The sequence below is a fragment of the Microbacterium sp. CIAB417 genome (assembly GCF_022788845.1).
Window position 1 is genome coordinate 1297592 of sequence record NZ_JAHZUT010000001.1, and the last position, 44419, is coordinate 1342010.

Consider the following 44419-nt stretch of genomic DNA (forward strand, 5'->3'; position numbering starts at 1 on the left):
CGGAGCCGGCCTCGCGATCGCCCTGGAGAACCTGTTCCCGCCGTTGCCGAGTGAGATCATCCTGCCGCTCGCAGGGTTCACGGCGCACCAGGGGTCGCTGAGTCTCGTCGCGGTGCTCATCTGGACGACGGTCGGCTCGATCATCGGTGCCCTCGCCCTCTACGGCCTCGGGGCGTGGCTGGGTCGTCGCCGGCTGTACGCGATCGCCGAGCGGATGCCGCTGATCAAGATCGAGGACGTGGAGCGTGCCGAGGCGTGGTTCCTCAAGCACGGCTCGAAAGCCGTGTTCTTCGGGCGCATGATCCCGATCTTCCGCAGCCTGATCTCGATCCCCGCCGGCATCGAGCGGATGCCGCTGATTCGCTTCACCCTGCTCACGACGGCCGGCAGCGCCATCTGGAACACGATCTTCGTGATGGCCGGGTACCTGCTGGGCGCGAACTGGCACATCGTCGAGGACTACGCCGGCATCTTCCAGAAGGTCGTCATCGCGGCTGTCGTGATCGCGGTCGTCGTCTGGGTCGTGCTGCGCGTCCGCCAGATCCGGCGCGACCGCGCCGCGGTCTGAACGCTCCCCACCGCTCGCGCCGCGAACGCGGCAGAATGAGGTCGTGGTCCATCTGACGGCGGTTCTCGGCGACATCACGACCCAGGATGTCGACGCGATCGTCAACGCCGCCAGCACGGCGATGCGCGGTGGTGGAGGCGTGGACGGGGCGATCCATCGTGCCGGCGGCCCCGGCATCCTGGCGGACTGCATCCGGCGGTTTCCCGACGGACTGCGAACGGGAGACGCCGGATGGACCACGGCGGGCGACCTGCCGGCGCGCTGGGTGATCCACACGGTCGGGCCGGATACGCGTGCGGGGCAGACCGATCCGGCGCTGCTGGAGTCCTGCTATCGACGCGCGCTCGCGGTGGCCGATGAGCTGGGCGTGCGCACGATCGCCTTCCCCCTGATCAGCGCAGGGATCTTCGGATGGCCCCGTCAGGATGCTGCGGCGATCGCCGTCCGGACCATCCTGGGCACGCCGACGCGCGTGAGCGAAGCGCGCCTCGTCGCGTTCGACGACGCGGCGCGGGCACTCGTCGAACGCGAGCTCTCCGCACGGACCGGCTGACGCTCAGCGTCACTCCGGTCCGTCGATGACCTCGTCGACCAGGGCGATGCCTCCCGAGGTGTTGGCGGAGTTCATCAGGTCCTGAATCCAGCGGGCGTTGAGCTCGGGCGGCTCGGGCTCGTCGAAGATGAACTGCATCGGGATCGACGGGTGCAGCCAGATCGTCGAGCGCCCGGGCGGTTGGCCGTCCGGATGCCGCCAGGACAGCGTGAACCCCTCCTGACGACGCAGCTTCGTGGTGATGACGACCTTGAGGTGCGCGAGTGCCCGATCGTCGAGGACGATCGGGTGGTCCTCGCTGTCGTAGATGAGCTTGCCCATGCAGGAACGCTACGCCCTCGGCCCCCTGGCCGCGACCCGAAGATCGGCGACGAACGCGTCGAACGCGGCCTCCCTTGCCGAGGAGTCCCGCACCCGCAGGATGCTGGACGGATGCACGGTCACGACGACGGGGGCGAGGAGGCGCTCGGGCTCCTCGATGACGTGCCCTCGGGCATCCCCGATCGTGACGCTCCGACCGAACAGCGAACGGGCCGCGGTCGCGCCCATGCCGACGATGATCTCGGGCTTCACCTCGCGGATCTCGGCGTCCAGCCAGGGGTGGCACGCCACGATGTGCGCGACACCGGGCTTCTGATGGATGCGGCGCTTCCCGCGCGGCTCGAAGCGGAAGTGCTTGACGGCGTTGGTGATGTAGGTCTCCGTCCTGTCGATGCGGGCGGCCTCCAGGGCATCGGCGAGGACGCGGCCGGCGGGACCGACGAAGGGCTCTCCTGCGAGGTCCTCGCGGTCACCGGGCTGCTCGCCGACCAGCATGATCCGTGCGGAGGAGCTTCCCTCGGAGAACACGACCTGCGTGGCGTCCTTCCACAGCTCGCACCCGCGGCACTCGGACGCCGCTGAGCGCAGCTCGTCGATCTCGGTGGAGCGCGGCAGCCAGTGCTCGGCGCCTGGGCGCTCGGGATCCTCAGCCATGACGCCATCCTGCTCACACGCTCCGGCTTCGACCAGGGGGTTGCGCCGGCGAGGATTCTCCTGGCCGGCGCCCGCGGTGTCAACGGGCGAGACGGATCCTCGCGGAGCATCCAGGCTGAAGCCATCCACGAGAGGAGACGATCATGTCCGACCCCCAGGCCCTCCCGGACGACGAGCGGCGCGTGGACGCCGAGGGCGTCGATCCCGACATCCCCACGACGGGCGGCCGTCCCGACCCGGACGACACGTCACCCGGCGAAGAGGAGGACGAGGACGACGACCGGATCGAGGTCGAGGACCTGCCGTGAGCGGGTCATCGTCCGGGCACTGACGGAGGTGACGGCGGACGCCAGCGGTCCAGTTTCCGCGGGTTGCGCACGGCCCACACCCGACTGATCCTCCCGTCCTCCGTCGTCACGAAGCTGACGACGGCCAGCGTGAGGTCCCGACTGTCGGCCGCGACCAGTCCGAGCTCGCCGTTGACGACCTCCTCGCGGATGACGACGTCGGGCTGTCGCTCGAGAACGCCCAGGAAGAAGGTCGCGATCGCCTCAGGGCGGTGCAGCGGTTCGAGCGACGCGGAGACCAGACCACCGCCGTCGGTGATGGCGGTGGCGTCGGGATCGAGCACCTCGATGAGTCCGGCGAGATCTCCGGTCTGCCACGCGACCTTGAAGGACTGCACGGCCGCCACGTGCTCGGCGCGTGGGACGGGAGTCCGCTGCTGCTCGCGCACGCGCCGACGTGCCGACGATGCGAGCTGCCGGCACGCGGCGGGCGACCGACCGACGATCTCCGCGATCTCGCCGAACGTGTAGCGGAAGACGTCGTGGAGGATGAACGCGACCCGCTCGGCGGGCGTCATGGACTCCAGGACGATCAGCAGGGCCATGGACACCGAATCGTCCAGGGTGACGCGCTCGGCCGGATCGAGCGTCGTGGATCCGTCTTGGCTGCTCCATCGGTTCGCCGCCGGGACGGGTTCGGGGAGCCATTCGCCGACGTACTGCTCACGACGGGCGCGAGCGCTGCCGAGCATGTCCAGACCGACCCTGCTGGCGGTCTTGATGAGCCAGGCACGCGGATGCGCGATGCTGCGACGCGCCTCGTCGCTGAGTCGATACCACCGGATGTAGGTCTCCTGCACCGCATCCTCGGCATCCGCGAGGGAGCCGAGGAGACGATAACTCAGGCCCAGAAGGACGCTTCGTTCACGGATGGCGTCTCCGATCTCCGGCGGCTCGCCGGGGCGTGGTGCGATTTCCGACATCATCCTCGTTCCTGTCGTCGGAGCATCCGTGGCCGGAGACCCGACCAGATCACGGTACGTCGAAAAGAGGACGAGATGTCCTGGCGAAGTGTGAGGTGGCGGTGCGCGAACCGGACCGGGGTGCGATCATCGGTGCTCCGCCGGCATCGTCGCGATGTCGCGCGGCGCCTCCGGCGGCGGGGAGCCGGAGACGGATGTCGTGACGGGGAGGATGCGGTCCTCGAAGAACCAGCGGGACAGGCGCGCACGCGCGCGTTCGCTCCACCGGATCCTGCCGTGCGCGTCGGGGCGGACCATCGCGGGCATGGGCGATTCGTGGTCGAGCAGCCTCCACCGCTCGTAGGAGCTGACCGGAGCGTGCACCTCGACGTACCGGCCGCCAGGAAGGCGGACGATTCTGCCGGTCTCGTAGCCGTGCAGCAGGATGTCGCGGTCCCGGCGCTGCAAGCCGAGGCAGACCCGCTTCGTCAGCAGGAATGCGACGACGGGGCCCAGGAAGAGGGCCGCACGGAGCACCATGATCAGGCCCTCGTTGCTCAGCGACAGGTGCAGCGCGATCACGTCGCTCCCACCGGCTGTCCAGAGGACACCGTAGAACACGATTCCGGCGACGCCCAGTCCGGTGCGCGTCGGCGCGTTCCGTGGTCGCGCGAGCCAGTGCTGATCCTTCCTCTCCCCCGTGATCCATCTTTCGATGAAGGGGTAGATCATCGCCGTGAGGAAGAACAGCGTCACGAGCCCGATCGGCACCAGGACCGCGATTGTCCACGTGCGGCCGAACAGGACGACCTCCCAGCCCGGCGGCACGAGGCGCTGCGCACCGTCCAGCGCGGCGAGGTACCACAAGGCCCCGCCGCCTGCCGAGGCGACGGCAGGATCGGACGGGCCGTACAGCCAGATGGGATTCACCGTGACGGTGGCCGCGATCACGGTCAGCGCGCCGAACACGACCGCGAACAGACCACCGGACCGGACGGCGGCGACCGTGACCGGTCGACCGACGACAGTGTGCTCGGTCCGCCCCGGCCCGGGGAACTGGGCGGGACGCTGGACGACGTGAAGCAGGCCGATCGCGACGATCATCAGCACGGTGACGGCGGGGAGGACGATCACGTGCAGCGGATAGAAGGTCTCGATCGCACCACTGGGGAAACGCCCCTGGAAGACGAGGAAGGAGAGCCAGGTCCCGAGGACGGGGACGGCCTTGAGCAACCCGTCCATGACCATCAGGCTCGTGCCGGACAGGGCATCGCCGGGAAGGAGGTGGCCGGTCAGCCCGGCGGCCATCGTGACGAGGAGGACGCCGAACCACAGCAGCCATGTCAGTTCGCGCGGACGTCGGAACGCGGCGGTGAAGAACAGGCGCAGGAGGTGCAGCATCACGGCGGCGACCATCGCCGAAGAGCTCCAGTGGTGAAGCTGGCGCATCAGCAGGCCACCGCGGATCTCGAAGGAGATCGCGAGAGTCGACTCCAGCGCGCGCGACATCTCGATGCCTCGCAAAGGCTCGTAGATCCCCTGATACCTGACCGTCTCCGGGGACGGGGTGTAGAAGAGCATCAGGAAGACGCCGGTGAGGATGCACACGACGAGGCTCGCCACGGCGATCTGCCCGAACAGCAGCGACCAGTGATCCGGGACCACCCGTTGCCGCCAGGCGAGGACGCGCGTACCTTGCCCGGTCCGATGCTCCCACCACTGCGCCAGCTGGTCTATGCGCTGCGTTCCTCGATGCTCCGAGCGAATCACCGGTGCCCCTTCCTCGCACGGCCGACCGTCTCGACCGGCTCGGGAGGAGGACGACGCAGACCCGTCGAGCGTCAGGCGGCAGTCGGCACCGGCTGATCGCCTGACAGATCACTGCCCTGTCTCGTCTCCTCCGCAGCAGCGCCGATCGCGTCTGATCGTGCGTCGCTCAAGAGAAGGAGGAAGAAATGTCCCACCCCGTCACATTCATCAACGTCGTCGACGTCGACCCCGCCCGCCACCAGGAGCTGGTGGACCTGCTGGTCGAAGGCACCGAGCAGGTGATGTCCCGACGTCCCGGATTCATCTCGGCGACGCTGCTCGCCAGTCTCGACAAGACGCGGGTCGTCACCCTCGCGCGCTGGGAGAGCAGCGACGATGTGAAGGCCACCCAGGCCGATCCGGAAGCGGCGGCCTACGCCACACGGACCGCTGCGATCGCGCAGCCGCGGCCCGGGCTCTTCGCGGTGGTGGGCGAAGTCACCGCGTGACGACCGCCGGGTCCTTTCGTAGGGTGGAATGACCAGCGACCGAAGGAGAAGACTGTGCTCGATGAGCTGCTCGACCTCGAACACCAGGGCTGGAGATCACTCTGCGACGGCACGGGGGCGGAGTTCTACGGCGACATCATGACGAGTGACGGCGTGATGGTGCTGGCCCACGGCCAGATCCTGGATCGCCGCGCCGTCGTCGACTCGCTGAACGACGTTCCGGCGTGGCGGACGTACGACATCGCCGAGGCACGACTCATCGGGCTGGGCGACGACCACGCGATCCTCGTCTACAACGGTCGCGCGTATCGCGACGGGGAGGAACCGGCGTTCGTCGCGCTCATGTCCAGCATCTACACCCGCCGGGACGGGAACTGGCGACTCGCCCTGTATCAGCAGACGCCTGTTCCCGCCCCGTAGGAGTCACGCCGACCGGCGCTCACCCGCCTCGTCGCGTTCCGCGCGCAGGGGCGGTCAGCCGGCGGCCTTGGCCACCCAGGCGGCGATCAGCTCCTCCTCCTCGATGCCGAGAGGGCCCTTGATGGAGTACGAGCTGGGCCACATGACGCCGTCTTCGAGCTTCGCCCCCGCTTCCGAACCGAGGGTGTTGTAGGCCGTGCCGTACTTCTGGGCGGAGTGGAAGAAGACGACGACCTTGCCGTCGGCGTTGACCCAGGCCGGCTGCCCGTACCAGGTCTTGGCGGTCAGTGCCGGGGCGACCCGGGTGACGATCGCGTGGATGCGCTCCGCGATGACGCGCTGATCATCGGGCATCGCAGCGATGCTCGTCAGCAGGTCCTCGAGGCCGGCAGCCGCCTTCTTGCCACCCTTCTCCGCGCGCAGCTCGGCAGCGCGCTCCTTGATCGCGGCGCGCTCCGCATCGCTGAATCCGCCCGTTCCGTTGTCGGCCATGGCCCTTCCCTTTCTGTCGGAGACCGGTCCTCCCAGGCTACGAATCAGAGGCGAGGACGTCTTCTTCATTCCTGATCGATTCCGCTCTTGACACCGCGGGAAGGCGCTGGCTATCGTCGTGCTCATACGTAGAAGCATCCGAGACTTTCTCTGGGCCTTGCTATTCATACGTATGAGCACGACCCGAAAACGCCGACAGCACCGCATCCAGTCAAGGGAGACAGGAATGTCCAGAACGTCACGCACCCTCGCCGTGGCCGCAGCGCTTGCACTCGTCGTGGGACTGAGCGCGTGCTCGCCCGGGACAGCCAACTCGAGCGCTCGGACCGACACGATCGTCTACGGCAAGTCGGACGGCGGTACGACCTACGTCCGCAATTACAACGTGCTCGGCCCGGCCACGGAGAAGGCTCCGAACGCCGAGCTCATCTACGAGCCGCTCGCGCGGGTCGACTACAGCGACGGCGCCCTCGTGAAACCGTGGCTCGCGGAGTCGCTCGACTTCGACGCCGCCGGCACCACGCTCACGATCACCCTGCGCGACGACGTGACGTTCTCCGACGGCGAGGCGTTCGATGCCGACGACGCCGCGTACTCTCTCTCCCTCCCGCTCGACAACCCCGCACTGAATCTCGCCGGGGTCACGTACACATCAGTCGAGAAGGTCGACGAACACACCGTCGCCGTCGCGTTCGACTCGCCGTCCTTCGCCGCACTGAACCAGTTCGCGTCGAGTTCGCTGCCGATGGTGCCGAAGCACATCTGGGAAGAGCAGGACCTCATGACCTGGACGAATCCCGATCCCATCGGGACCGGGCCGTTCACGCTCGACGCCTTCGCGGCGCAGCAGGTCACGCTCAAGGCGCGCGACGGGTACTGGGGAGGCAAGATGCCCATGACGTACTTCAAGATCCTCGCGACGAACGGCGAGACCGTGAAGGCGCAGCTGCTCCGCGGCGACGTCGACTGGGCACCCACCGGCTGGCCCGGCGCCGAGGACGAATTCGTCGCGAAGAACCCGGAGACCAACCTCTACCAGCTCTATGCCACCGGCGGCGCGTACTCGATGATGTACAACACCGCACAGGCGCCCTTCGACGACGCGGACCTCCGGACGGCGCTCGCGCTGTCGATCCCACGCTCCGACATCACCGCGACGCTCAACCGCCCCGGCACCGAAGCGGGTCCGACAGGTCTCGTCGATCAGATCTACAAGGACTGGATCGCCCCCGAGTACCTCGGCGTCGTGCAGGAGGTCGACGAGGATGCCGCCCAGGCCGCGCTTGCCGCGAGCGGCTACGACGTGGTCGACGGCGCCCTCGTGAAGGACGGGAAGACCTACACGCCGCGTCTCTCCTTCAATCAGGACTTCGGCTGGAACGCCTATGCGGACATCATGATCAACAGCTGGAAGAAGGTCCTCGGCATCACAGTGACCCCCGCCGGCGCTCCGGGCGCCACGCTCTACGAGCAGCAGAAGGCAGGCGATTTCGATCTCACGATCGCGACGACGGGCGGTGCAGGCGTGTACGGCGTCTACAGCTTCCTCGACAGCCGCTACGTCGAGCCGATCGGGACGCCCGCCGCGACGAACATCGGCCGTTGGAACGACCCCGAGACCGACGAAGTCCTCGCGGGCATGACTCAGGCAGCCGATGAGGAGACGATGAAGTCGCTCGCACTCGAGATGCAGAGGATCGTCGTGAACGAGGTCCCCTTCACCCCGCTTTACAACTCCTACTGGTTCGTCGACGTGAACGCCTCGAACTGGACGGGCTGGCCGACCCCGGAAGACTTCACCGCCGTCCCCTTCCCCAGTCTCGGCCCCGACACGATCCTCACGCTGCTCTCGCTCGAGCCCGCATCATGACGACGACCGCCAGCGAGGCCGGAGTGGGGGCAGCCGACGTCGCGCCCACCCCGGCATCCGGGAAGCCCAAAGCACGCAAGCGGGGCAGGTTCCTCGCCCGCCGCCTCGGCTTCTACCTCGTCGCAGCCTGGTCCGCGATCACCCTCAACTTCGTGATCCCGCGCCTCATGCCCGGGGATCCGTCGGCCGCCATCATCGATCAGCTCGAGCGGGTGAGCGGGCAGTCGCTGCCACCGGAGACACTCGTCTCGATTCAGAGTCTCTTCGGCAACCCGGACGACAATCTGTTCGAGCAATACGTGGCCTACCTCGGCCAGCTGGCCCGTTTCGATCTCGGCGTGTCCATCGTCAACTTCCCGGTGCCCGTCGCCGAGCTCGTGGCGGCGGGTCTGCCATGGACGCTCCTGCTCGTCGGCACCACCACGGTCGTCGCGTTCGTGCTCGGAACCGCCCTCGGGGTCGCAGCGGGATGGCGTGCCGGCACACGCTTCGACGCGATCGTCACCCCGCTGACGACGTTCCTCTCGTCTGTCCCCTATTTCTGGGTGGCCCTGCTCGCCCTCTGGGCGTTCGGCTTCGTCCTCGGGTGGTTCCCGCTCGCCGGCGGCTACGACCCGAACATCCCGATCTCGTTCGACCCGGCCTTCCTCGCGAGCGTGCTGCAGTACGGCGCCCTGCCTGCAGCGACGATCGTGTTCTCCGCCTTCGGCGGCTGGATGCTCGGGATGCGCAACATGACCGTCACGACCGTGGGAGAGGACTACGTCCTCCTCGCCCAGGCGAAGGGCCTCTCGCCGGCCCGAGTGCGCTGGCGTTACGCCGCCCGCAACGCGATGCTGCCCCAGTTCACCGGCTTCGCGATGGCGCTGGGCGGAGTGGTCGGCGGCGCGCTCCTCACTGAGATCGTCTTCAGTTATCCCGGCATCGGGTACCTGCTGTTCTCCGCGTTGCAGAAACGCGACTATCCCGTGATGCAAGGTGTGTTCCTGCTCGTCACTTTCACTGTGCTCGTCGCGAACCTCATCGCCGATTCCGTGTACGTCTGGCTCGATCCCCGTGTCCGAGAGGAGCGCTGAGGTCATGAAGTACAACATCTTCGGAAACGGCAAGGTGGCCTTCGGTGTGGCCCTGCTCTCCTTCTTCGTGCTCCTCGCGGTCCTCGGTCCGTGGTTCACCAGTTCCGTGCTGGGTCTGGATGCCCGCGCCAACGACATCTCCGCCATCGCGGCTCCGCCCAGCGCCGATCATCCGTTCGGCACGACGCAGTTCGGCCAGGACGTGCTCGCGCAGGTGATCGAAGGTGCGCGCGGCTCGATGTTCGTCGGCTTCCTCGGGGCGATCATCGGTACCGCGATCGCGGTGCTCGTCGGTGTTCCCGCCGGTTACTTCGGCGGCACCACCGGTAACGTCCTGAACTTCCTGACGAACCTCTTCCTCGTGATGCCCGTGCTGCCACTCATCTTCGTGCTCGCCGGCTACCTGCAGGGAACCGGTCTTGTCATGATCGCGTTCATCATCGGCGTTTTCGGCTGGGCCGGCGGAGCGCGCACGTTGCGCGCTCAGGCCATGAGCGTGAGCAATCGTGACTTCGTGCAGGCCATGCGCATGCTCGGCGAGTCCGACCGCCGCCTCATCTTCACCGAGGTGATGCCGCACCTGTACGGCTGGATCGCTTCGATGTTCCTCGGCGGGCTGATCGGAGCCGTGATGGCCGAAGCAGGCCTCGCATTCCTCGGCGTCTCCGACTCATCCGCGATCAGCTGGGGGACGATGATCCAGGCCGCACAGCAGCAGAGCGCCGTGCTTCGCGGGCTGTGGTGGTGGTTCGTGCCGCCGGGCCTGTGCATCGCACTGGTCGGAACCGCAGCGGCACTCATCAACTTCGGTGTGGACGAGCTCGCGAACCCGAAGCTCCGCTCTGCATCCCGCCGCGTCGTGAAGCGCACGGCCGCCGTGCGTCGCGCCGCCCTCGTACCGGAAGGAGTCTGACGTGACGATCGCTCAGACGATGCGCGACGACGAGCCCGCCCTCACGACGGCATCCGAGATCGTGCTCGAAGTCGACGGCCTGTCCGTGGAGTACGCGAGCGCCGGGGCGCCCGTACTCGCATGCACCGACGTGACCTTCCAGCTGCGACGCGGGGAGATTCTCGGCGTCGTCGGCGAGTCCGGCTCGGGGAAGTCCACACTCATCACCGCGCTGACCCGCCTGCAACGACCGCCGGCAGTGACGACGAGCGGTCGGATCGTGTTCCATCCCCAATCAGGGCGTCCCGGCATCGACCTCCTGAAGCTCCCGCCGCACGCACTGCGAGCGCTGCGCTGGACCAGCCTCTCGATCGTCCTGCAGAGTGCGATGGACGCGCTCAACCCCGTCATGCGTGTGGGCGAGCAGTTCGTCGATGTTCTCCGCGTCCACGACCGCTCGATGAGCCGCGCAGCCGCGTGGACGGAGGCCAGACGGTTGCTCGGCCTCGTCGGAATCTCCGCCGACCGCGCCCGGAGCTACCCGCATGAGCTCTCCGGCGGCATGCGCCAGCGCGCCACGATCGCGCTCGCGCTGGCGTGCCGCCCCGAGCTCGTGGTCATGGACGAGCCGACGACCGCCGTCGACGTCGTCATGCAACGGCAGATTCTCGCCCAGGTGCTGCGGCTGCGACGAGAGTTCGGTTTCGCCGTGGTCTTCGTGACGCATGATCTGTCGCTGCTCCTCGAACTGGCAGATCGGATCGCGGTGATGTACGCCGGACGGATCGTCGAACTCGCCTCGGCCGAGGACCTCTATCGGACGCCGATGCACCCGTACACGAAGGGCCTGCGCGACTCGTTCCCTCCCCTGCACGCGCGGCTCGAGCGCCTTGAAGGCATCCCGGGGACGCCGCCCGACCTCCGTGCCTTGCCTTCGGGGTGTCCCTTCGCACCGCGCTGCCCCGCGGTGATGGATGGATGCCACGAAGCGCTCCCCCGACTGACCGCGCATGGCGACCGCTCGGTCGCCTGCCATCTCCATGACGAGGAGTTCATCTGATGACCGAACCCGTCCTCGAAGCCGTCGACGTGGCGAAGCACTTCGCCGTCTCCAACTCCGTCGGCGACTCCTCCGTCGTGCGGGCGGTGGAGGGTGCCAGCATCCGGCTCGAGCCGGGGCGCATCACCGCCGTCGTCGGCGAGAGCGGCAGCGGCAAGACGACCCTGGCCCGCCTGCTCGCCCGCTTCTACGAACCGACCTCCGGACAGATCCGACTCGACGGCGTGCCCGTCGTCGGGGACGGCATCCGCGCCAAGACGGTGCCGAAGTCGTATCGGAAGGCGGTTCAACTGATCTTCCAGGACCCGTTCGGGTCGCTGAACCCGCTCCATCGCGTACGCCACAACCTGGAGCGCGCCGTGCGCGTGCACCACCGGGGTCTGGGCCGGACGGAGATCGATCGACGACTGGCGAGCCTGCTCGAACGTGTGAGCCTCACGCCGGCGAGCGAGTATCTGGACAAGTTCCCGCACGAGCTCTCCGGCGGTCAGCGCCAACGCGTCGTCATCGCACGCGCCCTGGCGGTCGAGCCGCGCGTCCTCCTCGGGGACGAGCCGATCTCGATGCTCGACGTGTCCATCCGCCTCGAGATGCTGAATCTGCTCGACAAGCTGCGGCGCGAGGACGGACTCGCACTCCTGTACATCACGCACGACATCGCCAGCGCGCGCTACCTCTGCGACGACATCGTCGTGATGTATGCGGGCCAGATGGTCGAAGCAGGACCGAAGGACGCGGTCATCTCAGACCCGCAGCATCCTTACACGAAGCTGCTCGTCGAATCCTCGCCCGATCCGCACCGCAGCTCCGCCGTGGACCGCGACGAGATCTTCGGGGCCGCGGACGAACTCGGCGAGCCGCCGAGCCTCATCGATCCGCCGTCGGGCTGCCGCTTTCATCCGCGCTGCCCCTTCGCGATGGAGAAGTGCCGCACCACTCCCCCGCCACGCACGGGACTCGCCGACGGCCGGTGGGCGGACTGCTGGCTGCACGAAGAGGGACGGGCCGATGAACTCGCCCAGGCCACGATGACGGAACGCATCACAGGAAGACTGACGGAGGAACCCCGATGACCAGCACGAACGGACGCCAACGCGCGGCCAGGCAATCGGATGTCGCGGCGCTCGCCGGGGTTTCCCAATCGGCCGTGTCCCGCGTGATCAGCGGTGACGCCGACTCCCGGATCCCCGAGGAGACGCGCCGTCGGGTCCTCGACGCGATCGCGACGCTCGGGTACGTGCCGAATCCGATCGCACGGAACCTGCGTGGGAAGCGCACACAACTGCTCGGTGTGCACACGTTCGAGGCGCTCTTCCCCAACGCTCGCGAGAGCTTCTACTTCGAGTTCCTCCTCGGCATCGAAGAGCGTGCGGAGGAGACCCGGCACGACCTCGTGCTGTTCAGCTCGACCGGTGACGGAGGCGGGGCGCGGAAGATCTTCCGCGACGAGACCAATCGACTCACGATCGCCGACGGCAGCGTGCTGTTGGGCATGTCCCCTGATCGCGACGAGCTCGCCCGGCTCTGGCACGAGGGCTATCCCTTCGTCCACATCGGTCGGCGCGAAGTGCTCGGCGCCCCGTTCCCGTGCATCATTCCGGATTACCGACGAGCGTCCGCCGAGATCGTCCGCCGGTTGCACGACCATGGACACCGATCCTTCGCCTTCATCCGCGAGTCGATCGAGGGCGAACCGTACGAGGACCGTCGCGACGGTTACCGTTCTGCAGTCGCCGAGCTCGGCATCCACGATTCCTCTCCCGGATTCGTCTCCGACGAGAGCGGACTGTCGGATGCCGTCATCGAGAGCTTCGTCGACGGCACCGTCACGGCCGCCGTCGTGGAGAGCGAGCGGATCGCGGAGACTCTCCGCGGGAAGCTCACCGCCCTCGGCCTGTCGATTCCAGCCGATGTGTCCGTCGCGGTCCTCGAGGACACCTCCGGCGCCGGCGTGCGATGGGACGACCTGCGCATCCCGCGTAAGGAGATCGGACGGATCGCGGTCGAACGGCTGATCGAGATGGTCGACGATCCGGATGCTCCGCGGGAGAGCGTGCTCGTGGCGTGCACCGTGATGCCGGGCGAGACGATCGCCGCCCCTCGCGGCTCGGTGCTGCGAACCGCACCGTCTACGTCTGATGGGATGCAACGATGACCCCGGCCGTACCCGACCTCCTCGTCGTCGGCGGCGGCGTCGGAGGTGTCGCTGCCGCACTCACCGCTGTCCGGCTGGGTCGCCGTGTCATCCTGACGGAGGAGACCGACTGGCTCGGCGGGCAGCTGACGAGCCAAGCCGTCCCTCCGGACGAGAACGCGTGGATCGAAGAGCCGTCCACGAGCCCGGGTTACGCCGAGTTCCGCCGACGCATCCGCGATTACTATCGCCGGAACTATCCCCTCACGTCCACCGCCGCGGCAGCGCCGATCCTCAATCCGGGGCTCGGCGTCGTCAGCCGGTTGTGCCATGAGCCGCGCGTGGCTCTGGCTGTGATCGAGGAGATGCTCGCACCCTGGATCGCATCGGGCCGACTCGAGGTGCTGTTGCGGCATCGTCCCGTCGCCGTCGAGGTGGATGGCGACCGGGCACGGTCGGTGACCGTCCGCCGCGCCGACGGAACCGAGCGGGAGCTGTCTGCTCCGATCATCGTCGACGCGACGGAACTCGGTGATCTCCTGGCGCTCGGAGACGTCGAGCACGTGATCGGTGCGGAGGGGCGCGACGACACCGGCGAGCTGCACGCGCCCGAGGCTGCCGATCCTCTCGATCAGCAGGCGATCTCCTGGTGCTTCGCACTCGAGCACCGCCCGGGCGAGGACCACGTCGGCGATCGCCCGGCACGGTACGAGCACTGGCGCACGCATGTGTCCCCCTTCTGGCCGGGCCCGCAGCTCTCGTGGACCGACGTGAATCCGATCAGCCTGCGCGTGAACACGCGCCCGCTCTTCCAGCTGCGGCCGACCCCGGACGTGCCGTTCGACCTCTGGCGCTTCCGTCGGATCCTCGCGGCCGAGAACTTCCGTGAGGGGACGATCGACACGGATGTCACCGTCGTGAACTGGCCGCAGATCGACTACTGGGAAGCGCCGATCCTCGGGGTCGATGAGGACGCCGCCGCACGTGCGCTGACGGCCAGCCGGGAGCTGTCCGCGTCGTTCCTCTACTGGATGCAGACAGAGGCTCCCCGCGAAGACGGGGGCACCGGATACCGGGGCCTGCGTCTGCGTGGCGATGTGACCGGCACCGACGACGGCTATGCCAAGGCGCCGTACATCCGCGAAGCGCGTCGAGCGATCACGGAGTTCCGTGTCCTCGAGCAGCACGTGGGCGTGGAAGCGCGGGGTCCCGGGATCGGCAGCGAGATCTTCGCCGACAGCGTCGGGATCGGCCACTACCGCATCGACCTGCACCCGAGCACATCGGGGCGCACCTATGTGGACATCGAGGCCTACCCCTTCCAGATCCCACTGGGCGCGCTCCTGCCTGTGAGGGTGGACAACCTGCTGCCGACTGCGAAGAACATCGGCACGACGCACATCACGAACGGCTGCTACCGGCTGCATCCCGTGGAGTGGGCGATCGGCGAGGCCGTGGGTGCGCTCGCGTCGTTCGCCCTCGAACGCGGACTTCCGCCGCGCGCCGTACGTGCGGACGCCGACCTGCTGGACGACTATCGACGACTGCTCACCGATCGTCTCGGTGTCACGCTGCGGTGGCGCGAGGAGGTGCGCACGCATCACTGGAGACCCGATCCGGTGGATGCCGAGGACGTTCCGGTCCGCTGAGACCGGGACTCGTCCGCCGCAACGAGGCGGCGGACGGACGAGAGGGAGAACAATGCTCAGACCACATCGGTCTCGCCGGACGGCCTTCGCGCTGACTGGCCTCATCGCGGCGGCGCTCGCACTCGCGGCGATCCCCGCGGCGGCGGCCGCCGCACCGGAGGCCGCGCTCGGGAGCGCGCCGGCACTTCAGGTGGATGGCAACTGGATCCGCGATGCGAACGGCGACGGCGTGACGCTCCAGGGCGTCTCCGTCCTCGCGCCCGAGCAGAACGACGTATGCGAGTACTGCAATTCCCGGCCCACCTCCGAGCTCATCGACTTGGCGGCTGATGCCGAGGCCGGCTGGAACTCCGATGTGGTGCGCCTTCCGGTCACCGAGATCAGCTCGACGACAGACCTCGCCGCGTACGACGCGCAGTACATCGCGCCGTACGTCGATCAGGCCGTGGATCTCGGCATCTACATCATCATCGACCTGCACCTCGTGCGAGACTACGGGGACGCGGCCGGCGCAGTCCCTCAGTCGATGGTGAAGCGGTTCTGGGATTACATCGCTCCGATCTACGGCAGCACGTCGAACGTGATCTTCGAGGTGTTCAACGAGCCCATCAATCCCGCCGACTGGAACACCTGGAAGAACTACATCCAGCCGGTGGTGGACTCGATCCGCACGACCGCCCCGGACACGCTGCTGCTGATGGGCTCGCCGCAATGGAGCACCATGCTCAACGGGGCGATCGCGAACCCCGTCGAGGACGACAACCTCGCTTACGTGTACCACATCTACCCCAACCAGGGCTCCCCGACCGAAGCGCTGCTCGACGCGAAGTTCGGCAACGCCGCCGACCAGATCCCTGTGGTCATCACCGAGTTCGGGTGGAACCCCGAAGGCGAGTTCTCCGATGCCGTCACGCGCGGCACGACGTCCAACTGGGGCGTACCGTTCCGCGAGTACGTGGACGCGCACCCGTGGATCGGGTGGCAGGCGTGGATCCTCGACAACTTCTGGAAACCGCAGATGTTCGATTACGACTGGAACCTCATGGGCGGTGAGCACCAGGGCCAGTTCATCAAGTCCTGGCTCGCCGGTGATCCGAATGTGTCACCGTGTCAGACCCATGACGCGGTCGGCGCGAGCGTTCAGGTGTCCTCGGTGTACCAGACCTTCACCGGCGACAACCTCACCGACGGAGACTGCACGAATGCCGGGCGCTGGATCTCAGCGGTCGGCGACACGACACCGACGGCGACCGTCACGCTGGCGACGGCCCAGGACGTCTCGTCCGTAGGGGTCTACAGCGGCTACAGTGGCGGGACCGGCGTCGTGCTCGTGGACTTCACGGTCGAGGTCCACACGTCGGCCGGATGGCAGCAGGTAGCGGCGATCACAGGCAACACGCAAGCTGCTCGTGACGTGCCGGTCGGTGTGAGCGGCGTGGACCAGATCCGCCTCCTCGTCACGAACCCGTCCGCTTCCACCACAGAGGCGAAGATCGCGCGCGTCTACGAACTGGCGGTGCGCGGTTGATCCTGTTCGGGTGAGCCCCGGGACTGGTCAGGCCCGGAGACCTGCGAGTCTCCGGGCCGTGCCGTTCTTCACCGGGTCCGCTGGTTCCGGTCAGGTCTACTGATCGGGGCGTACAGGAATGGGCGTGCCGGGCGTTGGCATGACTAGACGAGCGCTCCTGCGGCGTCCAGCACCTTCATCGTCGCCAGTACGGCGTTGTCGCGATACTGCTTCGAGCCCGCCACCTCGCGCACGGTCTTCACGACTTCAGCCGCACCGATCACCGCGATCGGTCCGACTCCGACGACCTGTCGTGCACACCACTCGCGCACGGCGGCCTCGCTCCCGCCCCCGGCGAACTTGCCGACGTACAGCCGCAGCTCGACCTGCTCGATCTCGAAGCCGAACCGCTCTGCGGCGGCGGTCACGACAGTGGAACGTATCTGTTCATCGTTGAGGAGCGCGTATGCGGCGTTCCAGGTGCGATTCTCGCTCTCTCCACTTACGTGTGCGGCCACGACGCCACGCGAGCCGAAGAAGGACTTCACCGTCGCGAGCACGAGCTTGTCGGCTCGAGCCGCGACGAGGTCCACCTCGAATCCGTGTGTCTGCCACTCCTCATATGCGACCTTTCGTGTGCGGCGCTTGACGGGGAACTTGAGCGCACTCGAGACGACCAGCCCCTCAGCTTCCAGGGCGAGGGCGACGAACTGCTCGAAGGCTTCCATGACTCCGAGCGTAGCCAGCAGCACTGCCGTTGCTGCGCGGTCAGGAACCGCTGCGCCGACTACGCCTCGGACGGGCAGGACCTGGATGAAACGGCCGACCCCATCTACTCTCCGGCCGAGAACCCGAAAGCCTGGCCTCACTGAGAGCCTTTCGGAAGGTCAAGGGACCAGTGCTCGGCCAGTCCCTTTGACCTTCTGTTCTGTCGAGCTGACAGTACTTGAACCTGCGACCCCTTGGAGGATCCGGTCGACTTCCGGTCTCCGCCGATCGTCTCGGGAACTCGCGGATTCCCTTGTGTTTACAGGGAACCGGGTGGTTCGCCTGGTCCGAGCATATTCGGTTGGTGGCGAGTTTAGCGGGTGATTTAGGTGGGTTCCTGATGGGTCGAGCTTCGGACTCGCGCCAAGAACAACCGACGACCTCGAGCGGGCTCCGGGTGGAGTGGCTAATCGGTGGCCAGCGCCCACGATGTCAAGCTGCGTAGTGTAGTTCGGATTCAGGAAGTTGACGGACGGCTCGGCGGTTTGGAAGCCTCGACCGGGCGAAGCGTCGGTGGTCGTGCGCGTAGGGAGCCGCGCAAAGCATCGAGCGGTGCATACGCGCGCTAGACGCCACGCACGACTCGTCCTGTCCACGCAATGACAGCCCGGGGCTCACAAGGCGATTCCACGCACGCTCAGCCACCGGCTTGCGGTCGGCCGCCGCGCACGCAATCGATCGGTATGCGGCGAGTGCAACGTCGATCGGGAATCCGGACGCGTCAATCACGGCTGTGTTGATAATGGCTGGCTACTCTGAGGTGTGATGTCTCCGATGACCCCCGACGCGGACGAGACTTGTCTGGTTCTTATCGACTATGACAACGCCTTCCCACCCAACCGAGGTATGTCTGAGGACGAAATTGCGGTGGAGGTGGCGCGCTGGCTTCAGGAGCTTGCATCACGTCATGTTCGTCTGACGCATTTCGAAGTTCGTCTCTATGGTGGATGGTACGACGAGCGGGACCTCAGTCGTCATGGGAGTGACGTCGCCCGAGTCATGGCGAAACTGCCCGACTTCCCTATGGTCCTCCGAGGCGGCCGGATTGTCCGGGGCGCCATTACTTTGGCCGCGCACCCGATTTCTTCGACGTCCGGAGGGCCCCTGTATGGCACGTACCGGCGACGCGGTGGACCGCCAAGGATTCGATCACGCCAGCCGTACCCCGACGCATGCGTGCAGACGGACACGTCTTGTCCGGCGGCGATCCTTCGATCCTTTACGAAGAGCGCTCGACGTGAATGCCCCGTCAACACATGCTCGACGATCGCCAGCGAGGCGTTCGAAGTCCACGAGCAGAAGATGGTGGATACGCTTCTCTCCACAGACATCCTCGTAGCTGGACGCGCTCAGTCTGGCTACTCGATGATTGTGGTGGTTTCAGGGGACAGCGACTTCCTTCCACCGTTGATGGCCGCGAGTATAGACAGTGACGTCGCGTTGGTCCAGTTGCTTCCACGCGCAGAAGAAGCATCTGCGTACGCAATCGCGGTGCTATCCGAAGTTGGTGTAGAGATCCTCGAGATGAGCTCATGAACGAATTCGAAGAAATCATCGATGACCTGTTGGCATTCGCTGACGACGAGTCGGGCGCCGCCGTGGACGCCGATGGGACGTTCATTTTGCAGCGTAATGGCGAGGAGCTCAGCGGCTCGCTCAGTCAAGGTCCCGATGGCCAGATCTGGGTCGACATTGATGGCGCGAAGCTCCCCTATCGACGCTTCCTCACGCACAACCTTGCCCGCCTCGATGTTCTGGCCCAAAGGCTCATCGAGAGACGGCCGTCAGTCCCCGGGTTCGTCAATGCGGATGCTACGTTGCAGCGAGCAGCTGAGGATGTGATTCGCAACGACGGACTGAGCCTCCTCGATGATCGCTGTGGAATCGTGTCACCGTTCGCGTCCCGCGTCCTCTTTGTTACCGCTGACGCTGGGCACGGGAAAACTGCATTGTTGCGCGAGCATCAGTTCAAACAGGCGCAGAAGTTCCTGAAGGGGGATTCGCACTACTTGTTCTGGCACCTAGATCTGCAGGGAAGACAGCTCCTGCGACTGTCGGAAGCGTTGATGGGTGACCTGGCCGAGTTGCGCCTATCGGGACTGTGGATGCCGGCTGTCGTTCGCCTAATGCGGCGTGGTGTGCTCATCGTCGGGATCGACGGCTTCGACGAACTCGCCGCTGAGCAAGGGGGCGTGGACGCGCTCGGTGCTCTCGCATCGTTGGTCTCACAGCTCGAGGGTCATGGTGTAGTCGTCGCAGCCTCTCGGCGTACCTTTTTCAACACCGACGATTACTTGCGGCGCGGAGGTATGGTGCGCCGTGGCGTGCCGGACCCTTGCCAGTTCGATCAAATGGAGTTGGATGCTTGGACCGAGCGCGACGTACTTGAGTACTTCGAACGTGCCGAGTTCGATGGTCAGCACATCCAAAACCCGCAGGACATGTACTCAAGAGTGTTGGCGGCCCTCGGAGGAGATGCGTCCCATCCATTGATAACTCGTCCCTTCCTCGTAAGCCAGATTGCTCGGGCGTCTGTGCTCTACGACGCTTCGCCTGAAGAGTTCCTTCGGGCACCGGACGATCCGCTTAGCGGCGTCGCTTCTGTGGTCTCAACTTTCGTCACACGTGAAGTAGCGGAGAAGTGGAAGGTTCGCGAGACTGGCGAACCTTACCTGACCGAGGCGCAACACTTTGCGTTTCTCGCCGACGTGGCGGAGGAGATGCATCGAAGCCAGAAAGACCGCCTCCCGATCGACATCATTGAAACGATCGCCACCCTCTTGCTTGATCAATGGGGCATCGAAGGAGGCCTCCGGCAACAGATCATCGAGATGGTTCGGATGCATGTCTTGCTGGTCGCGCCTCCCGGAAGCAATCAATCCCAAAGGATGTTTGATCATCCAGAGTTTCGTGACTACTTCATCGCGTATGCGTTGAAGGAGAGAATCGCTGGAGTCATGGCTGGTGGCGGCACCAACGATCTGGTTCGGTTCCTCAGCATTTCGCAGTTGAGCGACTCGACCGCGCGCTACGTGTGCTCGATGCTCGACCGAGATGTGCTCGGTGTCACCACTCTGTTGTCCTCGATGGAGGAAGCACTCAACAAGGAGTGGAAGCCCACATACATCCAACAGAATCTAGGAACGCTAATTCCATTCATGATCGACGGCGTTGGGTTTGCTTCAGCGGCGTCGTTCACTGGCAAAGCGATCTACTCGAGCCTTGCCTTCGAGAACACCCGCATCCGGAACTTCACCTTTAGGGACGGTACCTTCGTAAATGCTTCGCTGCGAAGCGTCGAGTGGCGCAACGTCAGTCTCGAGGCCATGGCTTTGGGTGAACTGCAGCTCGATCGGACCTCGATATTCGTGGATGTTAGGCTCATTCGCTGTTCAGTCGAAGGGGTCCGAGTACAGAGCGACGATGAGGATGAGTTACGAGAATACGCGCCACTCCGTATTCGTCGAGCGCTGGAGCGAAGTGGTCTCATCGTTGTGGATGAGGAGTTGCCGATCGAGACCCTCGATCAGGCAACCGACTCGACAAACGTTCGACTGCTTCGAAAGCTGCTCCGCGTCTTTCATCGAACAACAATCGTATCCGACGAAGTCCTTCGGACCAGATTTGGCTCCGACTCCGTCGCGCTCGAGGACCACTTGCTCCCCCTACTTATGAAGTACGGAGTGGTGGGTAGTCGCAAATGGCGAGGTTCCGGCAATCACAGTGCTTGGACCCTGACAGTGAGTCTCGACGACTTCCTCGCAGGGGAGGGAACCGATGACTCACACGGCAGAGTTTGGCGAGCACTCCAACGAGGTGAGTAGCGCGCATGCCAGTGCGCCAGTGCCGCGCGGGCGAACCAGGCGGGTCCTCTAACGCGTCCCGGCCGCACGCGTATACGCGGTCAAGAGAGGACGCCGACAATTCTCCGGTGATAGCTCGACCGTGCTCCCGCGACAGGAGGTTGGCTAGAATGCCGCACGGGCGTCGTACGGTGCAGGCTCGCGAACTGGGCTCGCGGAGGGCGCTCTCCAGCGCTACCTATTGGGCCAGGGGTGCCGTTCTCGCAAGATTCGATTGGCGCGCGACGCACCCTTCCCGGGCCTTGCCCGGATAGGGATCCACATGCACGCAGGCGCCATATCAACGCTCACGCCCGCGCCGCGTGATCTGGGCAGCTGCTGCGCGTCGAGGTAGTGCCACAGTCGCGCAGGGGACTCGCATGGTCCTCGGCGCGACTGTGCTTGAGTTCCTCGGTGTAGATGTGGTCGTCGAGACTCGCACTAGCGGCGAGACGTGGACTACTTGGCCTCGGTCGCCATGCTGATGTGCAAGTGTCCTCCCCACCTCGCGTAGAACGCGAAGAAGGGGTCGGCGACGTTCAATGTGGAAGCGGATCCGTCCTCTACATACTCCAGAGCTGGATCCACTCCGAAGAAGGTGGCTTCGTCGTCAGCGCTCTCCTCGTCGAGAGCCTCTTCGTCCGGCGCAGCTTCGGTGAGCTTCTTCGCTGCGATCTTGGTCATGTGCTGCAGAAAGCGGGTCAGCTGATGGGCAGTCGGCTGTTCATTCTCGACGAGTTCGGAGATCGCGGCGTTGAGCTCCTGCCGGGTCATGGTCAAAGCTGGCGCCATCGAAGCAACGGCGACGAGGATGAGCCCGTATCCATCGACGATGCGGCCGTCTTTGAGCTTGTAGACGTCTCGCTTATTCCCGCGCTGAGGAGGGCCGTTGAAGAGCTTCGTATACCACTTGCCCGAATGAGAATCGATCTGCTTGATAAAGAACTCATCCCAATCAGATGGGGCCGAGAGGTCTACCGCGACAGTAGCCGTTTCGAAGACACCGTTGATCTGGCGAACCAGTTCTCGACAGAGCTTCTGCATCAGATGAGGACTGCCGAAGCTGTTCTCCGCTAGAACCGTCGCGAGTTTTTCTTCATGGTCAACGACGTTCAGGGCCTTAAATCCCTCGCGTGCGATGTACCTCAGCTCGTCGACGGACCACAGCTCGATTACCAACGGCTCGGCGCGCTGGCTCATGTCCTCTACAGCCTCGGGAACATCATGTACGCGGTGGGAGATCGCAGCGAAGATGACCCTCACTCCGTTGAAGACCATCGGCTTCACGGCTCTGATGATCTCTTGCTGCGCGGCCCGATCGATGAAGTGGAAGTCGTCGACGACAAGGACGCGCTGCGATGATTCCAGCTTCTTGCGGACGACGGACCCAGTCGCGCGGATAGCCGCTTGAGTAGAACCGGAGGACGTTCCGTTGGTCATCTGGACATTGCCCTCGGCGACTCCGGGAACTCCCAGCTTCCCGCCAGTGTCTGTCGATTCAGATGCACCCTCTTGGCGGCTTGCGTCATGGTAGGCGTCTAGTTCGGAACCGACCCGCGTCCAGAAAGTGTCGACGTCAGTAAGCCCCTGACCTTCGAGCCACACCGGGTCCTCGAGGACATTCTCAAGCAGCACCGTCTTGCCTGTCTTCGTAGGGCCAACGAGCGTCAGAATGGCCCCGCCATCGTCAATATAGGTGCGGAGCAACGACTCAAGGTTCCGCTCGGAGCGAGGGTTGTAGGTGAAGAGGGGCAACTGACCGGGAACGAACACTTTCCCTGTCTTCAGAATCTGCTGCGGCATACGATCAACATAGCGGCAGCATGCACGATGCAAGCGGCGCGGCCAGGGTAACGAGAATAAGCCAAATCCAGCGGTTTTCGGGGTTCGGTGTATATGAGGGTCCTCTGCCTCGCCTCACATCCGCTCGGTAGGCATTCGAACATCGTCGTGTGCGTGGAAGAACTCAGTGGTAGCCGTGGTGGCGGACGATGCCACCCGCGCTGACTATGCGGGAAACAAGCGATTCATGCGGCCAGACCGAGTGCGACCGGAGACAACGCCATTGCGGGAGCGACTCGTCGGTCACGCACCAATGCTGCACGGTAAGCCCCCGCCGGATCACGTCCACCTACAGAAAAAGTCCCGGAAACCCTTGAGTTTCCGGGACCTCTCGGTCGGGCTGACAGGATTTGAACCTGCGACCCCTTGACCCCCAGTCAAGTGCGCTACCAAGCTGCGCCACAGCCCGCCGCCTCCGCTCTCGCGCAGGCAACTCCCCTATCTTAGCCGCACGATCACGCGTTCGCGAACCAGCATCCCTTGCCCGTGTCGGAACCGTGGCGTACCGTGCCCACATGCCCGAGATCACCACCGAGCCGGCCACGCCCCAGCGCTGGGAAGACGTGCAGCACACCTTCTCCGGCGGAGGCGACGGACGCAGCTGCCAGTGCGCGTGGTTCACGCTCACGAACGCCGAATTCAACCGGAGCACCGCAGAGGAACGACGCGAGCTCCTGCACGACGAGGTCGACGCCGGTCCCCCTCCCGGCCTCATCGCGTACGTCGACGGCGAGCCGGCCGGCTGGGTCCGCGTCGGTCCGCGCACCGTCCAGCGGCGCATCGCCCGTACCCGCGCGATCGTCACGAGCACCCCGGAGCCGCTCGACGACGAGTCCGTCTGGGCCATCACGTGCTTCGTCGTGCGGAAGGAGTATCGCGGCCTCGGCCTGAACGCCCGCCTCCTCGATGCCGCGGTGGTCTTCGCCCGCTCATCCGGAGCCCGCGTCGTCGAAGGCTATCCCGTCGACACCTCCCCGGGGCGCGTCCGGTCGAACGACCTCTTCCACGGCGCGCTGTCGACATTCCTCTCGGCCGGATTCTCCGAATCGGCAGCCCCGAAGCCGGGGCGCCCGATCGTCGCACTCGCCCTTTGAGCGCGGCGCGACACCGCGCGCGAACCTACGATGGAGGGATGCAACGAAGCGTCTTCGGTCGCCCCACCATCTGGTGGACCTTCGTCCCCTTCGCCCTGATGTCGGTCCTGCACGTCGGCGCCCTGGCCGTCGGCAGCGATCTCGCCGGTCCCACGAAGCTCTGGCTCATGCCCCTGCTGGCGATCCCGGTGCTGATCTCCGCGCGCCTGAAACCGAGACTCGCGATCGTCCTACTGCTCGCCGCCTTGCTGTTCTCGTGGCTCGGTGACGGCGCAGGCTTCCTCTTCCCGGCGGCACCGGAGCTTCCGCTCATGCTCGGATTCTTCGGACTCGCGCACGTCGCCTACATCGTGCTGTTCCTCCGGGTCCTCCGTCGCCGCCGAGGGATGCCGTGGTGGGCACTGGTCTACGCCGTCTGGTGGGTGGCCATGATCGTGATCCTCGGCCCGCACACCGACGGTCTGCTGCTCGCCGTCGGCGTCTACGGACTCGTCCTGGGCGCCACCGCGGCCCTCGCTACCCGCTGCCGCCCGCTCGTCACCCTCGGCGGCGCCTTCTTCCTGGTGAGCGACACCATCCTCGCCTTCCGCCTCTTCCTCCCCGACGCCATGCCGGACTGGACGAGCCCCGCCGTGATGGCGACCTACACGCTGGGTCAGGGCCTGATCGTGGCCGGCGCGCTCGCGACCCTCCGCGAAGGGAAGACACCGCGATGAGCGATTCACCGGTCCGCGTGGACAGCTGGCTGTGGGCCGTCCGGGTGTACAAGACGCGTTCCGCCGCCACCACGGCCTGCCGCGCCGGGCACGTGCGCGTGAACGGAGACAAGGCGAAGGCGGCGCAGACCGTCAAGCCCGGAGACGAACTGCGGGTCCGCATCAGCGGCTTCGACCGCATCCTCATCGTGCGCCAGACCCTCGTCAAACGCGTCGGTGCGCCCCTCGCCGCACTCGCCTATGAGGACCGCACGCCGCCCCGCGAGCCGACGGCCGCCCTCGCCGTCCGCGACCGCGGCGCCGGTCGTCCGACCAAGCGCGAACGACGCGAGATCGACCGGCTCCGAGGCCGGGACGCCTGATCCGCCGCACGTCGCGACGCGTCAGATCAGGCCGCGCAGCCACCCCGCCGAACGCACGTCCGCGCCCGACGCGTTCACACGCTCCTGCAGCCCGCGATCGCTCGTGACCACGATCACCGCCCTGCCGTCGCCCACCAGGCGCTCGGCCTCCGCGAGAATCGCGTCGTCGCCCTCCCCTGGAGCCGGCACGATCCGCACGCGCTCTCCCCCGGCATCCGCGGCGATCGCCTTCGCCTGCCCCTCCACGACGAACGAGATCTCGGGGAACCACTCGTCTCCGCCCAGGCCGAGCTCCCCGGCCGGGACGGCCAACCCGGCCAGCGCCGAAGCCAGCCGTCCGGCGGCACCGGCGCGATCGCGCCACCAGCCGTCGGGCACGGAGCCGACGACGTTCGCGGCATCCACCACGAGGGCAGGACGCGCATCCAGCAGCGCGCGCAGTCGCGGCCACGCGTCGGCGAACCCGGGGTGCAGCGGCCGGTCATCCACGTCCTCCACCGGCACCCATTCGAGCGCGACGCTCTCGGGATCGCTGATGACCGGATCGAACGGCACGAGCACGTCGGCGATCACCGTCGTGTACGACCAGATGCGCAGGTCGAGCACGCTCGTGAACCGCGCCCGCACGGCGCCGTCCGGCACCCCGGCCTCTTCGGTCGCCTCGCGCTCGGCACCGACGATCGCGGACTCGCCCTCGTGCAGCGCGCCACCCGGCAGCCCCCAGGTGCCGCCGAAGTGGCTCCAGGAGACCCGGTGCTGCAGCAGCACACCGCGGTCGGCGTCGACGGCGAGCAGTCCGGCCGCGCCGAACCGCCCCCAGTACCGTTCACCGGACTCGGCGACGACCCACGCGTCGCCCGGGTCCCGCGGGCCCTCGGGGCGACGCGGTTCACCGGGTGTCGGGGGAACGATGGTCACCCCTCCACCCTGTCACAGCATCCGCGCCGCCGTGCGCGACGCGACCTCGGACGTCACGCCTCTGCGAAGATGGTCCCGTGAAGCTTCTCGTCGCCGCCCTCGAATCCGAACTCGTCGCGTTCCCGGAGCAGGTGCCCGGGTACGACCGGCTCGTGACCGGACCGGGGAAGATCATGGCCGCGTCCGCGCTCACACGCGCCCTGTGCACCACCGCCTACGAGGAGATCCTCGTGGTCGGCACGGCCGGCGCGATCGACCCCGACATCGCCCCCGGCATCCACGTCATCGACCGGGTGTTCCAGTACGACGTCATCGACGACAAGGGCGTCGCCGGTCACCATGTCTCGATGCCGCAGAACCTGCGTCTCGGCGACGGCGATGTCGTCATCGCCACCGGGGACAGCTTCGTCGACGACGCCGACACCGTGCGTGCCATCCACGCGCTCGGCGGTCACCTCGTCGACATGGAGGCGTACGTGTACACCTGGGTGGCCGGCGAGTTCGGCGTCCCCATCCGCATCTGGAAGGCGGTGTCGGACACCGCCCAGGACGGCGCGAACCAGACCTGGGAAGCGGCCGTCGCGGACTGCAGCCGTCAGCTCTGGGAGCGTCTGCAGTCCGAGCTCGACTGACCCTTCCCCGCGTCGGCGGAGGTCAGGACAGTACGCTCTCCGACGCCTGCGCCGCGCGCAGCCGCGCTTCGGCGAGCTCCTCCGCGGCCTGCAGCGGCGTGATCGCACGCTCCTGCGCGGCGTCCAGGATGCCGCGCAGGGTGCCGCCGATCTGAGAGACGCGCTGCATGATCTCCTGCTTCGTCCCCAGCCGCTTGGCCTCGAGATCCAGGTAGATCACCCCGCCGGCGTTGACGACGAAGTCCGGCGCGTACAGGATGCCACGGCCGGCCAACCGGTCCGCGCCGTCGTGCGCCGCGAGAGGGTTGTTCGCCGGACCGCACACCGCGCGGGTGTCGAGCTGGTCGATGACCTCGTCGGTCAGCAGACCGCCGATCCCCGCGGGAACGAACACGTCGGAGGGGATCAGATGCTCCGTTCCCGGTTCCACCCACGTCATCCCCAGATCGGCGGCGAGCTGACGCCGCGACGGGTTGACGTCGGTGGCGGTGAGCACAGCGCCCTCCGCGGACAGCCGGACGGCGAGGCGTCCGCCGACCTGACCGAGGCCCGAGATCGTGATCCGGCGGCCGGCGACGTCCGGAGATCCCGTCACGCGCTCCAGCACGGCGCGCAGCGACTCGTACACGCCCAGGCTGGTGGGCCCGGCCGGCTCACCCGATCCTCCGACCGCGTCCGGCAGGCCGACCACGTGCGCCGTCCGCTCGCTGACCGTCAGCATGTCCTCGGTGGTCGAGCCGACGTCCTCGGCCGTGCGATACAGGCCGCCGAGCGCCTCGACGGCGTCCCCGAGATCGAGGAACGCCGCGCGGCGGCGCTCCGAGTCCAGGCTCGTCCCCTCCGGCAGGCCGATGACGGACTTCCCGCCCCCGGCCTCCAGCCCCGCGGCGGCGTTCTTCAGCGTCATGGCGGCCGACAGCCGCAGTGCGTCGCCGAGCGCGTCGCTCCAGTGCGGATAGGTCCACAGCCGCGCCCCGCCGAGGGCGGAGCCGAGCGCGGAGGAATGCAGGGCGACGGCGATGAACAGACCGCTGCGCCGTCCCGTGATCACCTCCACGCGCTCGTGGGTGAAATCGGGCAGGGGCAGGGTGTGCGTCATCGCATCCTCCTTCGGCGGGCCTTGTGGGCGTGCTCGGTGGATGCCACGGCGTTGCGGCATCCATCTTCCATGGTACCTCCGGCGCCGCAGGAGCGGTGAGCGGTGCTCAGCGCTGTCGCCGCTCCCTCACCCGCATGTTGATGACGATCGGCGTGCCTTCGAAGTCGTACAGCTCGCGCAGGCGCCGCTGGATGAACCGGCGGTAGCCGGGGTCCAGGAAGCCGGTCGTGAACAGCACGAACGTCGGCGGGCGCGTGGACGCCTGCGTGCCGAACAGGATGCGCGGCTGCTTGCCGCCGCGCAGCGGGTGCGGATGCTCGGCGACGAGCTCGGACAGGAACGCGTTGAACTTCCCGGTCGGGATGCGGCGGTCCCAGTTCTCCAGCGCCGTCTCCAGCGCCGGCACGAGCTTGTCGAGGTGCCGCCCGGTCTTCGCGGAGATGTTGACGCGCGGGGCCCACGCCACATGCGCGAGGTCCTGCTCGATCTCGCGCTCGAGGTAGCGGCGACGATCCTGGTTCTCCATGTCGTCGTCGTTCAGGCGGTCCCACTTGTTGAACGCCAGCACGAGCGCCCGGCCGGACTCCAGCACGAGGTCGATGATGCGGATGTCCTGCTCGCTGATCTTCTCGGACACATCGAGCACGACGACGGCGACCTCGGCCTTCTCCAGCGCCGCGGACGTGCGCAGGGAGGCGTAGAAGTCCGCGCCCTGCTGCAGGTGCACGCGGCGACGGATGCCGGCCGTGTCCACCAGGCGCCACAGCTTGCCGCCGAGCTCCACGACCTCGTCCACGGGGTCGCGGGTCGTGCCGGCGAGATCGTTCACGACCACGCGCTCCTCCCCCGCCGCCTTGTTCAGCAGCGAGGACTTGCCGACGTTCGGCCGACCGAGGATCGCGACGCGGCGCGGTCCGCCGATCTCCTGCTTCGCGACGGCCGAGACCTCGGGAAGCTTCGCGAGCACGGCATCCAGCAGGTCGGCGACGCCGCGTCCGTGGATCGCGGACGTCGGGTACGGCTCGCCGAGGCCGAGGTTCCACAGCGCCGCCGCCTCCGGCTCCTGACGCGTGTCGTCGATCTTGTTGGCGACGAGGAACACCGGCTTGCCGCTCTTGCGCAGCAGGCGCACGACGTGCTCGTCGGTCGAGGTGGCACCGACCATCGCGTCGACGACGAACAGGACGACGTCGGACAGGTCGATCGCGACCTCGGCCTGAGCGGCGACCGAGCGGTCGATGCCCTTGGCGTCCGGTTCCCAGCCGCCCGTGTCGACCAGCGAGAAGCGCCGGTCGTTCCACTCCGCCTTGTAGGTGACGCGGTCGCGCGTCACGCCGGGAGTGTCCTCGACCACGGCCTCACGGCGGCCCAGGATGCGGTTCACGAGCGCGGACTTGCCGACGTTCGGGCGCCCCACGATCGCGACGACAGGCAGCGCCGGGAGGAACTCGATGCCGTCCTCGCCGCCGGAGAGACCGGCCAGGAGCGCGGCATCCTCCTCGTCCAGGTCGTACTCGGCGAGACCGGCGCGCAGCGCCTCGGCCCTCTGGTCCGCGAGCGCCTCGTCGAGGTCGTTCAGCTTCTCCTCGAGGTGGTCAGGGCCGCCCTCGTACTCGTCTTCAGCGGGCATGTTCCGCTCCTTGCTTTCGGTCGATCACCGCGAGCACGGCGTCGATGGTCTGAGAGAAATCGAGCGCGGTCGAGTCCACGACCTCCACGCCGTCGGCGGCGTTGAGGAAGTCGACGACCGTGCTGTCGGCGGCGTCGCGCCGGTGCAGCGCCTCAGCGACCGCGGCGGCGTTCTCGCCGGCGAGTTCGCCGGCGCGTCGCGCGGCGCGCACCTCGGGGGCCGCGGTGAGCAGGATCCGCACCGGCGCGTCGGGCGCGACGACTGTGGTGATGTCGCGGCCCTCCACGACGACCGCGTCGAACGCGGCCTCCGCGACGAGGGACCGGAACAGTTCGTTGACGCCCGTCCGCACCTCGGGAACGCGCGCGACACCGCTCACGGCGCCCGACACGCGCGGTTCGCGGATCGCCGCGGTCACGTCGACGTCTCCGACCCGCACGGATCGGTCGTCGGGGTCGAGTCCGATGCGCAGATCGAAGTCGGATGCCGCGGCGCGCACCGCCTCCGCGTCCGCCGTGTCGGCCCCGCGGTCGAGCACGTGCCAGGCGAGCGCGCGGTACGCGGCTCCCGTGTCGAGGTAGCCGTATCCCCGGCTGCGCGCGACGGCCTTGGAGACGCTGGACTTGCCGGAGCCGGCCGGCCCGTCGATCGCGATGAACTTGTGCGCGTCAGTCATTCGTGGTCCCTGCAATCCGCCACCCGCGTTCCTGCAGACCGGTGATCGCGCCGTGCAGCGCGGCCGGGGCCACGCTGATCTCGGCGAGGCCGAACTGCGCGCCCGGCGAGTGCTCCAGGCGCAGATCCTCCACGTTCACGCCGAGCTCACCGAGCTCGCCGAAGAGCCGCCCGAGCTGACCGGGGGTGTCGTCGACCATGACGACCAGCTGCTCGTAGCGGCGGTTCTGCCCGTGCTTGCCGGGAAGCCGCTCGACCCCCTCGTTGCCCTGCCGGATGGCGTCGGCGACCGTACGGCGCGCACCGGGCGCGGCCGGATCGCGCAGCGCTGCGGCCACGTCGCGGAGGTCGTCCGCCAGCGCGTCGAGGATGTCGACCACGGGCTGAGCGTTGGCGCCCAGGATCTGGACCCACAGTTCGGGGGCGGAGGCGGCGATGCGCGTGGTGTCCCGCACGCCTTGACCTGCCAGGCGCAGGGATCCCTCGTCCGCCGAGGCGAACCGGCCCGCGAGCAGGCTCGCCACGACCTGCGGGACATGCGAGGTCAGGGCGACCGAGCGGTCGTGCTCCTCGGGCGTCATCTCGAGCGGCATCGCTCCGACATCCAGCGCGAGCGCCTCGACGAGCGCCAGGTCGGCCGGCCGCGTCTCCTCGTCGCGGCACACCACCCACGGGCGCCCGACGAACAGATCGGCGCGCGCCGAGATCGCTCCGCCGCGCTCGCGTCCCGCGAGCGGATGGGAGCCGATGTAGCGGGTGAGATCGACGCCGCGCCGGCGCAGGGCGTTCAGCGGCTCCAGCTTGACACTGGCGACATCCGTGACCACCGCATCCGGGTAGCGATCCAGTTCCGCCTGGATGACATCCGCGGTGACGTCCGGCGGAACGGCGACGACGGTGAGAACAGGGCGATCGTCGTCCTTCTCGGCGCGCCCCGCGCCATAGTCGATCGCGAGCCGGAGCTGCGCGGGTGACGCGTCGGCGAGGACCACGTCCACGCCCTTCACGCGCAGCGCGTGTCCGATGCTGGCGCCGAGCAGGCCGGACCCGACGATCCGGACGGTCCCCGACAGCCGCGGGGGCACCGCGGCACCACGGGACTGTTCGCTCACTGCTTCTCCTGCACGTCTCCCGGCGTCGTATCCGCAGGGGAATCCTGGCGCGACAGAGTCAGCAGCGCGCCGAGTTCGATTTTAGTCAGTTCCCGCGACTTCCCCGCCGGGAGGGTTCCCAGGTGCAGCGGGCCGAACTGCCGGCGGACGAGTTCGAGAACGGGGTGGCCGACCGCCGCCATCATGCGGCGCACGATGCGGTTGCGCCCGGAGTGCAGCGTGAGCTCCACCAGGCTCGAGCCGCGGGACGTGTCCAGCAGCCGGGCCTTGTCGGCCGCGATCGGCCCGTCCTCGAGCTCGATCCCCGCCGTCAGCCTCGCGATGGTCTGGGCCGTGACCGTGCCGTCGACCTTGGCGATGTACACCTTCGTCACGCCGAACGACGGGTGCGCGAGCACGTGCGCCAGCTCGCCGTCGTTCGTGAGCACCAGCAGGCCGCTGGTCTCGGCATCCAGGCGGCCGACGTTGTACAGGCGCTCGGAGTAGTCCTTCGTGAAGCGCCGCAGATCCGGGCGGCCGTTCTCGTCGCGCATCGTGCTGACGACGCCGGTCGGCTTGTTCAGCATGACGTACCGCTTGGACACGTCCAGCTGCACGGCGGTGCCGTCGACGTCGACGAGGTCCTTGTCGGGGTCGATCCGCGTGCCGAGCTCGGTCACGATCTGCCCGTTGACGCGGATGCGCCCCTCGACGATGTACTGCTCGATGACGCGCCGCGAGGCGACGCCCGCGTTCGCGAGGACCTTCTGCAGCCGGACGCCCTCGGGCGAAGAGTCTGTCTCGGGGGTCATCGGATGCTCGATTCGTCGAAGCCGTTCGAACCGTCGTCGAGCAGCGGAGAGATGGGAGGCAGCTCGTCGAGGGAGTTGATGCCGAGGTTCTGCAGCAGGGCATCCGTGGTGCCGTAGTTGATCGCGCCCGTCTCCGAGTCGGCGAACAGCTCGGTGATCAGCCCGCGCGCCAGGAGGGTGCGCACCACCGAGTCGACGTTCACGGCGCGGATCGAGGCCACCTGGCCGCGCGTGACCGGCTGCTTGTACGCGATCACGGCGAGCGTCTCCAGCGCCGCCTGCGACAGCCGCGCGGGCGCCTGACCGCCGACGAACTCGGCGACGAGGTCGTCGTGGTCGTCCCGGACGTACAGCCGCCAGCCTCCGCCCACCTCGCGCAGCTCGAAGCCGCGCCGCGGGCCGCTGCCGCGTCCGTCGTAGTCGTCCACGAGCGTCTCGATCGCCTGGCGCACCGCCGGTACCGGGGCGCCGACCGCGGCCGCCAGCGCGACGAGGCCCAGCGGTTCCTCGAGGATCAGCAGGATCGCCTCGAGCTTCTCGGTCAGCGGAGCGTCGATCGCCCGCTCGTCGATGGTCTCGGTCATGTCATCGGTCATAGTCGGCCCCCAGGGTCGCGAGCATCTCATCCGACCAGGTGTCGGCGGCCCAGCGCAGCGTCAGCTCGCCGAGCGGTTCCAGTTGTTCGAAGGACAGCGCGGCGTGCCGGTACAGCTCGAGCACCGAGATGAACCGCGCCACCACGATGCCCGGCTCGGTCACACCGGAGACGAGCTCGCGGAACGTCAGCGACTCCGTGCCGCGCAACAGCGTCACCACGATCGCAGCCTGCTCCCGGATGCTCACGAGCGGCGCGTGCAGGTGGTCCAGCCCGACGTGCGGGATCTCCTTCGGCGCGAACGCGAGGAGGGCCAGCGCCGCGAAGTCGTCGGCGCTGAGCGTCCAGACCAGCTCGGGTGTCTGACGGCGGTGCTTCTCGTCCAGCCTCACGCTGCGCACGTGACGACGATCCTCCCGCTGCAGGCTCCGCGCGAACCAGGCGGAGACCTCCTTGAACGCGCGGTACTGCAGGAGACGCGCGAACAGCAGGTCGCGCGCCTCGAGGAGCGCGACGGACTCGGCATCCACCAGCTCGCCCTGCGGCAGGAGGCCGGCCACCTTCATGTCCAGCAACGTCGCTGCCACGACGAGGAACTCGGATGCCTGATCCAGCTCCTCCTCGGGTCCGAGCTCCTTCAGATACGCGATGAACTCGTCCGTGACCTTGCTCAGCGACACCTCGGTGATGTCGAGCTCGTGCTTGGAGATCAGGTTCAGCAGCAGGTCGAACGGTCCGTCGAAGTTCCCGAGCGACACGCGGAAACCGGAGTCGTCCCGCCCTCCTTCATCGAGCGCGGGTGAGGGATCGGTTTGCTCGACGACCGACGGATCGGTCTCGTCAGGCGACGGCGCCACGGGCGACCAGCTCCCGCGCCAGCCGCAGGTACGCCTGTGCGGCGGCGTGCTCCGGTGCGAACTCGGTGATGGGGACGCCGGAGACCGAAGCGTCCGGGAACTTCACGGTGCGGCCGATCACGGTCTCCAGGACGTCGTCTCCGAACGCCTCTACGACGCGCTCGAGCACCTCACGGGAGTGCAGCGTCCGCGGGTCGTACATCGTGGCGAGCAGGCCGTCGAGCTGGATGGCGGGGTTCAGGCGATCGCGCACCTTGTCGATCGTCTCGATGAGCAGCGCGACGCCGCGCAGAGCGAAGAACTCGCACTCCAGCGGGATGAGGACGCCGTGGCTGGCGGTGAGCGCGTTCACGGTCAGCAGCCCCAGCGACGGCTGGCAGTCGATGAGGATGACGTCGTACTCCCCCGCGACCTGACGGAGCACGCGCGACAGGATGGTCTCGCGCGCCACCTCGTTGACGAGGTGCACCTCGGCCGCGGAGAGGTCGATGTTCGCCGGGATCACGTCGAGGCCGTCGACGGAGCTGTGCACGATCGCCTCGTGCGCGTCGCGCTTGGTGTCCAGCAGCAGATCGTAGATCGTCGGCACGTCGTGCGTCTGGATGCCGAGGCCCGCGGAGAGCGCACCCTGCGGGTCGAAATCGACCGCGAGCACCTTGCGGCCGTACTCGGCGAGAGCGGCGGCGAGATTGATCGACGTCGTGGTCTTGCCGACCCCGCCCTTCTGGTTGCACAGCGCGATGATCCGCGCCGGCCCGTGGGATTCGAGCGGCGCTGGCGTCGGGAAGCCGTGATAGGGACGACCGGTGGGTCCGATCGGGGTCTCGTCGCCCTTCGACGCCCTGCCCTTGGACTTCGCCGCTTTGTCAGCCACCGGTTCTCCTGCTCCCTCGTGCTCGCTCGATTCTAGTCACCAGGGGCGCGAACGCGCGGCCCGCACCCGGCGATCCCGGGGAATCGCGCTACCGGGCGCGCGGATGCGACGTCGCGTAGATGTCGCGCAGCGCGTCGACCGAGACGTGGGTGTAGATCTGGGTCGTCGCGACCGACGCGTGCCCCAGAAGCTCCTGCACGACGCGCACGTCGGCTCCGCCCTGCAGCAGGTGCGTGGCGAAGGAGTGGCGCAGCGTGTGCGGAGACACGTCCGCCGTGATCTGTGCGGTGTCGGCGGCCTGCCGGATGATCAGCCAGGCGCTCTGCCGGGACAGGGGCGCGCCGCGGGCCCCGAGGAAGAGCCGGGCGGTCGCGCGTCCCTTCGCCGCGAGATCGGGCCGCACCCGCGTGAGGTAGGCGTCGACCGCAGAGCGCGCGTACGAGCCGATCGGCACGATGCGCTCCTTCGCACCCTTGCCCCGCAACCGCAGCACCTCGCCGTGCGACAGATCGTCCACGTCCAGCCCGATCGCCTCGGACACGCGCGCACCCGTGGCGTAGAGCAGTTCGAGCAGGGCGCGATCCCGGATCCCCATCGGCTCATCCGGCGAGGGGGCGGCCAGCAGCGCCTCGACCTGGTCGATCGTCAGCGCCTTGGGCAGTCGCTGCGGCGTCTTCGGCGGGCGGAGCCGACCCGTCGGGTCCTCCGGTGCGATCCCCTCCCGCACGAGGAACCGGTGCAGGCCGCGCACAGACGACTGGAGCCTGGCCAGGCTCGTGGCCGCCGGCGGCGGGACGAGCGCGGATCGGTCGGCGATGAACCGGCTGACGATCGAGCCGCTGATCGCCGCCGTGTCGTCGACCCCGACGTCCGCGAGCCAGGCGCGATAGACCTCGAGATCACGGCGATAGGCGCCGACCGTGTGCGTGGAGAGGCCCCGCTCGATCGTGATGTGCCGGAGATAGGCGTCGACCGCGCGCTCGACCTGCACGGTCAGCCCCTGGCGCGCCTCGCCGCCACGGCCAGCAGCCCGTTGGCGAGCAGCGCGTTGCGCAGTCGTCCGGCGAGCACGGCGTCCACGGCATCCTGCAGCGGAACCCAGACCAGGGAGATGTCGGCCTCCTCGTCCTCACGGGCATGCACGTCCGGAGCATCCGAGAGCTCCGTTGCGAGGAAGAAGTGCACGATCTCGTTGCTGCCGCCCGGCGTCGTGAACGTCGAAAGCAGGGGCTCCCACGCCCCGGCGACCAGGTCGGCCTCCTCGGCGAGCTCACGGCGCGCGGCGTCGAGCGGGTCCTCCCCCTCGACGTCCAGGAGTCCCGCGGGCAGCTCCCAGTCGCGATGCCGGATCGGATGCCGGTACTGCTGGATCAGCAGCACCCGGTCCGAGGCGTCCATCGCGACGATCGCCGCAGCCCCGGGGTGATCGACGTACTGACGTCGCAGCTCGCCGTCGCCGTACCGGAGTCGGTCGTCGCGGATGTCCCACACCGCACCGCGGAACGCGAGCTCCGATGCGAGGATCTCCGGATCGAACCGCTCATCGCGCAGGGCGGCCGCGTCGGCCCCCTCCCCGGAGCGGGGGCCGACGTCCTGAGCGGACGTGAGATCAGGCATCGGCTTCCACGTCGAACAGCTCGCTCGCCCGATGACGGTCGATCGCCGCCCCCACTAGACCGCGGAACAGCGGGTGCGGATCGGTCGGACGCGAACGCAGCTCGGGGTGCGCCTGCGTGGCGATGTAGTACGGGTGCACGTCGCGCGGCAGCTCGACGAACTCGACGAGGTCGAGCTCGGGGTTGATGCCGGAGAACACCAGGCCGGCCTCGGCGATGCGGTCGCGGTAGGCGTTGTTGACCTCGTAGCGGTGGCGGTGACGCTCCTCGACCTCCGTCGAGCCGTAGACCTCAGCCGCGATCGAGCCCTCGGCGAGGCGAGCGGGGTACAGTCCCAGACGCATCGTGCCGCCCAGGTCGCCGTGGTCGATGATGTCGACCTGCTCGGCCATCGTAGCGATGACCGGAGCCGGCGTCTCCGGGTCGAACTCGCTCGACGAGGCGCCGTCGATCCCCGCGACGTTGCGCGAGTACTCGATGACCATGCACTGCAGGCCGAGGCAGAGTCCGAGCGTCGGGATGCCCTGCTCGCGGGCGAAGGTCAGCGCACCGAGCTTTCCCTCGATGCCCCGGATGCCGAAGCCGCCAGGCACGCAGATGCCGTCCAACTGTCCGAGCTGCTCCTTGGCGCCCTCCGGCGTCTCGCACAGGTCGGACGGGATCCAGCGGATGTTGACCTTCGTCTCCTGCGCGAAACCGCCGGCCTTGAGCGCCTCGGTCACGGAGAGGTAGGCGTCCGGCAGGTCGATGTACTTGCCGACGAGTCCGATCGTGACCTCGTGCTTGGGGTTGTGCACGGCGTGCAGGACCTTGTTCCAGCGCGTCCAGTCGACGTCGGCGGCCTTCTGATCGAGCCCGAGCCGGCGCACGATGTAGGAGTCCAGGCCCTGCTCGTTCAGCGTGGACGGGATGTCGTAGATGCTCGGCAGGTCGACCGTGTTGATGACGCCCTCGGCGTCCACGTCGCACATCAGGGCGATCTTGTTGCGGTTCGACTCGCTGACGGGACGATCGCTGCGGAGCACGAGCGCATCCGGCTGGATGCCGACCTGGCGCAGGGCCGCGACGGAATGCTGGGTGGGCTTGGTCTTCTGCTCCCCCGACGCGCCCATGAACGGCACCAGCGACACGTGGACGAAGAAGACGCTGTCGCGGCCGAGCTCGTGGCGCAGCTGACGGGCGGACTCGAGGAACGGCTGGGACTCGATGTCGCCGACGGTGCCGCCGACCTCGGTGATGATGACGTCGGGCTTGGGCGTCTCATCCGCCTGCAGCCGCATGCGCCGCTTGATCTCGTCGGTGATGTGCGGGATGACCTGCACCGTGTCGCCGAGGTACTCGCCGCGCCGCTCGCGTGCGATGACCTGCGAATAGATCTGCCCGGTCGTGACGTTGGCGGCCTGCGACAGGTTGATGTCGAGGAAGCGCTCGTAGTGGCCGATGTCCAGGTCCGTCTCGGCGCCGTCGTCGGTGACGAACACCTCGCCGTGCTGGAACGGGTTCATCGTGCCCGGGTCCACGTTGAGATACGGGTCGAGCTTCTGCATGACGACGCGCAGTCCGCGGGCGGTGAGGAGATTGCCGAGGCTCGCGGCAGTGAGCCCCTTGCCCAGAGACGAAACGACACCGCCGGTCACGAAGATGTGCTTGGTGGTGTCGTTCTTGGGCCCCGCAGAAGAAGAGTTCATCACGGGCTTCTATCCTAACAGTTCGCGGGAGACCCCGAGGTCGAGCAGTTCTCTGGCATGCGTGAGCGCGGCGTCCGAATCGGCGAGGCCCGACAGCAGGCGCGCCATCTCGGCTTCGCGTTCGGCGCCCTCCAGGCGTCGGACGCTGGATGCCGTGACGGCGCCGTCGCTGGCCTTGACGACGGACAGGTGATTCCCGGCGAAGGCGGCGACCTGGGCGAGGTGCGTGACGGCGATCACCTGGGACCGTTCGGCGAGTCGAGCAAGTCGCCTGCCCACCTCGATCGCGGCGGCGCCTCCGATCCCGGCGTCCACTTCGTCGAAGACGAAGGTCGGAACCGGGTCGGTGCCCGCGATGACGACCTCGATCGCCAGCATGACCCGCGACAGTTCGCCTCCCGAGGCGCCCCGGGCGACGGACCGGGGCTCTGCTCCGGGGTGCGGAGCGAGCAGGATGGCGACGTCGTCGCGCCCGTGCGCGCTCTCCGTGCCGGCCGTCACCGCGACCTCGAGCCGTGCGTCGGGCATCGCGAGCGCGTGCAACTCCTCGGTGACCGCTGCGCCCAGCCGCGCCGCGGCCTCGGTGCGTACCGCGGTGAGAGTCTCGGCCGCGGCGTCCAGCTCGGCACGGGCCTGCTCGCGTTCGGCGTCGAGCCGCGAGACGCGGTCCGTGTCGTCGTCCAGCTCGGCGAGTCGCGCGGAGCCGGTCTCCCACAGGGCGAGTGCCTCGTCGAGCGAGCCGTGTGCGCGCACCAGCGTTCCGAGAGCGGCCCGGCGCTCCTCGACCGCGGCCAGTTCGTGCGGACCCGCCTCGTCGAGGTCGGCGAGGTAACCGGCGAGCTGACCGGCGATGTCGGTGATGCGGTAGCCGAGGTCCGCGAGCGACTCCGCGATGCCGGAGAGCGCCGGATCGGACGCCCGTTCGAGCTGACGCCGTGCATCGGCGACGAGAGCCGCGGCGTCGGTGTCCCCGTCCTCGGCGGACAGCGCACCGTGCGCGAGCGCGGCGGCCTGCCGCAGCTCCTCGGCGTTGGCGAGGCGCTCGGCGCGCTCGGCGAGGGCCTCGTCCTCACCGGGCTCGGGCGCGGTCGCCTCGATCAGGGCGAGAGCCTCACGCAGCCGCGCGGCCTCCTCGGCGCGCCGGTCGCGGTTCTCGGTGAGCTCGCGCAGTTCGGCATCGAGGGTGCGCCACCGCTCCCACGCGCCGGTGTACGCGCGCAGGGCGTCCGCCACCGGCTCGCCGCCGAAGCGATCGAGCGCGTCCCGCTGCGCGACGGCGGACTTCAGCCGCAGCTGCTCGGACTGGCCGTGGACGACGACGAGCTCCTCGGCGAGGGCCGACAGCACTCCGGCGGGCGCGGCCCGCCCGCCGACGCTGGCGCGACTGCGGCCCTCCGCGCTGAGCGTTCGCGAGACGTAGAGCTCGGCCTGGCCCGAGCCCGCGGGCTCCAGCTCCCCTCCGGCATCCTCCACGATGTCGGCGACGGCGCCCTCCTCGGGAACGACCCAGACGCCGGCAACCGAGGCCTGCGGCGCTCCAGCGCGCACCGCGCCGGAGTCGGCGCGCTGACCGAGCAGCAGCCCGAGGCCGGTCACGACCATGGTCTTGCCCGCGCCGGTCTCGCCGGTGATCGCGGTGAAGCCCTTGCCCAGGGGCAGCACGGCGTCGGCGATCACGCCGAGGTGCTGCATCCGGATCTCCTCGATCATGCCGTCGCCTCCGTCCCGTTGCCGCGCCACCCGGCCACCGGCAGGCGGAACTTGCGGACCAGGCGGTCCGTGAACGGCGCAGGGTGGAGCCGAGCCAGGCGCACGGGGCGCGAGGAGCGGCGCACCACGACGCGGGCTCCGGGAGGAAGCTCGTGGGAGCGGCGGCCGTCGCACCACAGGATGCCGGTTCCGCTCGTGCGCTCGAGCATCTCGATCGCGACGGAGGCGTGCGGGCTGACGACGAGCGGCTTGGCGAACAGCGCGTGCGCGGACAGCGGCACCACGGCGATCGCCTCGACGCCGGGCCAGATCACCGGGCCTCCGGCCGAGAAGTTGTACGCGGTCGAGCCGGTCGGGGTGGAGACCACCATGCCGTCGCATCCGTAGCTCGTGAGCGGACGCCCGTCGATCTCGACGACGACCTCGATCATGCGCTCGCGGCTCGCCTTCTCGACGGTCGCCTCGTTGAGCGCCCAGGTCTCGTACACGACATCGCCGGCGACGTCCTTCACCCGTACGGCAAGAGCGAGGCGCTCCTCGACCGCGTAGTCGCGCTCGATGACCCGTCGCACGGCGTCGTCCATGTCGTCGCGCTCGATCTCGGCGAGGAAGCCGACGTGGCCCATGTTGATGCCGAGCACGGGTGCCCCGCTGTCGCGGACGAGTTCGGCGGCGCGCAGGATCGTCCCGTCCCCGCCGAGCACGATCGCGAGTTCCAGATCGTCGACCGGGATCGTGTCGCCGAGCACATCGACGTCGGCGAATCCCGGATCGACCGCCGAGAGCTCCGCCCGGTCGTCACCGGCCAGCACGGGACGGGCTCCGGCGCTTCGGAGCGCCTCGACGACTCGACGGGCGGCGGCGACCGTATCGTCCCGGCCGGCGTGGGCGACGACCAGGATGCTGCGCTCGTTCATCGTCCTCCTGCCAGTTCGTCGATCCGCTGCGTCCATTCTGCCGGAGAGGTCCCGCGGCCGGGCGCCATGTGGACAAGGTACTCGGCGTTGCCGTGGGTTCCGAGGATCGGGGAGGGCAGGATCCCCTGCATCCCGAATCCGGCATCCCAGGCGCTCCACACCGTGCGGGCGACCGCGTCGGCACGGATGACGGGATTGGTCACGAGACCGCCCCGCACGGCGGTGCGGCCGACCTCGAACTGGGGTTTGACGAGCAGGATGATGTCGGCGTCGGATGCCGCGACCAGCGCGATCGCCCCGAAGACGAGCTCCAGCGAGATGAAGGACAGGTCGCCGACGATCACGTCAGGGCGGCGCCGCTCCCCCGTCGCCTGGGCGAGGTTCTCGGCGGTCATGTGCCGCACGTTGAACCCTTCGACGACCGTCACTCCGGGGTCGGCGGCGACCGTCGGCGAGAGCTGATCGTGCCCGACATCGACGGCGAGGACGCGCTCGGCGCCGCGCTCGCGCAGCACCTGCGTGAATCCCCCGGTGGAGGCTCCCATGTCGAGAGCGAGGCGCCCCGAGACGTCGACGTCGAATCCATCCAGTGCGGCGATCAGCTTGTGCGCGGCTCGGCTGACGTAGTGATCGGACCCCGCCACCGTGATCTCGGTGTCATCCGCGACCGGCGTCGAGGCCTTGACGACCGTGCGGCCGGCGACCTGGACGAGGCCGTCGGAGATGAGCGTCGCGGCATGCGTCCGGGAACGGGCCAGTCCGCGCTCCGCGAGGGCGGCGTCGAGTCGGGTCACCGCTCCGACGGCTTCTCTCGCTGATCCAGGCGCGCGCCGGCCTCGAGCCTGCGCGACAGTTCATCGTGCAGGCTGGAATACGCGTCGGCCCTCGCCGCGAGGGGCTGACCCTCGATCAGGCGCAGGCGGCTCCAGAGCCCGTCCGTGGGGCCGGTGGTGCTGTCGTCGCTCACCCCACCAGCCTACGGCCGATGGAACGGATCCTCGTAGAGGCGCTCGGGCACCCGCAGCACGAAGATCGGCGTGCCGGACTCCCAGATCGCCAGGGCTCCGGCGCGCAGCAGATCAATCTGACGCGAACCCTCGGCGAGGATCTCGACGTCGCCCCCGTTCACGCGGACGGTCGATGCGCCGACCGTGACCGCTCCGTCCTTGCGGACGGCCTGCGGGTACGGCTCGTGGAGCTCACGGAGGTCGGAGAGCACGAACGTGGGGCGCGAGCCCTCGGGCGCGGCCAGGACGTGCTTGGGACGGTCGATTCCGGTGAGCACGAGTGCGGAGTCGATGCCCGCGCGGTTCGCGCCGAGGATGTCGGTGTCCAGCCGGTCCCCGATGAACAGTGCGCGCCGACCGCCGAATCGCGCGATCGCCTCTTCGAAGATCGGGACCTCGGGCTTGCCTGCGACCGTCGCGAGACGACCGATCGCCGTGTGGACCGCGGACACGAGGGTCCCGTTTCCCGGGGCCACACCGCGCTCTCGGGGAATGGTCCAGTCGTTGTTGGTCGCGATCCAGGGGATCCCGCCCTCTTCCTCCGGCACCTTCAGGGCGAAGGCGGCTTCGGCGAGGTCGGTCCAGGCGACGTCGGGCGCGAAGCCCTGAACGACGGCGTCGGGAGCATCCTCGGCGCTGCGCGTCACGGTGTACCCGGCCTTCTCCGCTTCGACCACGAGCCCTTCGCCGCCCACGATGAGGAGGGTGGCCGGCGCGGGGACGACGCTAGCGAGCAGGCGCATGGCCGCCTGCGGGCTCGTGACGACCTCATCGGGCGCGACCGAGAGACCGAGTTCGGTCAGGTGCTCGGCGACGGAGGCGTCGGTGCGGGAGGCGTTGTTCGTGATGTAGCCGAGACGACGCTCGCCCGCGACCGCGTTGAGACTGTCGACGGCGTGCGGCAGCGCGCCAGGTCCGGCGTAGACCACACCGTCGAGATCCGCCAGCACGACGTCGATGCCGTCGAGCGGGGTCGGACGCTTCTTGGCGAACAGGCCCATCAGGCGCGGCCCTCCTCGTCCGCCTCGTCCTCACCCAGAAGCTCGGCGACCTCCTGTGCGATGGCGTCGTGCTCGGAGGGCTCGGGGGCGGAGTTCGGGTGCTCTTCGACGGACTCGTCGGCGGCGTCCGCGCGCGGTTCGGAGGGCGCGGACTCCGGGGCGGAGTCGGCTTGCTGATCGCCGGGCTCGTCCGCGGCCAGCTCCGTCTCGTCCGGTGCGTTCTCGGCAGCGGATGCCTCGCTCGACGCGGAGTCGTCGGTGTCGTCCTCGATGAGTCCGTCCTCGACGATGATCTCCTCGTCGCCGGACTCGTCGAGACCGAGCGCTTCGAGAGCCACCTCGGCGCGGTGGGTCCAGAACTCCGCCTCCTCGTCGCGGCCGAGGTCCTCGAGGACGGCCGCGCGGGCCGCGAAGAGCGCGGGGCTCCAGCTGAAGGCGCGGTCCGGATCCAGCTCGGGGATCTCCAGTTCGCCCAGCGCGAGCTCCAGCTCTCCCTGGTCCAGACGAGCACCGGACATGGCGATGGCCAGCGCGACGCGGACCTCGACGGGAAGAGCGTCCCGGTCGACGGCGCGGCCGGTCTCGAGGGCACGGTCGGGACGACCGACGCCGCGCTCGCTGTCGACCATCAGAGCGATCTGGTCCTCCTTGCCGGAGATGCGCCGATACGTGCGCAGTTCGCGCAGCGCCAGAGCGAAGTCCCCGATGGCATACGCCGTGATGCCCAGGGTCTCCCGCACGATGGCTATACGGCCGGCGCGACGGGATGCCGCGAGAGCGTGCTCGTGGGCCAGTGCGGGATCCTCATCGATGAGCTGCGCTGCCATCGCCAGATGGCGCGCGACCTGCTCGGCGTTCTCCTTGCTCAGGGTCTTGAGTTCGTTGCGGGCCGCCGCGGGAAGGGAGCGAGCGGTGATCTCCTCGGGGATGTCCGGGCCGCGCTCGGGGCGCGGCCGGTCGTCGTACAGCCGGTCGCCCCGCGGACGATCTGCGCCACCGCGCTGAGGGAAGGAGCTGCGGCGGTCGTCACGCGCGTCGCGGCGCGGCGCACCGCCGTCGCGGTTCTGGTACCCGCTCGTACGGCGGTCGCCGTCGCGACGCTGATATCCGCCTTCGCGTGGGGCTCCGTCGCGGCGCTGGTACCCGCTGTCCCGGCGCTGGTACCCGCTGTCTCGGGAACCGCCCTCACGGCGCTCATACCCACCGCCTCGGCGGTCACCGTCACGACGCTGGTACCCACCATCGCGGGAGTCGCCGTCACGACGCTGATACCCAGCGCCCTGCCGGTCACCATCGCGGCGCTGGTATCCGCCGTCGCTGTTCCGGAATCCGCCGTCACGGCGTTCACCGTCGCGCCGCTGGTACCCGCCTTCGCGACGGCGTCCGTCGGCACGCTGGTCACCTCCGTCACGGCGGTCGAAGCCGCCATCTCGGCGGGGGTGACCACCCTCGCGGGGCCGGAATCCTTCGCGACGATCGCCGTCCCGGCGCTGATATCCGCCGCCCTGACCATCTCCGTCGCGCTTCTGGTAACCGCCCTCACGACGCGGAGCCGCATCCCTGCTCTGGTAGCCACCGCCGCGGCGATCCCCGTCACGCCGAGCGCCGTCACGACGCGGGCCTCCATCGCGGCGCGGGGAGGCGCCATCCCGACGGTCTCCGTCGCGCTTCTGGTAGCCGCCCTCGCGACGCTGCCCGGCATCCCTGCCCTGGTAGCCGGAACCGCGGCGATCCTCGTCACGACGCTGATCGCCCTCGCGACGCTGCCCTCGATCACGCGAAGAGCTGTCTCGGTAGGTGGGGCGCGAGCCGGATCGGTCCGTGCGCGGACGGTCTCGACGATCGTCTCTCGAACCAGTGGAACGGTCGTCGTTCTGGCGTCGCGAACGACGCTCTTCCTCTTCCGGCATGATCTCTGCTCTCTCCCACTTCCCGTTAACGCGAAATGGCCACCCAACGTTGGGTGGCCA

General features: G+C 68.2%; 45 protein-coding genes and 1 tRNA gene (1 of these 46 only partly in view). 20 read left to right on the forward strand and 26 right to left on the reverse strand.

The features are described from left to right. Positions 1-568 carry the 3' portion of a DedA family protein gene (locus KYX17_RS06410; RefSeq protein WP_243226080.1) on the forward strand. It extends 74 nt beyond the left edge of the window, so 568 of the gene's 642 nt are visible here — the last part of the coding sequence; its start codon lies off the left edge, out of view; its stop codon occupies positions 566-568. A gap of 43 nt (positions 569-611) precedes the next feature. Continuing rightward, positions 612-1121, forward strand: coding sequence for an O-acetyl-ADP-ribose deacetylase (locus tag KYX17_RS06415; RefSeq protein ID WP_243226082.1), 510 nt, complete (start codon positions 612-614; stop codon positions 1119-1121). 9 nt (positions 1122-1130) lie between these two features. Here the strand turns inward: KYX17_RS06415 and KYX17_RS06420 are convergent, their stop codons facing one another. Both KYX17_RS06420 and KYX17_RS06425 read right to left on the reverse strand, forming a co-directional pair. Next, positions 1131-1442, reverse strand: a complete 312-nt coding sequence (locus KYX17_RS06420; protein ID WP_243226083.1) for a hypothetical protein — start codon at positions 1440-1442, stop codon at positions 1131-1133. Positions 1443-1451: 9 nt separating this feature from the next. After that, positions 1452-2096, reverse strand: a complete 645-nt coding sequence (locus tag KYX17_RS06425) for a UdgX family uracil-DNA binding protein (protein ID WP_243226085.1) — start codon at positions 2094-2096, stop codon at positions 1452-1454. A 143-nt stretch (positions 2097-2239) separates the two neighbouring features. Here KYX17_RS06425 and KYX17_RS06430 point away from each other — a divergent pair, with 143 nt between their 5' ends. Then, positions 2240-2404, forward strand: coding sequence for a hypothetical protein (locus KYX17_RS06430; RefSeq protein ID WP_243226086.1), 165 nt, complete (start codon positions 2240-2242; stop codon positions 2402-2404). A gap of 5 nt (positions 2405-2409) precedes the next feature. On the opposite strand, the gene sigJ is transcribed toward KYX17_RS06430, so the two are convergent. Beyond that, on the reverse strand, positions 2410-3369 hold the full coding sequence (sigJ, locus tag KYX17_RS06435) for an RNA polymerase sigma factor SigJ (protein WP_243226087.1): 960 nt from the start codon (positions 3367-3369) through the stop codon (positions 2410-2412). Positions 3370-3492: 123 nt separating this feature from the next. Then, on the reverse strand, positions 3493-5115 hold the full coding sequence (locus KYX17_RS06440; RefSeq protein ID WP_243226088.1) for a cytochrome bc complex cytochrome b subunit: 1623 nt from the start codon (positions 5113-5115) through the stop codon (positions 3493-3495). A gap of 185 nt (positions 5116-5300) precedes the next feature. On the opposite strand from KYX17_RS06440, the gene KYX17_RS06445 reads away from it, so the two are divergent. Next, on the forward strand, positions 5301-5603 hold the full coding sequence (locus KYX17_RS06445; RefSeq protein WP_243226089.1) for an antibiotic biosynthesis monooxygenase: 303 nt from the start codon (positions 5301-5303) through the stop codon (positions 5601-5603). A gap of 54 nt (positions 5604-5657) precedes the next feature. Beyond that, the gene (locus tag KYX17_RS06450) at positions 5658-6023 is read left to right on the forward strand and encodes a nuclear transport factor 2 family protein (protein WP_243226090.1); all 366 of its coding nucleotides are present in this window, start codon (positions 5658-5660) and stop codon (positions 6021-6023) included. Between the two features lie 54 nt (positions 6024-6077). Here KYX17_RS06450 and KYX17_RS06455 read toward each other — a convergent pair whose 3' ends face one another. Continuing rightward, positions 6078-6515 carry a DUF1801 domain-containing protein gene (locus KYX17_RS06455; protein WP_243226091.1) on the reverse strand — a complete coding sequence of 146 codons (438 nt, stop codon included), beginning with the start codon at positions 6513-6515 and terminating at the stop codon, positions 6078-6080. A 226-nt stretch (positions 6516-6741) separates the two neighbouring features. Here KYX17_RS06455 and KYX17_RS06460 point away from each other — a divergent pair, with 226 nt between their 5' ends. Genes KYX17_RS06460 through KYX17_RS06495 form a run of 8 tightly spaced genes read left to right on the forward strand, consistent with a single transcriptional unit; the run spans position 6742 to position 16724 of the window. Beyond that, the gene (locus KYX17_RS06460) at positions 6742-8385 is read left to right on the forward strand and encodes an ABC transporter substrate-binding protein (protein ID WP_243226092.1); all 1644 of its coding nucleotides are present in this window, start codon (positions 6742-6744) and stop codon (positions 8383-8385) included. Continuing rightward, positions 8382-9461, forward strand: coding sequence for an ABC transporter permease (locus KYX17_RS06465; RefSeq protein WP_243226094.1), 1080 nt, complete (start codon positions 8382-8384; stop codon positions 9459-9461). Before KYX17_RS06460 ends, KYX17_RS06465 begins: the two co-directional genes overlap by 4 nt. A gap of 4 nt (positions 9462-9465) precedes the next feature. Beyond that, positions 9466-10374, forward strand: coding sequence for an ABC transporter permease (locus tag KYX17_RS06470; protein WP_243226095.1), 909 nt, complete (start codon positions 9466-9468; stop codon positions 10372-10374). 1 nt (position 10375) lies between these two features. Further along, positions 10376-11413 carry an ABC transporter ATP-binding protein gene (locus KYX17_RS06475; RefSeq protein WP_243226096.1) on the forward strand — a complete coding sequence of 346 codons (1038 nt, stop codon included), beginning with the start codon at positions 10376-10378 and terminating at the stop codon, positions 11411-11413. Further along, entirely contained in the window at positions 11413-12486 is a 1074-nt protein-coding gene (locus tag KYX17_RS06480; RefSeq protein WP_243226097.1) for an ABC transporter ATP-binding protein, read from the forward strand. The genes KYX17_RS06475 and KYX17_RS06480 overlap by 1 nt, the downstream gene beginning before the upstream one ends. After that, complete coding sequence (locus KYX17_RS06485) at positions 12483-13568, forward strand: LacI family DNA-binding transcriptional regulator (protein WP_243226098.1); 1086 nt, start codon at positions 12483-12485, stop codon at positions 13566-13568. The genes KYX17_RS06480 and KYX17_RS06485 overlap by 4 nt, the downstream gene beginning before the upstream one ends. Further along, complete coding sequence (locus tag KYX17_RS06490; RefSeq protein ID WP_243226099.1) at positions 13565-15196, forward strand: FAD-dependent oxidoreductase; 1632 nt, start codon at positions 13565-13567, stop codon at positions 15194-15196. Before KYX17_RS06485 ends, KYX17_RS06490 begins: the two co-directional genes overlap by 4 nt. Positions 15197-15248: 52 nt before the next feature. Continuing rightward, positions 15249-16724 (forward strand): glycoside hydrolase family 5 protein, encoded by a 1476-nt coding sequence (locus KYX17_RS06495; RefSeq protein ID WP_243226100.1) that lies wholly within the window; start codon positions 15249-15251, stop codon positions 16722-16724. A 143-nt stretch (positions 16725-16867) separates the two neighbouring features. Here KYX17_RS06495 and KYX17_RS06500 read toward each other — a convergent pair whose 3' ends face one another. Further along, positions 16868-17431 carry a hypothetical protein gene (locus KYX17_RS06500; RefSeq protein WP_243226101.1) on the reverse strand — a complete coding sequence of 188 codons (564 nt, stop codon included), beginning with the start codon at positions 17429-17431 and terminating at the stop codon, positions 16868-16870. A gap of 814 nt (positions 17432-18245) precedes the next feature. Here KYX17_RS06500 and KYX17_RS06505 point away from each other — a divergent pair. Next, entirely contained in the window at positions 18246-19007 is a 762-nt protein-coding gene (locus KYX17_RS06505) for a hypothetical protein (RefSeq protein ID WP_243226102.1), read from the forward strand. After that, a complete protein-coding gene (locus tag KYX17_RS06510) occupies positions 19004-21295 on the forward strand; it encodes a hypothetical protein (protein WP_243226105.1) in 2292 nt (763 codons plus the stop codon). Before KYX17_RS06505 ends, KYX17_RS06510 begins: the two co-directional genes overlap by 4 nt. A gap of 477 nt (positions 21296-21772) precedes the next feature. On the opposite strand, the gene KYX17_RS06515 is transcribed toward KYX17_RS06510, so the two are convergent. Both KYX17_RS06515 and KYX17_RS06520 read right to left on the reverse strand, forming a co-directional pair. After that, on the reverse strand, positions 21773-23116 hold the full coding sequence (locus KYX17_RS06515; RefSeq protein ID WP_243226106.1) for a hypothetical protein: 1344 nt from the start codon (positions 23114-23116) through the stop codon (positions 21773-21775). A gap of 374 nt (positions 23117-23490) precedes the next feature. Beyond that, positions 23491-23564 (reverse strand) — tRNA-Pro (locus KYX17_RS06520). A 106-nt stretch (positions 23565-23670) separates the two neighbouring features. Here KYX17_RS06520 and KYX17_RS06525 point away from each other — a divergent pair. The 3 genes from KYX17_RS06525 to KYX17_RS06535 are packed head-to-tail and all read left to right on the forward strand — an operon-like array spanning position 23671 to position 25327. Beyond that, positions 23671-24249, forward strand: a complete 579-nt coding sequence (locus KYX17_RS06525; protein WP_243226107.1) for a GNAT family N-acetyltransferase — start codon at positions 23671-23673, stop codon at positions 24247-24249. A gap of 38 nt (positions 24250-24287) precedes the next feature. Then, positions 24288-24965 (forward strand): lysoplasmalogenase, encoded by a 678-nt coding sequence (locus KYX17_RS06530; RefSeq protein WP_243226108.1) that lies wholly within the window; start codon positions 24288-24290, stop codon positions 24963-24965. Beyond that, complete coding sequence (locus KYX17_RS06535) at positions 24962-25327, forward strand: RNA-binding S4 domain-containing protein (protein ID WP_243226109.1); 366 nt, start codon at positions 24962-24964, stop codon at positions 25325-25327. The genes KYX17_RS06530 and KYX17_RS06535 overlap by 4 nt, the downstream gene beginning before the upstream one ends. Before the next feature lie 21 nt (positions 25328-25348). On the opposite strand, the gene KYX17_RS06540 is transcribed toward KYX17_RS06535, so the two are convergent. Beyond that, a complete protein-coding gene (locus KYX17_RS06540) occupies positions 25349-26245 on the reverse strand; it encodes an NUDIX domain-containing protein (protein ID WP_243226110.1) in 897 nt (298 codons plus the stop codon). A 77-nt stretch (positions 26246-26322) separates the two neighbouring features. Between KYX17_RS06540 and KYX17_RS06545 the strand changes: the two genes are divergently transcribed. After that, positions 26323-26877, forward strand: coding sequence for a nucleosidase (locus tag KYX17_RS06545; protein ID WP_243226111.1), 555 nt, complete (start codon positions 26323-26325; stop codon positions 26875-26877). Between the two features lie 22 nt (positions 26878-26899). Here the strand turns inward: KYX17_RS06545 and KYX17_RS06550 are convergent, their stop codons facing one another. The 17 genes from KYX17_RS06550 to KYX17_RS06630 form a co-directional block, all read right to left on the reverse strand. Then, positions 26900-27976, reverse strand: a complete 1077-nt coding sequence (locus KYX17_RS06550; protein ID WP_243226112.1) for a Glu/Leu/Phe/Val dehydrogenase family protein — start codon at positions 27974-27976, stop codon at positions 26900-26902. 106 nt (positions 27977-28082) lie between these two features. Further along, entirely contained in the window at positions 28083-29606 is a 1524-nt protein-coding gene (der, locus tag KYX17_RS06555) for a ribosome biogenesis GTPase Der (protein WP_243226113.1), read from the reverse strand. Continuing rightward, entirely contained in the window at positions 29596-30282 is a 687-nt protein-coding gene (cmk, locus tag KYX17_RS06560) for a (d)CMP kinase (RefSeq protein ID WP_243226114.1), read from the reverse strand. Before cmk ends, der begins: the two co-directional genes overlap by 11 nt. Next, positions 30275-31393: a prephenate dehydrogenase gene (locus tag KYX17_RS06565; protein WP_243226116.1), complete on the reverse strand. Its 1119-nt coding sequence runs from the start codon at positions 31391-31393 to the stop codon at positions 30275-30277. The genes cmk and KYX17_RS06565 overlap by 8 nt, the downstream gene beginning before the upstream one ends. Then, positions 31390-32184, reverse strand: coding sequence for a pseudouridine synthase (locus KYX17_RS06570; RefSeq protein ID WP_243226117.1), 795 nt, complete (start codon positions 32182-32184; stop codon positions 31390-31392). Before KYX17_RS06570 ends, KYX17_RS06565 begins: the two co-directional genes overlap by 4 nt. After that, positions 32181-32780, reverse strand: coding sequence for an SMC-Scp complex subunit ScpB (scpB, locus tag KYX17_RS06575; RefSeq protein WP_243226118.1), 600 nt, complete (start codon positions 32778-32780; stop codon positions 32181-32183). Before scpB ends, KYX17_RS06570 begins: the two co-directional genes overlap by 4 nt. Then, on the reverse strand, positions 32770-33636 hold the full coding sequence (locus tag KYX17_RS06580) for a ScpA family protein (RefSeq protein WP_243226119.1): 867 nt from the start codon (positions 33634-33636) through the stop codon (positions 32770-32772). Before KYX17_RS06580 ends, scpB begins: the two co-directional genes overlap by 11 nt. Next, positions 33620-34510 carry a ParA family protein gene (locus KYX17_RS06585; protein WP_243226120.1) on the reverse strand — a complete coding sequence of 297 codons (891 nt, stop codon included), beginning with the start codon at positions 34508-34510 and terminating at the stop codon, positions 33620-33622. Before KYX17_RS06585 ends, KYX17_RS06580 begins: the two co-directional genes overlap by 17 nt. Before the next feature lie 88 nt (positions 34511-34598). Next, positions 34599-35501 (reverse strand): site-specific tyrosine recombinase XerD, encoded by a 903-nt coding sequence (gene xerD, locus KYX17_RS06590; RefSeq protein WP_243226121.1) that lies wholly within the window; start codon positions 35499-35501, stop codon positions 34599-34601. A gap of 2 nt (positions 35502-35503) precedes the next feature. Beyond that, positions 35504-36127 (reverse strand): NUDIX hydrolase, encoded by a 624-nt coding sequence (locus KYX17_RS06595; protein WP_243226122.1) that lies wholly within the window; start codon positions 36125-36127, stop codon positions 35504-35506. After that, the gene (locus KYX17_RS06600) at positions 36120-37814 is read right to left on the reverse strand and encodes a CTP synthase (RefSeq protein WP_243226123.1); all 1695 of its coding nucleotides are present in this window, start codon (positions 37812-37814) and stop codon (positions 36120-36122) included. Before KYX17_RS06600 ends, KYX17_RS06595 begins: the two co-directional genes overlap by 8 nt. Positions 37815-37823: 9 nt before the next feature. After that, complete coding sequence (gene recN, locus KYX17_RS06605) at positions 37824-39524, reverse strand: DNA repair protein RecN (RefSeq protein ID WP_243226124.1); 1701 nt, start codon at positions 39522-39524, stop codon at positions 37824-37826. Beyond that, complete coding sequence (locus KYX17_RS06610) at positions 39521-40441, reverse strand: NAD kinase (RefSeq protein WP_243226125.1); 921 nt, start codon at positions 40439-40441, stop codon at positions 39521-39523. Before KYX17_RS06610 ends, recN begins: the two co-directional genes overlap by 4 nt. After that, on the reverse strand, positions 40438-41235 hold the full coding sequence (locus tag KYX17_RS06615) for a TlyA family RNA methyltransferase (protein ID WP_243226126.1): 798 nt from the start codon (positions 41233-41235) through the stop codon (positions 40438-40440). Before KYX17_RS06615 ends, KYX17_RS06610 begins: the two co-directional genes overlap by 4 nt. Then, positions 41232-41408 carry a hypothetical protein gene (locus tag KYX17_RS06620; protein ID WP_243226127.1) on the reverse strand — a complete coding sequence of 59 codons (177 nt, stop codon included), beginning with the start codon at positions 41406-41408 and terminating at the stop codon, positions 41232-41234. The genes KYX17_RS06615 and KYX17_RS06620 overlap by 4 nt, the downstream gene beginning before the upstream one ends. Before the next feature lie 9 nt (positions 41409-41417). Next, positions 41418-42449 (reverse strand): HAD-IIA family hydrolase, encoded by a 1032-nt coding sequence (locus KYX17_RS06625; protein ID WP_243226129.1) that lies wholly within the window; start codon positions 42447-42449, stop codon positions 41418-41420. Continuing rightward, entirely contained in the window at positions 42449-43276 is an 828-nt protein-coding gene (locus KYX17_RS06630; RefSeq protein ID WP_243226130.1) for a hypothetical protein, read from the reverse strand. The genes KYX17_RS06625 and KYX17_RS06630 overlap by 1 nt, the downstream gene beginning before the upstream one ends. A gap of 6 nt (positions 43277-43282) precedes the next feature. Between KYX17_RS06630 and KYX17_RS06635 the strand changes: the two genes are divergently transcribed. After that, positions 43283-44419, forward strand: a 1137-nt coding sequence (locus tag KYX17_RS06635) for a hypothetical protein (RefSeq protein WP_243226131.1), incomplete at its 3' end; no start/stop codon positions are given.

Bases quoted from the DNA above. Each gene is read 5' to 3' on its own strand.
- KYX17_RS06445 (WP_243226089.1), top strand. From the start codon at position 5,301: ATGTCCCACCCCGTCACATTCATCAACGTCGTCGACGTCGACCCCGCC.
- KYX17_RS06550 (WP_243226112.1), bottom strand. From the start codon at position 27,976: ATGACGCACACCCTGCCCCTGCCCGATTTCACCCACGAGCGCGTGGAG.
- KYX17_RS06470 (WP_243226095.1), top strand. From the start codon at position 9,466: ATGAAGTACAACATCTTCGGAAACGGCAAGGTGGCCTTCGGTGTGGCC.
- KYX17_RS06515 (WP_243226106.1), bottom strand. From the start codon at position 23,116: ATGCCGCAGCAGATTCTGAAGACAGGGAAAGTGTTCGTTCCCGGTCAG.
- KYX17_RS06500 (WP_243226101.1), bottom strand. From the start codon at position 17,431: ATGGAAGCCTTCGAGCAGTTCGTCGCCCTCGCCCTGGAAGCTGAGGGG.
- sigJ (WP_243226087.1), bottom strand. From the start codon at position 3,369: ATGATGTCGGAAATCGCACCACGCCCCGGCGAGCCGCCGGAGATCGGA.
- KYX17_RS06465 (WP_243226094.1), top strand. From the start codon at position 8,382: ATGACGACGACCGCCAGCGAGGCCGGAGTGGGGGCAGCCGACGTCGCG.
- KYX17_RS06610 (WP_243226125.1), bottom strand. From the start codon at position 40,441: ATGAACGAGCGCAGCATCCTGGTCGTCGCCCACGCCGGCCGGGACGAT.
- KYX17_RS06505 (WP_243226102.1), top strand. From the start codon at position 18,246: ATGACCCCCGACGCGGACGAGACTTGTCTGGTTCTTATCGACTATGAC.
- der (WP_243226113.1), bottom strand. From the start codon at position 29,606: ATGCCCGCTGAAGACGAGTACGAGGGCGGCCCTGACCACCTCGAGGAG.
- KYX17_RS06525 (WP_243226107.1), top strand. From the start codon at position 23,671: ATGCCCGAGATCACCACCGAGCCGGCCACGCCCCAGCGCTGGGAAGAC.
- KYX17_RS06455 (WP_243226091.1), bottom strand. From the start codon at position 6,515: ATGGCCGACAACGGAACGGGCGGATTCAGCGATGCGGAGCGCGCCGCG.
- KYX17_RS06600 (WP_243226123.1), bottom strand. From the start codon at position 37,814: ATGAACTCTTCTTCTGCGGGGCCCAAGAACGACACCACCAAGCACATC.
- cmk (WP_243226114.1), bottom strand. From the start codon at position 30,282: ATGACTGACGCGCACAAGTTCATCGCGATCGACGGGCCGGCCGGCTCC.
- KYX17_RS06510 (WP_243226105.1), top strand. From the start codon at position 19,004: ATGAACGAATTCGAAGAAATCATCGATGACCTGTTGGCATTCGCTGAC.
- KYX17_RS06595 (WP_243226122.1), bottom strand. From the start codon at position 36,127: ATGCCTGATCTCACGTCCGCTCAGGACGTCGGCCCCCGCTCCGGGGAG.
- KYX17_RS06480 (WP_243226097.1), top strand. From the start codon at position 11,413: ATGACCGAACCCGTCCTCGAAGCCGTCGACGTGGCGAAGCACTTCGCC.
- KYX17_RS06420 (WP_243226083.1), bottom strand. From the start codon at position 1,442: ATGGGCAAGCTCATCTACGACAGCGAGGACCACCCGATCGTCCTCGAC.
- KYX17_RS06430 (WP_243226086.1), top strand. From the start codon at position 2,240: ATGTCCGACCCCCAGGCCCTCCCGGACGACGAGCGGCGCGTGGACGCC.
- scpB (WP_243226118.1), bottom strand. From the start codon at position 32,780: ATGACCGATGACATGACCGAGACCATCGACGAGCGGGCGATCGACGCT.
- KYX17_RS06535 (WP_243226109.1), top strand. From the start codon at position 24,962: ATGAGCGATTCACCGGTCCGCGTGGACAGCTGGCTGTGGGCCGTCCGG.
- KYX17_RS06485 (WP_243226098.1), top strand. From the start codon at position 12,483: ATGACCAGCACGAACGGACGCCAACGCGCGGCCAGGCAATCGGATGTC.
- KYX17_RS06630 (WP_243226130.1), bottom strand. From the start codon at position 43,276: ATGGCAGCGCAGCTCATCGATGAGGATCCCGCACTGGCCCACGAGCAC.
- KYX17_RS06490 (WP_243226099.1), top strand. From the start codon at position 13,565: ATGACCCCGGCCGTACCCGACCTCCTCGTCGTCGGCGGCGGCGTCGGA.
- KYX17_RS06495 (WP_243226100.1), top strand. From the start codon at position 15,249: ATGCTCAGACCACATCGGTCTCGCCGGACGGCCTTCGCGCTGACTGGC.
- KYX17_RS06460 (WP_243226092.1), top strand. From the start codon at position 6,742: ATGTCCAGAACGTCACGCACCCTCGCCGTGGCCGCAGCGCTTGCACTC.
- recN (WP_243226124.1), bottom strand. From the start codon at position 39,524: ATGATCGAGGAGATCCGGATGCAGCACCTCGGCGTGATCGCCGACGCC.
- KYX17_RS06530 (WP_243226108.1), top strand. From the start codon at position 24,288: ATGCAACGAAGCGTCTTCGGTCGCCCCACCATCTGGTGGACCTTCGTC.
- KYX17_RS06570 (WP_243226117.1), bottom strand. From the start codon at position 32,184: ATGACCCCCGAGACAGACTCTTCGCCCGAGGGCGTCCGGCTGCAGAAG.
- KYX17_RS06625 (WP_243226129.1), bottom strand. From the start codon at position 42,449: ATGGGCCTGTTCGCCAAGAAGCGTCCGACCCCGCTCGACGGCATCGAC.
- KYX17_RS06425 (WP_243226085.1), bottom strand. From the start codon at position 2,096: ATGGCTGAGGATCCCGAGCGCCCAGGCGCCGAGCACTGGCTGCCGCGC.